Source organism: Campylobacter vulpis, assembly GCF_014217995.1.
GTDB lineage: Bacteria > Campylobacterota > Campylobacteria > Campylobacterales > Campylobacteraceae > Campylobacter_D > Campylobacter_D vulpis.
The window spans coordinates 1,209,272-1,266,942 of sequence record NZ_CP041617.1 but is presented as its reverse complement, the minus strand read 5'-3'; the positions used below and the strand labels follow the sequence as shown (position 1 = coordinate 1,266,942).

At 35.6% G+C, this 57,671-nt stretch carries 49 protein-coding genes, 4 tRNA genes, 3 rRNA genes, 1 other RNA gene and 1 pseudogene (2 of these 58 running past the window's edge); 23 read left to right on the top strand and 35 right to left on the bottom strand.

Annotated features, from left to right (window positions below):
- Positions 1 to 449, bottom strand: the 5' portion of a protein-coding gene (maf, locus tag CVULP_RS06500; protein WP_099460941.1) for a septum formation inhibitor Maf. 97 nt of this gene lie to the left of the window's left edge; only the first 449 of its 546 coding nucleotides appear in the window; its start codon is at positions 447 to 449; its stop codon lies off the left edge, out of view.
- Positions 449 to 2,983: an alanine--tRNA ligase gene (alaS, locus tag CVULP_RS06495; RefSeq protein ID WP_099460942.1), complete on the bottom strand. Its 2,535-nt coding sequence runs from the start codon at positions 2,981 to 2,983 to the stop codon at positions 449 to 451. Before alaS ends, maf begins: the two co-directional genes overlap by 1 nt.
- An 87-nt stretch (positions 2,984 to 3,070) precedes the next feature.
- Between alaS and hemH the strand changes: the two genes are divergently transcribed.
- A complete protein-coding gene (gene hemH / locus CVULP_RS06490; protein WP_099460943.1) occupies positions 3,071 to 3,985 on the top strand; it encodes a ferrochelatase in 915 nt (304 codons plus the stop codon).
- Here hemH and speA read toward each other — a convergent pair.
- The 8 genes from speA to CVULP_RS06450 form a co-directional block, all read right to left on the bottom strand.
- Positions 3,966 to 5,798 (bottom strand): biosynthetic arginine decarboxylase, encoded by a 1,833-nt coding sequence (gene speA / locus CVULP_RS06485; protein ID WP_099460944.1) that lies wholly within the window; start codon positions 5,796 to 5,798, stop codon positions 3,966 to 3,968. The genes hemH and speA overlap by 20 nt on opposite strands.
- On the bottom strand, positions 5,795 to 7,021 hold the full coding sequence (gene hisS, locus CVULP_RS06480; RefSeq protein ID WP_099460945.1) for a histidine--tRNA ligase: 1,227 nt from the start codon (positions 7,019 to 7,021) through the stop codon (positions 5,795 to 5,797). Before hisS ends, speA begins: the two co-directional genes overlap by 4 nt.
- Entirely contained in the window at positions 7,014 to 7,595 is a 582-nt protein-coding gene (gene tmk / locus CVULP_RS06475; RefSeq protein WP_099460946.1) for a dTMP kinase, read from the bottom strand. Before tmk ends, hisS begins: the two co-directional genes overlap by 8 nt.
- On the bottom strand, positions 7,586 to 8,062 hold the full coding sequence (coaD, locus tag CVULP_RS06470) for a pantetheine-phosphate adenylyltransferase (RefSeq protein WP_099460947.1): 477 nt from the start codon (positions 8,060 to 8,062) through the stop codon (positions 7,586 to 7,588). The genes tmk and coaD overlap by 10 nt, the downstream gene beginning before the upstream one ends.
- An 80-nt stretch (positions 8,063 to 8,142) precedes the next feature.
- The gene (locus tag CVULP_RS06465; RefSeq protein ID WP_099507216.1) at positions 8,143 to 9,096 is read right to left on the bottom strand and encodes a hypothetical protein; all 954 of its coding nucleotides are present in this window, start codon (positions 9,094 to 9,096) and stop codon (positions 8,143 to 8,145) included.
- A gap of 1,030 nt (positions 9,097 to 10,126) precedes the next feature.
- Positions 10,127 to 10,243: ribosomal RNA gene (gene rrf / locus CVULP_RS06460) — 5S ribosomal RNA — on the bottom strand.
- Between the two features lie 339 nt (positions 10,244 to 10,582).
- Positions 10,583 to 13,624, bottom strand: a 23S ribosomal RNA gene (locus tag CVULP_RS06455).
- Between the two features lie 537 nt (positions 13,625 to 14,161).
- Positions 14,162 to 15,190, bottom strand: a complete 1,029-nt coding sequence (locus CVULP_RS06450) for a bifunctional 3,4-dihydroxy-2-butanone 4-phosphate synthase/GTP cyclohydrolase II (protein ID WP_099461265.1) — start codon at positions 15,188 to 15,190, stop codon at positions 14,162 to 14,164.
- A gap of 88 nt (positions 15,191 to 15,278) precedes the next feature.
- Here CVULP_RS06450 and CVULP_RS06445 point away from each other — a divergent pair.
- From CVULP_RS06445 to CVULP_RS06435, 3 genes are all read left to right on the top strand, one after another.
- Positions 15,279 to 15,353, top strand: a tRNA-Gln gene (locus CVULP_RS06445).
- A 15-nt stretch (positions 15,354 to 15,368) separates the two neighbouring features.
- A tRNA-Met gene (locus tag CVULP_RS06440) sits at positions 15,369 to 15,444 on the top strand.
- A 96-nt stretch (positions 15,445 to 15,540) separates the two neighbouring features.
- On the top strand, positions 15,541 to 15,768 hold the full coding sequence (locus CVULP_RS06435) for an acyl carrier protein (RefSeq protein ID WP_099461264.1): 228 nt from the start codon (positions 15,541 to 15,543) through the stop codon (positions 15,766 to 15,768).
- Between the two features lies 1 nt (position 15,769).
- On the opposite strand, the gene CVULP_RS06430 is transcribed toward CVULP_RS06435, so the two are convergent.
- Positions 15,770 to 17,005, bottom strand: coding sequence for a DUF2920 family protein (locus tag CVULP_RS06430; RefSeq protein WP_265415654.1), 1,236 nt, complete (start codon positions 17,003 to 17,005; stop codon positions 15,770 to 15,772).
- A gap of 62 nt (positions 17,006 to 17,067) precedes the next feature.
- Here CVULP_RS06430 and CVULP_RS06425 point away from each other — a divergent pair, with 62 nt between their 5' ends.
- Both CVULP_RS06425 and CVULP_RS06420 read left to right on the top strand, forming a co-directional pair.
- Complete coding sequence (locus CVULP_RS06425) at positions 17,068 to 18,564, top strand: amino acid adenylation domain-containing protein (protein WP_265415653.1); 1,497 nt, start codon at positions 17,068 to 17,070, stop codon at positions 18,562 to 18,564.
- Complete coding sequence (locus CVULP_RS06420; protein ID WP_099507748.1) at positions 18,551 to 19,285, top strand: GNAT family N-acetyltransferase; 735 nt, start codon at positions 18,551 to 18,553, stop codon at positions 19,283 to 19,285. The genes CVULP_RS06425 and CVULP_RS06420 overlap by 14 nt, the downstream gene beginning before the upstream one ends.
- Positions 19,286 to 19,402: 117 nt before the next feature.
- Here the strand turns inward: CVULP_RS06420 and lon are convergent, their stop codons facing one another.
- Positions 19,403 to 21,778: an endopeptidase La gene (gene lon, locus CVULP_RS06415; RefSeq protein ID WP_099507750.1), complete on the bottom strand. Its 2,376-nt coding sequence runs from the start codon at positions 21,776 to 21,778 to the stop codon at positions 19,403 to 19,405.
- Positions 21,779 to 21,799: 21 nt separating this feature from the next.
- On the bottom strand, positions 21,800 to 22,447 hold the full coding sequence (locus CVULP_RS06410; RefSeq protein WP_099461867.1) for an outer membrane protein assembly factor BamD: 648 nt from the start codon (positions 22,445 to 22,447) through the stop codon (positions 21,800 to 21,802).
- Positions 22,448 to 22,586: 139 nt separating this feature from the next.
- Between CVULP_RS06410 and fliW the strand changes: the two genes are divergently transcribed.
- Genes fliW through CVULP_RS06385 form a run of 5 tightly spaced genes read left to right on the top strand, consistent with a single transcriptional unit; the run spans position 22,587 to position 25,128 of the window.
- On the top strand, positions 22,587 to 22,976 hold the full coding sequence (gene fliW, locus CVULP_RS06405; RefSeq protein ID WP_099461865.1) for a flagellar assembly protein FliW: 390 nt from the start codon (positions 22,587 to 22,589) through the stop codon (positions 22,974 to 22,976).
- Entirely contained in the window at positions 22,976 to 23,710 is a 735-nt protein-coding gene (locus CVULP_RS06400; protein ID WP_099507752.1) for a pyrroline-5-carboxylate reductase, read from the top strand. Before fliW ends, CVULP_RS06400 begins: the two co-directional genes overlap by 1 nt.
- The gene (locus CVULP_RS06395; RefSeq protein ID WP_099461861.1) at positions 23,707 to 24,021 is read left to right on the top strand and encodes a type II secretion system protein; all 315 of its coding nucleotides are present in this window, start codon (positions 23,707 to 23,709) and stop codon (positions 24,019 to 24,021) included. Before CVULP_RS06400 ends, CVULP_RS06395 begins: the two co-directional genes overlap by 4 nt.
- On the top strand, positions 24,005 to 24,679 hold the full coding sequence (locus CVULP_RS06390; protein WP_099507753.1) for a PulJ/GspJ family protein: 675 nt from the start codon (positions 24,005 to 24,007) through the stop codon (positions 24,677 to 24,679). Before CVULP_RS06395 ends, CVULP_RS06390 begins: the two co-directional genes overlap by 17 nt.
- Positions 24,676 to 25,128, top strand: a complete 453-nt coding sequence (locus CVULP_RS06385; protein WP_099461856.1) for a hypothetical protein — start codon at positions 24,676 to 24,678, stop codon at positions 25,126 to 25,128. Before CVULP_RS06390 ends, CVULP_RS06385 begins: the two co-directional genes overlap by 4 nt.
- Positions 25,129 to 25,136: 8 nt before the next feature.
- Here CVULP_RS06385 and rpsR read toward each other — a convergent pair whose 3' ends face one another.
- The 6 genes from rpsR to CVULP_RS06355 all read right to left on the bottom strand — a co-directional run bounded on the left by rpsR (position 25,137) and on the right by CVULP_RS06355 (position 29,178).
- Positions 25,137 to 25,397, bottom strand: coding sequence for a 30S ribosomal protein S18 (gene rpsR / locus CVULP_RS06380; protein WP_099461854.1), 261 nt, complete (start codon positions 25,395 to 25,397; stop codon positions 25,137 to 25,139).
- 12 nt (positions 25,398 to 25,409) lie between these two features.
- Positions 25,410 to 25,907, bottom strand: a complete 498-nt coding sequence (locus CVULP_RS06375) for a single-stranded DNA-binding protein (RefSeq protein WP_099461851.1) — start codon at positions 25,905 to 25,907, stop codon at positions 25,410 to 25,412.
- A gap of 8 nt (positions 25,908 to 25,915) precedes the next feature.
- On the bottom strand, positions 25,916 to 26,293 hold the full coding sequence (rpsF, locus tag CVULP_RS06370; RefSeq protein WP_099461848.1) for a 30S ribosomal protein S6: 378 nt from the start codon (positions 26,291 to 26,293) through the stop codon (positions 25,916 to 25,918).
- Positions 26,294 to 26,381: 88 nt separating this feature from the next.
- Positions 26,382 to 27,488: an RIP metalloprotease RseP gene (gene rseP, locus CVULP_RS06365; protein WP_099507755.1), complete on the bottom strand. Its 1,107-nt coding sequence runs from the start codon at positions 27,486 to 27,488 to the stop codon at positions 26,382 to 26,384.
- Positions 27,485 to 28,015, bottom strand: coding sequence for a CDP-diacylglycerol--glycerol-3-phosphate 3-phosphatidyltransferase (pgsA, locus tag CVULP_RS06360; RefSeq protein ID WP_099507757.1), 531 nt, complete (start codon positions 28,013 to 28,015; stop codon positions 27,485 to 27,487). The genes rseP and pgsA overlap by 4 nt, the downstream gene beginning before the upstream one ends.
- A gap of 80 nt (positions 28,016 to 28,095) precedes the next feature.
- A complete protein-coding gene (locus CVULP_RS06355) occupies positions 28,096 to 29,178 on the bottom strand; it encodes a CinA family protein (protein ID WP_099507760.1) in 1,083 nt (360 codons plus the stop codon).
- A gap of 85 nt (positions 29,179 to 29,263) precedes the next feature.
- Between CVULP_RS06355 and ileS the strand changes: the two genes are divergently transcribed.
- The 9 genes from ileS to CVULP_RS06310 all read left to right on the top strand — a co-directional run bounded on the left by ileS (position 29,264) and on the right by CVULP_RS06310 (position 39,845).
- Positions 29,264 to 32,014: an isoleucine--tRNA ligase gene (gene ileS / locus CVULP_RS06350; RefSeq protein ID WP_099507762.1), complete on the top strand. Its 2,751-nt coding sequence runs from the start codon at positions 29,264 to 29,266 to the stop codon at positions 32,012 to 32,014.
- Between the two features lie 96 nt (positions 32,015 to 32,110).
- Complete coding sequence (gatA, locus tag CVULP_RS06345) at positions 32,111 to 33,472, top strand: Asp-tRNA(Asn)/Glu-tRNA(Gln) amidotransferase subunit GatA (RefSeq protein ID WP_099461838.1); 1,362 nt, start codon at positions 32,111 to 32,113, stop codon at positions 33,470 to 33,472.
- 3 nt (positions 33,473 to 33,475) lie between these two features.
- Positions 33,476 to 34,930 (top strand): IMP dehydrogenase, encoded by a 1,455-nt coding sequence (guaB, locus tag CVULP_RS06340; RefSeq protein WP_099507764.1) that lies wholly within the window; start codon positions 33,476 to 33,478, stop codon positions 34,928 to 34,930.
- Entirely contained in the window at positions 34,927 to 35,100 is a 174-nt protein-coding gene (gene xseB / locus CVULP_RS06335) for an exodeoxyribonuclease VII small subunit (protein ID WP_099461834.1), read from the top strand. Before guaB ends, xseB begins: the two co-directional genes overlap by 4 nt.
- On the top strand, positions 35,093 to 35,881 hold the full coding sequence (locus CVULP_RS06330) for a carbon-nitrogen hydrolase family protein (protein WP_099461832.1): 789 nt from the start codon (positions 35,093 to 35,095) through the stop codon (positions 35,879 to 35,881). Before xseB ends, CVULP_RS06330 begins: the two co-directional genes overlap by 8 nt.
- Entirely contained in the window at positions 35,874 to 37,706 is a 1,833-nt protein-coding gene (locus CVULP_RS06325; protein WP_265575619.1) for a motility associated factor glycosyltransferase family protein, read from the top strand. Before CVULP_RS06330 ends, CVULP_RS06325 begins: the two co-directional genes overlap by 8 nt.
- A 354-nt stretch (positions 37,707 to 38,060) precedes the next feature.
- Positions 38,061 to 39,573 (top strand): 16S ribosomal RNA (locus tag CVULP_RS06320).
- A 112-nt stretch (positions 39,574 to 39,685) separates the two neighbouring features.
- A tRNA-Ala gene (locus CVULP_RS06315) sits at positions 39,686 to 39,761 on the top strand.
- Positions 39,762 to 39,768: 7 nt separating this feature from the next.
- A tRNA-Ile gene (locus CVULP_RS06310) sits at positions 39,769 to 39,845 on the top strand.
- A 105-nt stretch (positions 39,846 to 39,950) separates the two neighbouring features.
- On the opposite strand, the pseudogene CVULP_RS06305 reads toward CVULP_RS06310, so the two are convergent.
- The 6 genes and pseudogenes from CVULP_RS06305 to CVULP_RS06280 all read right to left on the bottom strand — a co-directional run.
- Positions 39,951 to 40,166, bottom strand: a pseudogene (locus CVULP_RS06305) (sugar nucleotidyltransferase); the annotation flags it as partial.
- A 384-nt stretch (positions 40,167 to 40,550) separates the two neighbouring features.
- Positions 40,551 to 40,988, bottom strand: coding sequence for a YqaA family protein (locus CVULP_RS06300; protein WP_099460810.1), 438 nt, complete (start codon positions 40,986 to 40,988; stop codon positions 40,551 to 40,553).
- On the bottom strand, positions 40,981 to 41,505 hold the full coding sequence (locus CVULP_RS06295; RefSeq protein ID WP_099460809.1) for a PIN domain-containing protein: 525 nt from the start codon (positions 41,503 to 41,505) through the stop codon (positions 40,981 to 40,983). Before CVULP_RS06295 ends, CVULP_RS06300 begins: the two co-directional genes overlap by 8 nt.
- Positions 41,502 to 44,306 (bottom strand): excinuclease ABC subunit UvrA, encoded by a 2,805-nt coding sequence (uvrA, locus tag CVULP_RS06290; protein ID WP_099506964.1) that lies wholly within the window; start codon positions 44,304 to 44,306, stop codon positions 41,502 to 41,504. The genes CVULP_RS06295 and uvrA overlap by 4 nt, the downstream gene beginning before the upstream one ends.
- Positions 44,306 to 44,875, bottom strand: a complete 570-nt coding sequence (gene efp / locus CVULP_RS06285) for an elongation factor P (protein WP_099460807.1) — start codon at positions 44,873 to 44,875, stop codon at positions 44,306 to 44,308. The genes uvrA and efp overlap by 1 nt, the downstream gene beginning before the upstream one ends.
- A gap of 55 nt (positions 44,876 to 44,930) precedes the next feature.
- A complete protein-coding gene (locus CVULP_RS06280; protein WP_099506963.1) occupies positions 44,931 to 46,037 on the bottom strand; it encodes a polysaccharide pyruvyl transferase family protein in 1,107 nt (368 codons plus the stop codon).
- A gap of 88 nt (positions 46,038 to 46,125) precedes the next feature.
- Here CVULP_RS06280 and rnpB point away from each other — a divergent pair.
- Positions 46,126 to 46,444, top strand: an RNA gene (gene rnpB / locus CVULP_RS06275) — RNase P RNA component class A.
- Here the strand turns inward: rnpB and CVULP_RS06270 are convergent.
- The 6 genes from CVULP_RS06270 to hemC form a co-directional block, all read right to left on the bottom strand.
- Positions 46,432 to 46,695 carry a hypothetical protein gene (locus CVULP_RS06270; protein WP_308216807.1) on the bottom strand — a complete coding sequence of 88 codons (264 nt, stop codon included), beginning with the start codon at positions 46,693 to 46,695 and terminating at the stop codon, positions 46,432 to 46,434. The genes rnpB and CVULP_RS06270 overlap by 13 nt on opposite strands.
- On the bottom strand, positions 46,688 to 47,068 hold the full coding sequence (gene fliS / locus CVULP_RS06265) for a flagellar export chaperone FliS (protein ID WP_099506961.1): 381 nt from the start codon (positions 47,066 to 47,068) through the stop codon (positions 46,688 to 46,690). The genes CVULP_RS06270 and fliS overlap by 8 nt, the downstream gene beginning before the upstream one ends.
- 9 nt (positions 47,069 to 47,077) lie before the next feature.
- Positions 47,078 to 49,012 (bottom strand): flagellar filament capping protein FliD, encoded by a 1,935-nt coding sequence (gene fliD / locus CVULP_RS06260; protein WP_099506960.1) that lies wholly within the window; start codon positions 49,010 to 49,012, stop codon positions 47,078 to 47,080.
- Between the two features lies 1 nt (position 49,013).
- Positions 49,014 to 49,379 (bottom strand): FlaG family protein, encoded by a 366-nt coding sequence (locus CVULP_RS06255; RefSeq protein WP_099460803.1) that lies wholly within the window; start codon positions 49,377 to 49,379, stop codon positions 49,014 to 49,016.
- 160 nt (positions 49,380 to 49,539) lie between these two features.
- A complete protein-coding gene (locus CVULP_RS06250) occupies positions 49,540 to 51,339 on the bottom strand; it encodes a menaquinone biosynthesis decarboxylase (RefSeq protein WP_099460802.1) in 1,800 nt (599 codons plus the stop codon).
- A complete protein-coding gene (hemC, locus tag CVULP_RS06245) occupies positions 51,336 to 52,262 on the bottom strand; it encodes a hydroxymethylbilane synthase (protein WP_099506959.1) in 927 nt (308 codons plus the stop codon). The genes CVULP_RS06250 and hemC overlap by 4 nt, the downstream gene beginning before the upstream one ends.
- 155 nt (positions 52,263 to 52,417) lie before the next feature.
- Here hemC and yedE point away from each other — a divergent pair, with 155 nt between their 5' ends.
- On the top strand, positions 52,418 to 53,623 hold the full coding sequence (gene yedE / locus CVULP_RS06240; protein ID WP_099460814.1) for a selenium metabolism membrane protein YedE/FdhT: 1,206 nt from the start codon (positions 52,418 to 52,420) through the stop codon (positions 53,621 to 53,623).
- Positions 53,624 to 53,634: 11 nt separating this feature from the next.
- Positions 53,635 to 53,862 (top strand): sulfurtransferase-like selenium metabolism protein YedF, encoded by a 228-nt coding sequence (gene yedF / locus CVULP_RS06235; RefSeq protein ID WP_099460815.1) that lies wholly within the window; start codon positions 53,635 to 53,637, stop codon positions 53,860 to 53,862.
- Here the strand turns inward: yedF and recR are convergent.
- From recR to CVULP_RS06215, 4 genes are all read right to left on the bottom strand, one after another.
- Positions 53,859 to 54,437 (bottom strand): recombination mediator RecR, encoded by a 579-nt coding sequence (gene recR, locus CVULP_RS06230; RefSeq protein ID WP_099460800.1) that lies wholly within the window; start codon positions 54,435 to 54,437, stop codon positions 53,859 to 53,861. The genes yedF and recR overlap by 4 nt on opposite strands.
- A complete protein-coding gene (locus CVULP_RS06225; RefSeq protein ID WP_099506958.1) occupies positions 54,427 to 55,671 on the bottom strand; it encodes an ArsS family sensor histidine kinase in 1,245 nt (414 codons plus the stop codon). Before CVULP_RS06225 ends, recR begins: the two co-directional genes overlap by 11 nt.
- A complete protein-coding gene (locus CVULP_RS06220; protein WP_099506957.1) occupies positions 55,668 to 56,339 on the bottom strand; it encodes a response regulator transcription factor in 672 nt (223 codons plus the stop codon). The genes CVULP_RS06225 and CVULP_RS06220 overlap by 4 nt, the downstream gene beginning before the upstream one ends.
- A 125-nt stretch (positions 56,340 to 56,464) precedes the next feature.
- Positions 56,465 to 57,671 carry the final stretch of a DNA methyltransferase gene (locus CVULP_RS06215; RefSeq protein ID WP_099506956.1) on the bottom strand. Its footprint extends 1,265 nt past the window's final position, so 1,207 of the gene's 2,472 nt are visible here — the last part of the coding sequence; the start codon falls outside the window, past its right edge; it ends in the stop codon at positions 56,465 to 56,467.

The following is a 57,671-nucleotide window of genomic DNA, read 5'->3' as shown; positions in this document are numbered from 1 at the left end:
ATTAACGCCCCTGCTTTGTTTAAATAAAGCTTACTTTGAATATATTGTTTCATATCCTCCTCATCAAATTGAGCTAAAAAAAGTGTCGTTTTAGAAAGGGAAAATACCCTTTTTAAAGGACTTTGAAGTAAAAAAGCACTCAAAACGCTTACTTCATTTTGACTTTGCATTAAAAGCATTTTAAGGGCTTCTTCATCGTTTGTAGCCTTAGTTAAAATCTGCCCTTTTACACTTACAACACTATCTGCAAAAAGTATGGTTTCGTTTTTTTGGGCGTTTTTTTGGAAAAATTGTCTTTCTTTTTCAAGAACAATTTTTTGCACATAAAAATGAGCTTTAATGTCTTTTTTTAAGCTCTCATCATAATTAAAAGATACTTGTTTAAATTCAATTCCTTCATTTTGAAGTAAAGTGGCTCTTATTTTAGAACTTGAGGCTAAGATAAGCATTAAAGTCCTTTTTCTATGAGATTTTTAGCCTCTTTTAAGGCTATATCAATTTTAGAACTATCTTTACCTCCAGCGGTAGCAAAATCATCTTTGCCTCCGCCATTTCCACCCAAAATCATAGCGATATTTTTGACTAAATCCCCAGCCTTTAAAGGAGTGTTTTTAACCCCTGCAGCAAGACTTATTTTGCCTTCTTTTTCTTGTATGAGTAAGATGATGGCTTTTTCAAATTGATTTTTAAAATGATCAATCATTGCTTTTATATCGCCCTTTTCTACCCTAGCTATGCAAATTTGCACACCTTTGACATTTTCACTTTTTAGCTCATTTTGATTTGAGTTTTTTAGCTCATTTTTCAGTTTTAAAATTTCATTTTTCAGTTTTAAAATCCCACTCATTACATCATTATTTTTAAGTTCAGTTTTTAAGCTTTCAAGCTCTTTTAGAGCATTTTTAGCATAAGTGTGTGCCGCTTTTGAAACCACAGCCTCAATACGCCTAACCCCAGCACTCACTCCACTTTCTTTAAGTATAAAAAAGCTACCTATTTCAGCACTATTATTTACATGTGTTCCACCGCACAGCTCCTTACTTTCTCCCAAGCTTAAAACCCTTACCTTACTTTCATATTTTTCACTAAAAAGAGCTATCGCACCGCTTTGTTTTGCCTCATCTAAAGACATCTCTTCAAGCAAAGCAGGGTGTGAAGAAATAATCATATCATTAACTAAGTTTTCGATTTGTTCTAATTCCTCCTTGTTCAAGGCTTTAGGGTGATTAAAATCAAAGCGAAGTTTATTAAATTCGACCAAAGACCCAGCTTGAGCGATGTGTGAGCCTAAAATTTCACGCAAGGCATAGTGAAGTAAGTGCGTAGCGGAGTGATGCCTTGCAATTTGTTCTCTTTTATCCTCATCGATGTGTGCTAAAAGCTTTTGTCCTTGTTTGAGTTCATTTTTGGCAGTGATTTTGCTAAGGTTAAGCTCAAAGAATTTTTGCGTATCGCTAATTTCATTTTCGCCTAAAAAGCCCTTATCTCCCACTTGTCCGCCGCTATTTGCATAGAAAGGCGTTTTGTCTAAAAAGACCCAGCCTGTTTGTCCCTTACCTAAGCATTCTTGCACTTTAAAATTTTCATCTAAAAGGACTAAAATTTGACTCTCGCACGCTTTTTGTGTGTAGCCCACAAATTCATTTTTACCAAAGCGTTCTAGCAAAATTTTAAAATCTCCGCTCACAGCTTTATCTCCGCTTCCCTTCCAAGCGGCTTTAGCTCTTTCTTTTTGCTCTTTCATTAATTTTTCAAAACGCTCTTCATCAACGCTTAGTCCCTTTTCTCTTAACATATCCTGCGTTAAATCAAGTGGGAAACCATAGGTATCATAAAGCTTAAAGGCAACTTCGCCACTAAAAATGCTTTTTGTTTTAGCTAATTCTTCGTTAAAAAGCTCTATGCCTTTTTCTATGGTGCTTAAAAATCTCTCTTCTTCAAGTTTAATTTGCTCTTTGATCATTTCTTTTTTTTCATTTAAATAAGCATAATGTCCTCCCATTAATTCACAAAGCACATCGACAAGTTTATACATAAAAGGCTCTTTAAGCCCCAGCAAATAACCGTGTCTTAAAGCCCTGCGTAAAATTCGGCGTAAAACATAGCCTCTACCCTCCTTATCAAAGCCCACGCCTTGTGCGAGCAAAAAGGTGCTTGAGCGTATGTGATCGGCTATCACTCTATAACTTGCCCCATTTTCATATTTATAAGCCCTGCCGCAAAGAGAGGCTATTTTGTCGATAAGCGGCATAAATAAAGAGCTATCAAAATTACTAAGTTTCCCCTCTTTAATCGCCACCACTCTTTCAAGTCCCATTCCTGTGTCAATGCTAGGTTTAGGAAGAGGGCTTAAAGTGCCATCGCTACTTCTTTCATATTGCATAAAAACCAAATTCCAAATTTCTAAAAAGCGGTCTCCATCGCCTCCCATATAATCCTCATTTGAGTGAAAATGCTCTTCACCTTGATCGTAAAAAATTTCGCTACACGGTCCGCAAGGTCCAGTATCTCCCATTTGCCAGAAGTTATCTTTGTCGCCAAATTGATAAATGCGTTCTTTTTCAATGTGTGCTTGCCAAAGCGTGTAAGCCTCGTCATCTTTTTCATGAACGGTTACATAAAGTCTTTCTTTAGGGAGTTTTAAAACCTGTGTTACAAATTCCCAAGCATAAGCAATGGCTTCTTTTTTAAAATAATCTCCAAAGCTAAAATTTCCAAGCATTTCAAAAAAGGTATGATGGCGTGCGGTGTAGCCGACATTATCTAAATCATTATGCTTACCACCTGCTCTAATGCAGGTTTGACAGCTTGTTTTACGCGCAGGATTAGGGCGTGGCACTTCACCTGTGAAAATGCTTTTAAAAGGCACCATACCAGCATTGGTAAAAAGTAAGCTCGCATCATCAGGCACTAAGGGGCTTGAAGGTGTGATTTCGTGTCCTTTTGAGGCGAAAAAATTTAAAAATTCAGCTCTTATATCCATGATTTTTCCTCTTGCAGTTTCTAAAAGTCAAATAATAGCAAAATTAAGTAAAATTAAGCTATAATCAAGCTTTTTCAAAGGGGTAGTATGAAGCTTGTTTTGTTTTTAAATATGGGTGGGGCTTGTAATTTAAAAGATTGTGAGCTTTTTTTAAAAAATATGTTTAATGACCCTTATATTTTAGGGATTAAAAATGCTTTTTTACGCTCTTTTGTTGCTTTTTGCATCACTAAAGCAAGAGTGGGAGCGATGAGGGAAAATTATAAGCAAATCGGCGGCTCCTCACCTCTTAATGCCCTTACCGCCTTACTTTGTGAAAAGCTAAATGCTAGACAAAAAGACTTCAAATTTGATTTTGTCAATCTTTATGTGCCCCCTTTTGCTAAAGAGGTTTTAAGAAAATATACGCTTAAAAAAAGTGATGAATTAATCCTTTTCCCTCTTTATCCTCATCATTCACAAACCACGACTACCACTTCACTTCAAAGCTTACATCGAGCCATTAAACAGCAAAAAATCCAAGCCAAAATTAAAGAAATCAATTTTTTTTATGAAAATGAGCTTTATAATGAAATGCTTATAAATCACATTTTAAGAGCTAACGAGAATTATTTGCCCGGACATAAAAAAAGTCTTATTTTTTCAGCACATTCCCTACCTCTTTCTGTGATAAAAAGGGGCGATTTGTATGAGGAGCATATTAAGGCACATATCGAGCTTTTAAAGCCTAAGTTAAATCCATATTTTGATGAAATTTTACTTGCTTACCAGTCTAAACTCGGTCCCATTAAATGGCTAGGTCCTAGCACGAGTGAGGTGTTAGCAAAGCTTAAAAACGAGGCTTTGATTTATCCGCTTTCTTTTTGTATCGATTGTGTAGAGACGATTTTTGAGTTAGAGATAGAATATAGAAAAATTGCCACTAAGGATTACAAACTCATCACTTGCCCAAATGAGAGTGATGAGTTTGTAGAATTTATCCTTAAACGCCTATACTCTTAAGATAGCCATTATCATTTAAGAAAAGATAAAGTTCGCCTAAAATGTGCTTTTTTTGCTTTTCATTGACAAGTTTTGATTTAGAAATACGCTCATTTAAAATATCCATAATTGCGTGAATATCATAGTCTAAATCCTCTAAAATATCAAGTATAGATTGTGCTTCGATGATGTCTTTTAAAACATAGCCATTTTCATCAATATAAACGCTAGCTTCGGTTGGATGTGTGAAAAGATTATGCCTCATACCAAGCACTTCTTGATAAGCTCCCATAAGAAAAAAGCCTAAAAAATAATTTTCTTTTTCCACATCGACATCGTGTAAAAGTAAAGGATTATCCTTAGAATACGAAATTTCACCATCGCTATCGCAAGTAATATCCCAAATACTCGCACTTCTAGTAGGTTTTTCATCAAGTCTATCAAGAGGTATAATGGGAAAATTTTGCTTTAAACCCCAAAAATCAGGCATACTTTGAAAAAGGGAAAAATTGACCAAATAACGCTCTTGCACTTCATTTTGTATAGCAATTAAATCCGCACTTGGCTTATCTTTAAGCAATAAAATTGCCTTTTTACTAATGAGTTGAGTTAGAATTTCAGCATTTGAGCGGTCTTTTAAATCCACATAACCCAAATCAAAAAGAGTCAAAATGCTTTCAAGATGATCAATGCTATCGTGGAGGTATTCAAGGGCGTTGGAGGGCTTTATATTTTGATAAAGATCATAAAGTTCATCGATGAGTTTAGGATTTTGTTTTTTTAAAATGAGCTTACTTTCGGCATATTCTTGAGAAAAAAGCTCTAAAACAGGAGCGATTAAAACCGCATGCGAAGCTGCCACAAAACGCCCACTTTCTATGAAAATATCAGGCTCAATATCACTTTTTTGCTCAGCAATATTTTTAAGGATAAAAACCACATCATTAGCATATTCTCTTAAGGTATAATTTCTACTTTTTTCGTCCTTAAACTGCGAATACTCCACCGCCAAGCCCCCGCCTAAATTAATAGCTTTTAAATTTTTAGCCCCCATTTTTCTAAGCTCTGTATAGATATTTCCTGCTTCATTTAGGGCTTTTTTAAGCGGGTGAATTTCGTTAATTTGCGAACCTAGATGAAAATGTATCATAGTAAATTGCTCTATGAGTTTATTTTCTTTTAGCAAATTTACAGCTTCAATCAGCTCGGTTGAGGTCAGTCCAAATTTAGAATGAATTCCTCCGCTTTTTGCCCAAATTCCCACTCCAGCAGAGTGCAAACGCACTCTAAGTCCTATGTTAGGCTTGGGCTTAAAACGCTCTTTAGCGATGTCAATGATAGCCTCAAGCTCATTAAGTCCCTCTATGGTAAGCGTGATATTATGCCCCATTTCAGCGGCGATAAAGCCTATGTTAATTAATTCTCTATCCTTAAAGCCATTGACGGTAATAGGAGAGTTTTCATTGTTATAAGCCATAGCGAGTAAAAGTTCTGCCTTTGATCCTGCTTCAAGTCCGTAATTATAATCCTTGCCAAGTTTGACGAGATTTTTCACAAAGCCCGGATATTGATTAACTTTTAGGGGATAAACAGCATTAAAACCGCCTTTATAATCAAATTCCTTACGCGCTTTCGTGAAACTTCCATAAATATTTTCAATTTGTTTTTGTATGAGATGAGGAAAACGAAGTAGTAAGGGTCCTCTATATCCATCATCACGCAATTCTTTAACCATATCGATAATGGCGGGCTTTTTGCCAAAATTGACACAAACCTTACCATTTTTAATCACAAAATTTTCATCTCCCCAAATGTCTATGCCATAACTATTCATAAATATTGCTCCAAAGTTGAGATTAAAATCTGCTTTTCTTCTTTTGTGTTTAAATTTTTATAAAATAAGCTTTCATTTTTAGCCTCATTTTCACCCATACATAAAAAGATTTCAGCATTTATACTATCAGCATTTGAAAGATGTTTGGCGAGTTTTTTTGCCTCATAAGATAAAAAAACTTTTCGATTTTTTCTTAATTTTGTAGAAATTTGAAGTAAATTTGACACATAAGTTTCATCTAAGGCACACAGATAAATTCCCTCCCGCTCCTGTGCCTCTTCCTTTTGCTCCAAAATGACAATCAATCTTTCAATGCCAAGTGCAAAACCCACGCCATAGCCACTTTTACCGCCTAAATATTCAATCAATCTATCATATCTCCCGCCTCCAGCTATCGCCGCTTTAGCACCTATTTCATCACTTATAAATTCAAATGCACTTTTAGAATAATAATCAAGCCCTCTCACAAGTCTATCATCAAGCGTAAATTCCACGCCATTTTCCCTTAAGCAAGTTTGTAAAAGTGTGAAGTCTCTTTGACAAGAAGGACAAAGCTTTTGACCAAGCAAGGGTGCATTTTGAAGTAAGTTTTGACAATGTGTATTTTTACAATCTAAAATGCGTATAGGATTAAGTATTTTACGCCTTAAACAATCTTCACAAAAGCCCTCCTGTCGCTCCAAAAATTCTACTAAGTCTTTTTTGTAAGAGGGTAGGCACAAAGGACAACCCAAAGAATTTATTACTAGGCTAAATTTAATTTTTAAACGCCTAAAAATCTCTATTAGCATTAAAATAAGCGAAGCATCTTCATAAACACTTGCCGTGCCAAAACTCTCTACGCCAAATTGATGAAATTCCCTTAAACGCCCCTTTTGCGGTCTTTCATAGCGAAACATTGAGCCGTGATAAAACCATCGCTTTACACTCCCACTTTTATCCATCTTATGCTCAATGTAAGAACGCACTGCCGAAGCTGTGCCTTCAGGTCTTAAACAGACTTCATTTCCGCCTTTATCGATAAATTCATACATTTCTTTACCGACTATATCAGAGCTTTCTCCAACACTTCTCTTAAAAAGCTTACTAAGCTCTAAATGTGGAGTATTAATAAAACTAAAGCCGTAATTTTGTGCTACTTCTTCACAAATTTTTATGATTTTAGTATAATAAAAAGCTTGTTTGCCCTCTATATCTTTCATACCTTTTAAAGCGTTAATCATTAATGAATTCCTTTATCTTTTCGTGTAAATTCTCTACACTATCTTTCGCATCTAGTTCTAAAATTTTAAGATCAATTTTAAATTTTAAGAAATTTAAAACCTTTTCCATTTTTTCTTGCACATTTATAAAGTATGCGGTTCCTCGTTTTTCTATGTCATCTAAATTCTTTTGTCCCATTCTTTCTTTAAGTAAGCTCTCATCAGCTCTTAGAAAAATGGCTTTTTGCGGGAAAAAACCATTAAGAGCAAAGTCATTTAGACTAAATAGAATATCAAGGTCAAAATTCTTCGCATAAGCCATACCTGAAATAATGCTTCTGTCGCTAATAATAAGCTTTTGTTCGTTTTCTCTTAAAATTTCTTCATAGTGTTGATTTCTATCTGCTAAAAAAAGCAAAAGTTCTGCTTTTGATGAGATGGGGTAGGGTCTATTAAGCAAAAGTTCTCTTAAATGCTCTCCTAGCTGGGTCGCACCCGGCTCACTTGTAAAAATAGCGTCTTCATAAATGGGCTTTAAAAGCTCCATTTGTGTGCTTTTGCCTACGCAATCAATTCCTTCTAAAACTACATACAAGTTTGCTCCTTTAAAAAGGGTAAAATTTCTTTTGGCACGAGAGAGCTGACATCGCCTCCGTGTGCTGCTATGGAGCGAACTATGGAGCTTGAAATGAAGGCATTTTTTAAATTTGGCATTAGATAAACCGTTTCAAATTCACTCCATAAAGCATTATTTGCATAGCCTATTTGAAGCTCATATTCAAAATCGCTCACCGCTCTAAGTCCTCTAATAACCGTTTTTATCTCAAGCTCCTTAGCTAAATCCACAAGCAAATTTGTAAAGGTAATAATCTCTACATTTTGTAAATTTTGTGTCGCAAGCAGGGCTAAATCTTTGCGTTTTTCTAAACTAAAGCAAGGGTTTTTATGCTCACTTTGAGCAATGGCAACAACCACTTTGTCAAAGATTTTAAGTGCTCTTTTAATCACATCTAAATGCCCATTTGTGATAGGATCAAAGCTACCCGGATATAAACAAGTCATCAACTCTCCTCATAAAAATGTGTTATTTTACTTAAATAAAATTAATTGGAATTTGATTTATTGTATAGTTTATGTTAAGACTAGGTTAGCCGGTCGATGATTTTTAGACTTTCATAGTGTGCTTTTAAGTCCTCATTTAAATCTTTGCTTAAATTGTCTAAATCCTTTTGTTTTAGCTGCTCGTATTCCTCTGGGTATTGTTCTTTAAGCTTTAAAAGCTCACTCATATTTAAGGCACTTAGTCCTTGCTCTAACGCTTTATTTTTGATATGAGTTGCGTCATTTTTCTCCTCTGCCTCATCGCTTGCATTTTCTATCTCTTTGCTTTTTCTTTTTAATTTTTCTAAAATTTCTTTACTTATGGAGCTTGGATTATCAAATATAATTTTAGCCTTAGTGATAACTCTTTCTTTTGAGCCTTCAAGCTCCAAAATGCTTATTTTTTTGTCCGCATTTTTATCAAAGGCAAGAAAGGCATTTAAAGCCTCGTCCAAGCTTCTTTCTTTATCATCATTTGCCAAAATTTTACCCCCACCACCTTGTAGGTAAAGTTGTCTTACAACATCATTTGGACCACCTTTATAAACATTTGGCGTGTAGATTACTTCACTATTATAAAGGTAAAGATTTTCGTTTTCTCTTCCTTGTATCAAGCCATTTTTATCTGCATCGGCTTTGAGATAATTTAAATCATAAGCCGCATTTTTAAACCACCCAGCCACGAAATTTTGCGCTTCTCCGTTAAGCCTTATCGCTCCATCTTCTCGTAAAAAATAATTATCTTTTTGATTAAAATGTTTTATAATTCTTGCAAAATTACTTTTTGTGAGATTTAAGCTGACAAATTTAGAGCTTTCCTCATCTTGGAAAATCACTCTGATGCCCTCACTATGATTTAAAACGCTTAAAAAATCTTCTTGCTTAAGTTGCTCTTCTTTTAAGCTTTGAAAATCTTTAGCCTTTATACTCGCTCTTTTAGAATAGGTAAAACCATCATTTAAACCGATAATTTGGACATCTTGGGCGATTTTCATTATTTATCCTTTACTATCTTGGTTTATATTGCATAGCTGATAAACGGCACATGCTTGCTTGATAGTAAAGCAATCTATCGCAGTATCTTAATTTATTGTAATAAATATACCACTGCTCCGCATAAATGCTGGAACTTGATTTTGATTTACTTAAATCATAAGCAGAATTTGCTAAAGCAACACACCGAGCAACATAACAAAAAATAATTTTTTCATTATTTACTTCTCAAATTTATACATTTACATTTAAGATTCTAACAAAAATAAATATAAAAAATTTAAAAAAACAATTTTTTTGATAAAAAATTAAATTAATTTGTTACCTTTAGGAATTTTTTATTATGAAACATCAAATTTCAAACATACAAAATTTGACATTTATTTTTATATGGTATTTTATGAGCTTAAATGACTTCTAAAACCTGTAAAATCTAAGGGTATTTTGCATCTTTATCCCTCTTTTTTTTGAAAATACAAAAACCCTATCCAAAACTTTGAATACCAAACCCTCACAGCAATTAAACATTAAAAACTTAGTTTCAACTTTTTGACACTAAATTTTCAACAATCAAATTTCAAAAATCAAACAAAAATTTTTTAATACGACTTTATAAGGTTTTTTAAGAGAGTTTAAAAAAACTTAAAGCAATAAAAACTAAGTTCTTATTAAGGCTTTCATAAAGAATTCAACGGCAAGAAGACATTATAATAAAAAATAATAGGCTTAAAAAAAGAGCTTTTTAATAGCTCATTTATATTATGCAAAGTAGTCAAATATAAGATAATAATAATTCCAAATTCATCAATTTTCATCATTTTAAATCGATACTTAGAAAAATTAGCAAATGAGTTATGTGGCATTTAATGTCGTTTTATTTTGCAAATTATTTTACCTGTGCTAAAAAATTTAATTTTGTGTCATTTTAATTCATTAAAACTAATTAAGGAGCATTCAAACAAAAAGTGCTTAAAATATCGGCATTTGTTTATTGTATAACTTGGCTTGAAAGGAAGTTTGTAGAAACTAACAAGTCCGCAATGAGCTACTTTCCCCCTGCCAGTAAGGCGTAGTATCATCACCCACGATGTGCTTAGCTTCTTGGTTCGGGATGGAGCAAGGCGTTTCCACATCTGTATAATCACGGACATTGTTATTTAAATGTTTTATGGATATTTTATTTAAACTTTCAAAGATAAGCTTAATTTAGGATAAATTCCTAGCTATGAAATATATCAAATCATATCTTGCTAATAAAGCTTAATGAAATCTCATCTTTAGTTTAGAACTAAAAACACTTAAAAAACAATGTTAAGAGCAAGTTTTAATCAAACTTTTTACACTTATATTAAGGTTAAACCTTAACAAGGAAGTGATGCTTATTTGTTTTTTATTTTTTGTCTTAGGCTAGGCAGAGTGAGCGTAGCATATTGATAATATGTGAGCGAACTCTAACGACACATAAGCAAAAAAGAATAACAAATATTTTAAGATAAGCCAAACGCTCTATTAGTACTGGTCAGCTAAAGGACTTTCATCCATTACACACCCAGCCTATCAAACTAGTAGTCTTCTAGAGAGCTTAGAGAAGATTCATCTTAGAGTTGGCTTCACGCTTAGATGCTTTCAGCGTTTATCCTTTCCAAACTTAGCTACGCTGCGATGCTCTTGGCAGAACAACAGCTACACCAGTGGTTTGTTCAACCCGGTCCTCTCGTACTAGGGTCAAATCTCTTCAATCTTCTTACGCCCACGGCAGATAGGGACCGAACTGTCTCACGACGTTCTGAACCCAGCTCGCGTACCGCTTTAAATGGCGAACAGCCATACCCTTGGGACCTGCTCCAGCCCCAGGATGCGATGAGCCGACATCGAGGTGCCAAACCTCCCCGTCGATGTGAGCTCTTGGGGGAGATCAGCCTGTTATCCCCGGGGTACCTTTTATCCTTTGAGCGATGGCCCTTCCACACAGAACCACCGGATCACTAAGACCGACTTTCGTCTCTGCTTGACTTGTATGTCTTGCAGTTAAGCTGGCTTATACCTTTATACTCTACTAGCGATTTCCAACCGCTATGAGCCAACCTTTGTAAGCCTCCGTTATTATTTGGGAGGCGACCGCCCCAGTCAAACTACCCACCAGACATTGTCCCACTTGAGGATAACTCAAGCTGGTTAGCTACCCAAATAAGAAAGAGTGGTATCTCAACAATGGCTCATATACAACTGGCGTCATATACTCAAAGCCTCCCACCTATCCTGCACATTCTTATCCAAATAGCAGTGTCAAGCTGTAGTAAAGGTCCACGGGGTCTTTCCGTCTTGCCGCGGGTAGGAGGAATTTTCACCTCCACTACAATTTCACTGGATCCCTCTTTGAGACAGCTCCCATCTCGTTACGCCATTCATGCAGGTCGGTATTTAACCGACAAGGAATTTCGCTACCTTAGGACCGTTATAGTTACGGCCGCCGTTTACTCGGGCTTCGATCAAGAGCTTCGCTAATGCTAACCCCATCAATTAACCTTCGAGCACCGGGCAGGCGTCACACCCTATACATCCTCTTACGAGTTAGCAGAGTGCTGTGTTTTTGGTAAACAGTCGGGAGGGACTCTTTGTTGTAACCTTCTTTGCTTTCGGAGTAAATCCTAATACAAAGGGAGGCACACCTTATACCGAAGATACGGTGCTATTTTGCAGAGTTCCTTAAAGAGAGTTCTTCCACGCGCCTTAGAATACTCATCCCACCCACCTGTGTCGGTTTACGGTACGGGCAACATTAGCTAAACTTAGAAACTTTTCTTGGCTCGACGGCATCAGGGGTTCTTCTCGCTGTCCGAAGACTTTGAAAAGCCTTTCAGTTCTCGGTGTATTCTTACACGGATTTGCCTGTGTAAGCACCTACGACCTTAGACTAGCACTTCCATCCGCTAGCCCCCTTAGCCCTAAGCGTCCTTCCATCGCACACTAATGTTGGTATAGGAATATTAACCTATTTGCCATCGCTTACCCCTTTCGGACTCAGCTTAGGACCCGACTAACCCTACGATGACGAGCATCGCGTAGGAAACCTTGGGTTTACGGCGTTAATGATTCTCACATTAATTATCGCTACTCATGCCTGCATGCTCACTTCTATTCGCTCCAGCACTCCTTGTCGGTATACCTTCGACGCAAATAGAACGCTCTCCTACCACTTGCACACAACTTAAATGACTTAACTTTTAATCTAAGAATATTTTGACTAAATTCACTAAGTTTATTTCTATTCTTACTCTATATAAATCAGTAAAAATATAACTTAGTTTCTATATTCTAAACTTAAATAATCTAAGTTGTGTGCAAGTCTAAAGCTTCGGTACTTACTTTAGCCCCGTTATATTTTCCGCGCAAAATCACTAGACCAGTGAGCTATTACGCTTTCTTTAAAGGATGGCTGCTTCTAAGCCAACCTCCTGGTTGTTTAAGTAACTTCACATCGTTTTCCACTTAAGTAAGATTTGGGGACCTTAGCTGTTAGTCTGGGTTGTTTCCCTCTTGACGACGGATTTTATCACTCGCCGCCTGACTGCTGTGATTACATATAAGGTATTCGGAGTTTGATAGGGTTTGGTACATTGGTGTATGCCCTAGCCCATTCAGTGCTCTACCCCCTTATATTACGACACAACGCTATACCTAAATATATTTCGGAGAGAACCAGCTATCACGAAGTTTGATTGGCCTTTCACCCCTATCCACAAGTCATCCCATAGCTTTTCAACGCTAGCGGGTTCGGTCCTCCACTAGTTCTTACACTAGCTTCAACCTGCTCATGGATAGATCACTTCGTTTCGGGTCTGCAGCATCTGACTTAGCGCCCTATTCAGACTCGCTTTCGCTACGGCTTCGCGTTAGCTTAACCTTGCCAGACACCACAACTCGCAGGCTCATTATGCAAAAGGCAGTCCATCACCCTGGATTGCTCCATAGGGCTCTGAATGATTGTAAGCAAATGGTTTCAGGTTCTATTTCACTCGGCTCACCGCCGTTCTTTTCACCTTTCCCTCACGGTACTTGTTCGCTATCGATCTGGTAGGAGTATTTAGGGTTGGATAGTGGTCTACCCAGCTTCAGACAGGATTTCTCGTGTCCCGCCCTACTCAGGATACTGCTAGCTAAGGTTAGGTTTTTGCATACGGGACTATCACCCTCTATGGCTACACTTTCCAGAGTGTTCTGCTAACCTTTCCTCTTGCACATTGCAGTCCTACAACCCCCAGTGCAAGCACTGGGTTTGCCCTCTTACGCTTTCGCTCGCCGCTACTGACGCAATCTCTTTTGATTTCTTTTCCTGAGGGTACTAAGATGTTTCAATTCCCCTCGTTCGCTCCATTATGGTAATGTATATCTCTATACATTGGGTTGCCCCATTCGGAAATCTAGGCATCAAAGCTTCTTGACAGCTCCACCTAGCTTATCGCAGTCTAGTACGTCCTTCATCGCCTCTACCAGTCAAGGCATCCACCATTCGCTCTTAGTAGCTTACCTTTTTTCAACCTTCTTTAGCGTCAAGGCAAAGCCTTGACTAAGAAGCAAACTAAAGGCCTACCCCGCCAAGCCTAATGTAAAATTAAGCTAAGTAGATAAGGCTAACTTCCTTCTTATTAAACTAAATCAGGTTTTAAACATAATCAACTGATTGTGTTAATTCTAAAACGCATCACTTCCTTGTTAAAGTTTAATGATAAAAGAGCTATATAAATTTTTGATGATTTATATAAAGACGGAAAGTGTTTAATCTTTAGTTTCATATTGAAAAATAAAGTCAATGATGTGAAGCTAAAGTCGTGTATTAAACTTTGAATTTCTTCTATCCTTTAACAAGTTCAGTAAAATTGTTTTTATTAAAACTTGCTTGTGACTCTTAACAATGATAAGTTAAAGAACACCTTTCTAAAAGGAGTTAAAATATTTATTTAGACTTTTTTTTAGAAAGTGAAAGTTGAAATTATACATAAAGAAACTTAAGGGAAGATGAAATGTGGGGAAGTTTTATGAAAAAATATTAAGCCCCTTTGGGGACTTTTAGGATAAAGTTTTAAATTGACAAGTTTTAATATCAAGTCCAAAACCCTTTAGAGCAATAAAGTCTTTATCGCAATTTTGCGACATTAAATGTACCTCTTCAACCTTAAAAAATCTTAGAATTTGTGCACCTATGCCATAGTTTTTAAATTGTGCCGCATTTGATTTTTCGCCTTGCATAAAAATAATTATTCCACCATTTTGTGATAGAAATTTAATTTGTTCTAAAAGTTGCGAGAATTTGTTTGAAGTTAAAAGCTCAAAATCACTTCCGCTAATATGAAATTTGATATTTTCACTTTTTCTTGGCTCATTAAAGCAAAAAGCAATGTGCTGAATTTGATTGTGGTCTTCAAAAATGAATTTTTGAGCTTTTAATCCTGCCAAAAAGCTATCTTGTTGTTCTTTAAGAGTGATTAAACTTTCATTTTTTAGACGATATTCTATTAAATCAGATACGGCTATCATATTGAGATTAAATTTTTCGCAAAATTGAATTAAATCTTCTCTTCTAGCCATATCGCCGTTATCTTTAACAATTTCACAAATGACACAAGCACCCTTTAATCCAGCTAAATGACATAAATCTACACTTCCTTCAGTGTGTCCTGTGCGTTCTAAAACCCCGCCTTTTTTAGCTATGAGAGGGTTGATATGTCCCGGACGGACAAAATCACTAGCACACGCTGTGTCATCGGCAAAAATTTTAATTGTCATATCACGCTCATAAGCACTAACGCCTGTTGTGGCTTTTTTTGCATCAACTGTTATAGTGAAGGCTGTTTCGTGGCTTGAGGTATTTCTTTGCACCATTAAGGGCAGCTCAAATTTTTTTGCCAACTCTTCACTTAAAGCCACACATACGACCCCCCTAGCTTCTTTAATGACAAAATTAACTTTTTCTTTAGTGCTAAATTCCGCAGGGAAGATGATGTCTCCCTCATTTTCTCTATCTTCAGCATCGACCATTACGAGCATTTTACCTTCTTTTAAGTCTTTTATCGCTTGTTCTATGCTTATAAATTTCATTTTTAATCCTTTAGTAAATTAGGGTATTGTAGCTAAATTTACTTGACAAATAAATTAAAAAAAAGTATAATCTCACTTTCAATTTTGATGGGGTATCGCCAAGCGGTAAGGCAACAGGTTTTGGTCCTGTCATTCAGGGGTTCGAATCCCTTTACCCCATCCACTTCTAAACTCATAACGCGAAGTAGAGCAGTGGTTAGCTCGTCGGGCTCATAACCCGAAGGTCGGGAGTTCAAATCTCCCCTTCGCAACCAGATTATAATTTTTATCGTTTTTGACTTTTATCTAAATTTTTAACAGCAAAATGGGATTTTAGCGATAGTTCTGTATATTTTAAACAAGGAGGCGTAATGCAAATAATTAAAGAATTTTTTATGAAAATCGGTAGAGATGACATCGATGAAAATATGAAAAATTTGGTAAGCAATAATGAAATCGATAGTATTGATGTGATGGCTTTAGTCGCAGAGATAGAAAAGCACTATCAAAAAACTCTTGATAGAAAATATATCAAAATGACATATTTTGAGGATTTTGAAAGCATTAAAAAAATGCTAGATGAGGCTTATGGAAGTTAAATTAAGAAATTTCAAGAAGAAATTTCTCGCCCTCATCTTTGAAAGTGAAAATTTTATTTCCGCAAGGATAGCTAATTTCCCCCTGTCTTTGTGTGAAAACTTTCGTTCTAAATTGCTCTAAAATAGTGGGTAGTTCCTTACGAAAAAGCCCATTATCACTCATACCAAGGCTGTGATTTAAACTTCTAATGAATTTTTTATCTAGTTCTTTTTCATCTTTTATAAGATGTAGTTTTGCCTTAAAATCTAATGCTTTATAAAGCTCATAAAGCTTTTCTTTATCTTTTGCAGTGCCAAATTCATCATGGGCTGAGTGATAACTGATAAAAAGTGTATCCTTAGCATACTCACTTTGAATTTTTAAATGCTCTGTGTTAAGTAAAGAGCGAATTTTATAATGTGCCGGAGTAAAGCAATATTTAGAATTCGCATCACAAGTCCAAAAAGTTTTAGAATAAAGCCGTATCATCAAGTCCCCATCGTAAGTCGTAAGCTCACTTTGGTCGTTTCCAAGCTCCCTCCCCACAATGTAGTCTAATTGCGGTAAAGGCGAGCAAGAATTATCCAAAATGGCTTGAGCGTGCCACGGGGCAATTTTAGCGATTAAGTGTGCGAGGTAGCCCCCATAAGAGCTACCTCCATAAATCACAGGCAGGGAGGCTACCCCCCCCCCCCCCCGTGTGCTAGGGAGTTTTTTGTAAAGGTTTTTAAGGACAAAAATATGATCAAGTGCTGCCATAATGCCATAATTTTGATACTCATCATTGGCGGGGAGTATGGTATAGCTTAACCCTGCTAGGGTGGAGTCTTTTTTGATGAGACCTTGCTGTTTGTAATGCTTAATCCGTTCATTTAATAGGGGGTGGTAATGAAAAGCATTTAAATCATTTTGAAAAGGAATTTGAGTGTGCGTTAAAAGAGTTTTTAAATTGCGTATGTCTGGCTCAAAACTTGCAAGTTTAGCAGAATATCTTCTATCCTCCTCATTAAAACGATTGAAAAAACAATGATAAAAGACATTAACCGCTAAAACAGGAAAATTCTGTGCTAAATTTTGCCTCGCAAAATCCATAAAGCAAAGATTAGTGCTACTGCCAAAACCTCCTATGATAAAGACGATAGCCTCAAGTTCTTTTGTCTCATCATAGCTAATGCGGTATTCTAATTTTGCTTCTCTCTTAATCCCAAGTTCTACATCATCACAACTTTTAATCTTATAAGTTTTATCCACAAGCATTTTTTGCCTTTTGTTTTGAAATTTAGATTATTATACAAAAAAACGATGAAAGGCTAGAAAAGATGATATGTCATATTGATGACTTTTTACAAAAAAGTGTGAAAAAATTCCCTCAAAAAATGCTTTTTAAGGAAATGGGGGGAGTAAGTATCACTTATAAAGAATTTGATGATTTAAGTCAAAAGGTTGCTAGCAAACTTTTAAGCACTCTCACACCTACTTTTACGCAAAGTCCTATTTTAATCATCTTACCTAAAAGCATTAACACGCTTATTAGTTTTTTTGCTGTGGCAAAGAGTGGGAATTTTTATACCCTACTTGATGAAAAAATGCCCCTTGAAAGAATAGAAAAAATCATTAGTGTTTTAAAACCTAAGGCTTTCATCACTTCAAAAAGTTTAAATTTAAAGCTTGATTTAGCTACACTTTATACAGAAGATTTTGAAAGTTATGAAAGAGATGAAGAAGCTTTAACAAAGGCTAGATTAAGACATATTGATACCAATTTACTTTATGTCTTTTTTACAAGTGGTAGCACGGGAGTGCCTAAGGGAGTAAGCATAAGTCATAAAAGTGTGATTGATTATGCTTTTTGGGTGAGTGAGGAATTTGAGCTTGATGAAAATGAAGTGATAGCTAATCAAGCGCCGCTTTATGTCGATGCGTCCTTGCCTGACATCGTTGGAAGTGTGGTTAATGGAGGCTCACTACACCTTATCCCTAATGCCTCTTTTGCCTTTCCCGATGAAATTTTGTCTTATTTGGAAAAGGAAAAAATCACGATGATTTTTTGGAAGCCTGTGATTTATAATTATTTCGCGCCCGATAAAGAAAGTTTAAAACCTTATCCTTTAAAACATTTAAGGAAAATTTTATGCGGAGGGGATTTGCTTAGTGCTAAGACTTTAAACATTTGGCGTTCTCATCTCCCCCACACCCTCTTTGCCAATCTTTACGGACCAACTGAAATCACTGATGTGTGTTGTTTTTATAAGGTAGATAGAGAATTTAAAGATGATGAGCTTTTACCCATAGGAAAAGCTTGTAAAAATACAGAGCTTTTAGTCTTTGATGAAAATAAAAATTTCATTAATGAAGTAGGGAAAAAGGGAGAACTTTATGTAAGAGGAACTAGCCTTTCTTTAGGTTATTACAATGACACGGAAAAAACAAAAGCAGCCTTTATACAAAATCCTTTACATAACAATTATTTAGACTTACTTTATAAAACAGGAGATATTGTCGCTTATAATGAATTTGGGGAATTACTATGTTATGGAAGAATTGATAATCAAATCAAATTTAAAGGACATAGAATAGAGCTTGGTGAAATAGAAGCTGTGTTAAATTCCCACGCAAAGATTAAAAATAGTGCTTGTGTCTTTAAAGATGATAAACTCATTGCTTTTTATGAGAGTGAAGAGGAGCTTGATTTGAAGGGGTTTTGTAAGCAAAAATTGCCAGCTTATATGCTGCCAAAGCAGAGCATTAAACTTGCAAAACTTCCTTTAAACATTAATAGTAAGGTGGATAGGTTAGCCCTTTATGCGTCAATTTGAGGAATTTAAACGATTTTATTACGAGGGCTTTAAATTAAGTAACCATTTAGAAAATTTAAGCTTTTTTGAAGAAGAGCTTAAACTCCAAAATATCACAATCTTGCAAAATGGGGAGAATTTTTTCTTCTATGATAGGCATAACTTTTTATATTATTTCGTCCGTGAAGTGCGAGATTTTAAATTACAAAAAAGTTTTGTAAAAATTTTAGGTAAAAATCCTACCTATCTCACACAAAATGAAGAATTTCTTAAACTTAACGGCTTTAATATACTCATTAAACACGCTCAAATGCAACTTTTAAGCCCCACATTTACTCCGCAAAATTATTCTTTCATCGAAGAGGCTAAAAATGAAGATATTGCGGAGCTTAGGAAGTTTTTTTCGCAGTTTTTTGATACAACTTATCTTTTTTTATTTTCCTTAAAAGAACTTGAGGATAAATTACATCAATGCCTCATTTACAAAGAAAAGGGTAGAATTTGCGGAGGATTGCTTTATACTAATATTTTAAATGGCTTATATATCGACTTTATCGCTGTGCGTGAGAATTTAGCCCACAAAAATGTCGCCTTTGCCTTACTAAATACCCTCATCAAACGCCACCCAAAAACACAACTAAAACTTTTTGTAGATAAACTCAATCAAAAAGCCGTCCGCTTCTATGAGAAAGCAGGGTTTAGTTACACTAAAAACGAATTTAATTTTTATTTTAAAGAGTGATAATAGCGATTTTATCATTTTTCACTTTGTGAAATTTAAGCTTATTGAATTAGTATTTAATATCTATAAATAAGGGTTTTGGCTTCATACCCTCATTTATAGAAAATAATGCAAATATCACATTAAAGAATATTTTAACACTTCCTCAAATTCCCTTACAGCGATAATTTTCATATTGTCCCTTATTTCTTGTGGGATATCTTTTAAATCTCTTTCGTAATTTTTTGTAGGAATGAGTGCTGTTGTCATTTCAGCTTTATAAGCGGCTATAAGCTTTTCTTTTAAACCACCTATGGGCAGAACCCTCCCATTTAAGTCAAGCTCACCTGTCATCGCCACATCACTTCGCACCTTTTTTTCACTAAAAATGGACGCCATAGCCGTAGCCATAGTAATGCCAGCACTTGGTCCGTCTTTTGGAGTTGCTCCATCTGGGACATGGATATGGAGATTATATTGCTCATAGATATTTGTTTTGCTATCCAACAAAGCTTTTTTAGGAAATTTAAGTTTGCCTTCATCAATTAGGACTTTAATGACGCTAAAGGCGATTTTGGCAGATTCTTTCATCACATCACCTAAAGAACCTGTTAGCATCAATTCACCTTTGCCCTTAATTTTAATTGCCTCAACCTTTAGCACATCTCCACCCACAGCAGTCCAAGCTAGTCCATTAACCTGCCCTATTTTATTTTCTCTTTCTCTTTTTTGAATTTCATAGACTTTTTTATCTAAGAAAGTGTGTAAATTTTTAGCATTAATGTTAATTTTCTTAGTTTCTTCAAGTAAAATTTGTTTGGCAGTCTTACGGCAAAGCTCGGCAATTTTACGGCGTAAAGTTCTTACACCAGACTCTCTAGTATAATCACTAATGAGTAATTCAATCCCATCTTTACTCACACTGAATTCGCTAGCTTTTAAGCCGTGCTTTTTAAGCTCATCTGGGATAAGATAATTTTTTGTGATTTGAAATTTTTCATTAGGCGTATAAGAACTTAGCTCGATAAATTCCATTCTATCTCTTAATGGAGAGGGGATATTGCTAATATCATTTGCAGTGGCAATGAAAATAGCTTTACTTAAATCCAAATTAAAATTAAGATAATAATCCCTAAATTTAGAGTTTTGCTCTGGGTCTAAAATTTCTAGTAAAACAGCAGATGGATCACCTCTAAAGCTGCGATTAAGCTTATCTATCTCATCAAGCACGATGACTGGATTAATTTGTCCAGCCTCTATCAAGCCCTGCGTAATGCGTCCAGGCATTGCTCCTATATAAGTGCGACGATGTCCGCGAAGCTCATTGACGTCTTCAAGTCCTCCTAAAGCTATGCGAATCAATTCTCTTTTAAGTGCTTTTGCTACGGAATTTGCAAGAGAGGTTTTACCCACGCCCGGAGGTCCGTAAAAGCATAATATAACTTTTGCTCCGTCTTTATCATTTATCTTTCTTTTTTCTAAAAGCTCACGCACGGCAAAATATTCTTCAATGCGTCTTTTAGGCTTTTCTAAGGCGTAATGGTCGTGTTCTAATTGCTTAATAACTTCTTTAATGCTAAGTTTTTTCTTAGAAATTTTTTCAAAAGGCACATCAAGAGCCGTTTCTATGTAGGTTTGTATCATAGAGGCTTCTGAATTGTCTTGATGAATTCTGTCAAATTTTTCAATTTGCTTTTTGATTTCTTTGTAGGCATCTTCGTGCATAAAAGGCTTTTTGAGTTCTAGTTTTTTGTAATATTCTTTGACTTCATCTTCTTTTTGTGTGTCTGAGCCCAATTCTCTTTGAATTTGTCTTAATTGCTCTTTAAGAAAATATTCTTTATTTGCTTTGTCAATTCTTAAGTGTGCCTTATTTTTGATATCTTTTTGTAAGCGATTGGTTTCGATTTCTTCCACTAACAAATCAATAAGTTTGATAAGTTTGATTTCTAAATTTGAAAGGATAAAAAATTCGTAAGCATCTTGCTTTTTTATCCTTATGGTATTTAAAATCAAATCGCAAATTCTTGAAGCATCGACACCCTCTTCAATGGTTCTTAGCAAATCGGGTGAAAAATAATGGCTAATGTTAGAGAGAATTTTTACTTTTTCCTTTACAACATCTAAAAGAGCTTTCTTTTTTTTGGGTTCTAGTTCTTCTTCGATTATGGGTTCAATTCTAGCTTCTAGGGGTTTGTTAGAAATTCTTTTTGTAATTCTCGCTTTAGAATGCCCTTGAAAAAGAATTTTTATGCGTCCATCTGGTAAAGGCACTTTTCTCATTATGCTGCCTATAACGCCACAATCATAAATTTCATCAAAACTTCGACCATTTTCATATTTTGAAGGGGCAACGAAAATCATATTATCATCTTTAAGAGCTTTATCTAAAGCACTAGAATTTTTAGAATCGTTAATAAAGATGGGTGTTATCATAAAAGGATATAAAAATAGCTCATCTTCAATTAAAACGGGAAAAATTTGCCTAACAGCCACTATGTCTTCTAATTCCATCATTTCTCCTATTTTTAACTCTTAAAATTTTTCAAATATTGCTCTATACCAAGGAAGTTCAGGTGTTATAATACTTCTTTCAAAAAATTCTGATTGTTGTAATTTTTCTTGGTAAATCTCATAGCTTTGTTGTCTATCTGTTCTATTGTATAAATCCGCTATGGTGCTGTCTAAATAAAACACGGCAATATTAAATTTTGTCAGCATAGTTTGCACTAAAGGCTTGTATTGTGTGTTTGGATATTCTTTTAGAAAATTATCGATTTCTTGCTGACTTTGGAGCATTAAGGCTTGATTGCGATTTGGCACAGCAAAGGCTTCAAATTTAGCTTTTATTTTAAGATAGCGCGTATAATCGACATTTTTGGAATTTCCAAATTTTTTATTATATTCATCTAAGTAAAATTCAGCTAGTTGATATTCCTCTTCGTCCATATGTGCTTGAGCTAGTATGATGAGTATAGGCTCTAATAGAGGGTCTGCAATATGCTCACTTGCCATACCGCTATAATGCGTGTCCGCCTTTTCTAAATCTTTATCCTGTAAATCCTTAATAATTTGCGCATACCATTGTGATGGGCTAAGATTATAAAGCTCATCTTTATTTTTCGTGCTACAAGCTGTGAAAAAAGTGATAATCAAAGATAAAATCAATAATTTCTTTTTCATCGATAAACCTTACTTAAAATAAAAGCGTAATTTTAATCAAATTTGATTAATAAGCCTTAATTTCGTAAAAAAATAAAAAATTGGAATTATTATTGCTTATTTATGTTAAAATTAAAATTATAAAACTTGAGGAGATAAAATGACTCTAGCTGTTAAGTGCCCTATCTTGGGTTTTGAAGAAACTAAGAATATGGAATTTACAACCATAGATGAGATATTTGTCAGGCTTAAAAGCCTTGATGGCAAGGACTTCTCTTTTGTTCTCATTAATCCCTATCTCATACGCCCTGATTATGAATTTGATATACCTACTTATTACCAGGAATTACTTTCACTCACGCCAGAATCTAAACAGCAGGTTTTTAATATAGTCGCTTTAGCAAAGACTATTGAAGAATCCACGGTAAATTTTCTTGCTCCAGTAGTAATTAATTTAGATAATAATACTATGGCACAAGTTATTTTAGATACGGTCCATTATCCTGATTTTTTTCAAGCAGAAAAAATTTCTAATTACATTAAAAAATAATGTCTAGCATTTATATCCTTGCAAATGGTGCTATGGCGAGTGCCTTAGCTTATGGTTTGAGAGATTTTTATGAAATTTATATAGTGGGGCGTGAGGTTCAAAAACTTGAATATTTAAGAAAAGAAGGTTTTAAGACTTTACTTTATAACGAATTTGATTTGGAAAATAAAAATGTTATTTTAGCTTTTAAACCTTACGCTTTAAATGAAATGTCTCAAATTTTAAAAGGAGAGGCAAGAATTTTAATTTCTGTTTTGGCAAATACTAGCTTGAAAGATTTAGAGTGTATTAGAGCTCAAAATATTGCAAGGATTATGCCAAATGTCGCTGCTAAATATAAAGCTTCTACCACGCCTTTTATCTTAAAAAATGGGCTTTTTAAAGAAGAGATAGTGCAAATTTTAACAAGTTTTGGTAATGCTTATGAATTAAGTAGTGAAAAGCAAATGCCAAGTGCTATGGCTTTAAGTGGCTGTGCGCCAGCTTTTCTTTCTTTAGTGGCTGAGGCTCTTGCAAATGGGGGTGTGTATAGGGGTTTAGATAAGGAGTTAAGTTTAAAGCTCACGCAAGGACTTTTTGAAAGCTTTTCTACACTTTTAGCTCACGAGCACCCAGCTCTTATCAAAGAAAGTGTTTGCTCACCTGCTGGTGTGAGTATAAAAGGCGTGAAGGTGTTGGAAGAAAGGGCTATTAGAGCGGCATTTATGGAGGCTGTTTATATCAGCTCCAAATGAAAAGAGCATTTTCTTTTGTCGAGCTTGTAATTTCTATAATTATCTTGGCTTTTATTTTTAGTTCAATTTCGCTTTTTTATACACAAGTTGATAAAAATAATGCAACCTTAAAGTTTTTTGAAAGACTCTACGCCCTTGAAGCAAGACTTTTAATGCATTCAAATGATAGAGAAATTTTTGTTGCTAATGATATGCTAAAACCCTTACGATTAAAAGAGACAATTGTAAAAGATGAAATTTTTGAATTAAAAAAAATAGAGCCTTTTGATAAAGCTTATAGGCAGTATTTTTACAATGAAAAAAGCTTTTAGTTTGCTTGAATTAATGATTGTTTTGATTATTTTTTCTATTATTTTTATGCTTATGGCAAAGCCTTTGAGAGAATTTTATTTATTACACTTAAAGTCTTTGGAGCAAAATGAAGTGATTTTAAAATTAAATCAAACTCTATTCAATTTGGAAAATATCCTTTTAAAATGTGTAAATTTGGAATTTACAAATGAAAATTTCTCCTGTTTTTTGAAAGATGATGAAAGTATTTTTGTGCTTGAAAATGGTAAGTTAAAATTAGTCAATTCAATGTTGATTTTAAAAAATCATACGAGCTTTTATTCTCCAAAGAGTGATTTTGCTCATCTTTTGCAAAATAAAATAGATCTTTTTAAAGATAAAGATGGGAGCTTTTATGCTTTAAAGGATGGAAAAGTTGAGCTTTTAAATCCTGCAAATTTTCAAAGTGAGGGAGTTTTTTATCCCTTAAAAGCCAAAGTTGAATTCAAATTTGAAGATAACGCTTTAAAATACACCTTCAAACCCAAAATATTTAATGAAAATTTGAAACAAGAGGCTTTGTTGCTCGATTTTGTCCAAGATTTTAGATTGAGAGAGCAAAATGGAGCTTTATGGATTAAAATTTGTGTGCAGAAATCACATTTTTCACATTGTTTAGAAAAAATGCTTATCCTATGAAAAAAGCTTATGTTTTACTTGGTGTCGTATTTTTAACGCTTTTTGTGGGATTTTCGATAAGTGTGGGATTAAATATTTCAAGCTATACGCCAAGATTTTTAAAAGATAGTTATGCTTATACTCAAGCTAAAATTTTAAGAACAAACACTAAAGAACTTGCTAAATATGCCCTTTTTCAAGCTAAAAAAGAGGGATTTGAGTGCTTAAATTCCATCAGCTTTTCTTATCCTAATGTTAAAGATAAAATCAAGTTTGAATATTTTTATGCCTTTGCTGAATGTCAAAATGGTCGTTTGATAAATATTAATTCAGATGCAAATTTATCTAAGGACGGCGTGATTATTGTGAATATTAGCGTGTTTTCAAAGCTAAATGAAGGAGTTAATGAAGAAATTTTCATTAATGAAAAGCTAAGGCTAGTCGCAAAAGAGAACTTTTGGACGCCTTAGGGTAGTTTTTATAATCCCTCAAAAGGATTATTAATTACATTTTTTCTATCGACTATATAAGGGATAAGAGCTACATGTCTTGCACGCTTTATGGCTAATTCTACCATTTCTTGATATTTCTTGCTTGTGCCTGTTAAACGGCGTGGCATAATTTTAAAGCGTTCAGATAAAGCGTGTTTTAGCATCGTTGTGTCTTTATAGTCTATAAATTCAACCTTAGCCTCTGTATATTTGCAATATTTGCGTGAATATTTTCTTTTCTCTGCCATAATTTTTCCTTTTTAAAATGGTAAATCGCTGTCATCACTATCATAAGCATCGACATCGATTTCTCTAATTTTCTCTTGATTTTGATTGGGAGTTTTTTGTGCAGGTTTTTTGCTATTTTCATTAGTGTAAGGATCGTAGCTTTGTGTTTCTGCGTAATTGTTAGGGGTAAAATTATTTGCACCATTTTGATTATTACCCAGCATTTCCATATTTTCAATTTGAACGCTATGTTTAGAGCGATTTTGACCATTTTGATCAGTCCATTGATCAAATTTTAAACGCCCCTCAACGAGAAGTTTGCTTCCTTTTGAAAGATATTGATTTGCTACTTCTGCTTGTCTGCCAAAAAAGGTAATATCAACAAAACAAGTTTCTTCGCGTTTCTCGCCATTGACACTAAATTTCCTTGTAACAGCGATAGCGGAAGAACCTATGGCTGTTCCACTTTGCCCATAACGCATTTCTATATCTCTAGTAAGATTTCCAATCAAAACAACTTTGTTAAACATCTTTTTACCTATTGAATTTCAGGGGCTTCTATAGGTTTAATTTCTTTTTTTGACTGCTTGATACCTTGAGAAAGCTTTTCCCAAGCGGAAATTTCTTTCTTATTTTCATATTTAACAATCAAAAATCTTATAACCTCTTCGGTAATTCTAAGCACCCTTTCAAGCTCGGCAATTAGACTTGTAGGAGCTTTGAAATAAATGACAAAATAAGTTCCTCTTTCGTATTTTTTGATTTTATACGCGAGTTTTCTTGTGCCCATAGGCACAATGGTTTGAATTTCTGCACCATTTTTACTAAGAATTTCTTTAACGAATTCCAACTTCGTGCTAACTTCTTCTTCGGTTAGCGTAGGCTTTAAAATAAATAAAACCTCATAATGTTTCATCTTTTCTCCTTGTGGATATTAAGCCCATTTTCACAGGCAAGGATTGCAAGGGCGAATTATAGCTAAATATACTTAAGTTATGTTAAATTTAATTTTGCGTTAGTCTTACTATGTCATTAAAGGTCGCAAAAAGCATTAGGCTTAAAAGTAAAGCCATACCGCCATAACTTAGATATTCAAAGGCTTTTTGTGGAACTTCTTTTTTGAAAATAAGGGCGTAAAAATTAAATAAAATATGTCCTCCATCGAGCATAGGTATGGGTAAAAGATTTAAAATTCCAAGATTGATAGAAATTAAAGCTGTGATAAATAAAAGCCACGAAAGACTTATTTCTGCAGCTTTTGAAGTCAAATCAACCATAGTAATGATGCCGCCTAAATTTTTTGCTTCTATATCGCCATTGATGAGTTTGAAAAGTCCTTTTATAATAAGAGTAGAAGCTTTTATGCTTTCATCTAAGGCATAGCTTAAACTTTGTAAGCCTGTGTAGCTAACGCTTATTTTTTCATTACTTGGAGCTATTCCAAGTTGCAGTTTTGGCATGATTTGTCCAAATTCATTATAAGCTTGTCCAGTTTTTGGTGTAATGAGAAAATTTAAAAGCTTTTCTTCTCTTTGAATTTCGATTATTAAGGCGTTTGGAGTGAGTAGGGCAGGGATTTCATCAAAACTTTGAATTTTGACACCATTGATACTTTTAATGATATCTCCTTCTAAAAGTCCCATCTCTTGTGCGGCTGAATTGGGAGCGATGAAGCCTATTTTAGCGGAGGCTTTTTCTAAGCCCAAATTTGCTATGGCGATGTAAAGCAAAAAGGCTAAAAGGAGATTGAAAAAGGGTCCTGCAAAGAGTATGTAAATTTTTTGGAGAGGAGAAAGTGAGCCGTAGCTATCTTTATCGTAATTTCTTAAAGCGGGATTTAAATCATCTTGCCCTTTAAGTTTGACATAACCTCCAAGTGGTAAGACACTCAAGCGGTATTTTGTGTTTTTAAATTCTCTCTCAAAAAAGCTTTTGCCAAAACCTATGCTAAAAATTTCTACCCTTATACCTAAAGATTTTGCGGCTAAAAAATGTCCTAATTCGTGAAAAAATATTAAAAAGGAAATGGCAAAAATAGTCGCTAAAAATTGCACGGAGTAAAATTTTAAGCCTAAAATTAAGATGATCAAAAGAAAAAGAAGGCTTTTCATTGTTTTTTCCTATGTTTGATATAGTGATAAACATATTCAAAACCCGAGTAAATCGTAAGTGCAAGGGCAATGTAAAGCAAAATATCACCAAAAATCCAATCAAGCATCAAAAAGATGATGGCGGTCATTTGAAAGCCTGTTTTAAGCTTACCTGCAAAAGAAGCACTCACATCTAAATTTTCACTCACCATAACAACTCTAAAGCCTGTGATAAAAAACTCACGCACTAAAATAAGGTAAATTACCCATTCATTTGCCCTATCTAAAAGCAAAAGCCCTAAAAAAGCGGCTAAGATAAGCATTTTATCTGCTAAAGGGTCTAAAATAGCACCCAATTTTGTCGTCTGCCCCCAATTTCTTGCTATAAATCCGTCAAAAAAATCACTTAAAGCCGCTAAAGAAAAAAGTAGAGTGGCAAAATAATTAATCCAGCTTTGATGCACATTTTCAAAGGGAAAGGTAAGGACAAAAAATAAAAGCGGTGCTAAAATCATTCTTAAAATAGCTAGAAAATTTGGTAAATTCATTTTTGACCCTGTTGAAAATGAGAAATCTTGCAAAAATATTATAGAAATTTAATAAATCATCATTAAATTTTTATTGAAAATTAAATGAAAATTTCAGGCTTAAGTTTCATCATAAGGCAAAAGGCAGCTAAAACGGCTTGCTTTTGTATGAAAATTCTATCTCCTTTTAGTTGCAAAAGTTCTTGGATATAAGTTCCATCTTTAAACATCGCTCCTATATAAATATTGCCTGCTTTTATGTCCTTATCTTCACCCTCAGCCACTCCGCTTAAGGCTAGGGCAAAATCGGGCTTTGCCGTTTTAAAAATCCCTTTAAGCATAAAATAAACACAACGCTCACTATACTCTCCACCATTTTCTAAAATACTCTCGCTAATACCCAACCACTCGTGTTTTAAGCGGTTTGAATAGCTTACAATAGAACCTTCAAAAATTGCACTTATGCCTGAAATTTTACTAAGCTCACTCGCACAAAGTCCCCCCGTGCAGCTTTCCGCAAAGGAGATTTTAAGCCCCTTTTGCATTAATTTAGAAACGATAAAACGCAAAGGGTCTTTACCTAAAAAGAATTTTTGTGCAAATAAATTTGAAACACTTTGTAAAAAGCCATCAAGTGTACCGCCGTGAAAATCGCTCACTTTTAGTAGGGTAAGATTATCTAAAATTTTGCTCGATTTTAGACTCACTTTATAGCTTTTTGTTAGGGTTTCGAGTAAAAGTAGGGCACTTTCTTCATCGATTCCAAAAAGACAAAAATACTCATAGCCTAAGTCAATTTTTCCCAAAAGTTTTGGCATAGTTTCCTCAATGTCGATTTTTAAAAGATTGACTTTAGAATTTTCAAATTCACAAGCAAAACTATTGTGAGTATAAAGAGCTTTATCGGGCACAAGATTTTGTTCTTTTAAGATAAGATTATCATCGCTTAATGTGGCTAAAATTTTTGCTACTATGGCGTAATTTTGTGTGCTAGCAAAAATTGTTATAAAATCATAATCTTGCATTAATTTTTCTAGTAAAAAGGGGAGTTCTTTATCGCTCTTTGTTTGGATATGAATTTCATTAATTTCTTTAAATTTTTCTTCATAAGCCCTAAAAATATAATCTTTATAAGCAGGATGTAAGATAAGCTCATCTCCTAAAATAAAAAGCAAATGTTTCATAAAATTCCCTTTTTCTTAGAATTATAACCAAATTTAAACTTAAATGCAGTAAAATTTGGAATTTAAAAAAACTTAGGTGCGAATGATGGATTACAAAGAAACTTTACTTTTACCTAATACCAGCTTTGCGATGAGGGCAAATTTAGCGGAATTTGAAAAGGAACGCTTTAAAAAATGGTTTCATCAAAATTATGCGTATGAGAAAATGAAAGCTAAACGGCAAAATGCGACGCAAAGTTTTACTTTGCACGATGGTCCCCCTTATGCAAATGGGCATATTCACATAGGACACGCTTTAAATAAAATTTTAAAAGAAACGATTATTAAACTTCATTATTTTAAAGGTGAAAGGGTGCGATTTACGCCCGGATGGGACTGCCACGGCTTACCGATAGAACAACAAGTTGAAATCAAACTTGGCGAAAAAAAGAAAAATTTAAGCAAAAAAGAAATTCGTCATTTTTGTAGAAAACACGCAAAAGAATTCGTGGATATTCAAAAAGAGGAATTTAAAAGTCTTGGTGTGATAGCAGATTGGCAGCAACCTTACTTGACTATGGATTATGCTTTTGAAGCAGAGATTTACCGCACTCTTTGTGAGGTGGCTAAAAAAGGACTTTTGGTGGAACGCTCCAAACCTGTATTTTGGAGCTGGGCGGCAAAGTCAGCTTTAGCAGAAGCGGAGGTAGAGTATCAGGATAAAGAAGATTATTCCACTTTTGTAGCTTTTGATTTAGGCGAGGAGGCTTTAAAAAGGCTTGGAGTGCGGAAGGCAAAGGCTGTGATTTGGACAACTACACCTTGGACTTTGGTGGCAAATCAAGCCATAGCCTTAAATCCTAATGAGCTTTATGTTTTGACAAAAGAAGGGCTTATTTTTGCAAAAGCTTTGCTTAAAAATATGACAGAACTTAATTTCACTAAGGGTGAAATTGATCAAGAATTTGAGGCTAAAATTTTAGAAAAAAGCACAGCGATTAATCCTCTTAACCTTAGAAATTCCTCATTTATCTTAGGTGAGCATGTTTTAATGGACGGAGGCACAGGGCTTGTGCATACGGCACCAGGACACGGCGAAGATGATTATTATGCGTGTTTAAAATATGGGATTGAAGTGTTGATGCCTGTTGATGAGGCGGGTTTGTATGATGAGACTTTAAGGACTAAGAAACTTTTACCAGAAGAGCTTTTGAGCGAGTTTATAGGACTGCATATTTTTAAAGCAAATGAGAGAATTTTGGAACTTTTAGGGGATAATCTTATCCACGCTTCGAAATTTATACACTCTTATCCTTTTTGCTGGAGGACACATAAGCCCGTGATTTACCGTGCGACTAAGCAATGGTTTATCGCAATAAACGAGGCAAAATTAGATGGCAAAAGCTTAAGAGAAAAGGCAAAAGAGGAACTTTTAAAGACAAAATTTTATCCTGAAAATGGTGCAAAAAGAATAGGTTCTATGGTGGAAAATCGCCCTGATTGGTGTATTTCAAGGCAAAGAGATTGGGGAACGCCCATAGCCTTTTTTAGAGATAAGACAAGTAAGAAAGTCATTTTTGATGATGAGGTTTTAGAATTTATTGCAAAGATTTTTGAAGAAAGGGGTGCTGATGCGTGGTGGGAGCTTGACATTAGTGAGCTTTTACCGCCAAATTCTAAATATAAACCTCAAAATTTAGAAAAAGTTTATGATATTTTAGATGTATGGTTTGATAGTGGTAGCACTTGGAAAGCTGTTTTAGAAGGCGTTAAATTTGACGCAGGGGAAAAGATAGCTAATATGTATTTAGAAGGAAGCGACCAGCATAGAGGCTGGTTTCAAAGCTCTTTACTTTTAAGTGTGGCTTTGAGGGGGTGTGCTCCTTATGAAAATGTCCTTACACATGGATTTACCATAGATGAAAAGGGGCAAAAAATGAGTAAGTCTAAGGGCAATACCATAGCTCCTGATTATGTTGCTAAAACTTATGGGGTGGAGATTTTAAGGCTATGGGTGTTTTTGAGTGATTATTCTACGGATTTAAAAATTTCTGAAAATATTCTTAAACAAGTCAGTGAGCAATACCGAAAAATTCGCAATACCATAAGATTTTTACTTGCTAATACCAATGATTTGGACAATATGAAAGACGCTGATTTTTCTTTCATTGATAAATGGATTTTAACAAGGGCTAGTCGTGTTTTTAAAATGAGTGAAGAGGCATTTTTAAATTATGAATTTGCGAAAGGCTTTAATGCTTTGCTTAATTTTTTAATTGCCGATTTGAGCGGAATTTATTTAGATATTAGCAAAGATAGGCTTTATTGTGAAGCTAAAACGAGCCTTAAGCGTAAAAGTTCGCAAATTGCGATGGCTTTGATTGCCAGAAAGCTTTTAAGCCTTTTAGCACCATTTTTAACTTATAGTGTTGATGAGGCACTAGAGCATACAAATACTTGTATTAAAAACGATGCTTTAGATGTGTTTGATTTAAATTTTAGTGAAAAATTTGACTTTAATTTTGGCATTGAAGATGAGTTTTTACTGAAAGTTAGGGAGGGCTTTTTTGAAAATATCGACAAGCTTAAAAAAGATAAAATGATAAAATCGACCCTTGAATTAATTTTACAAACAAATTCAAGTCAAATCAATGCCTTATCAGAAAGTGAGATGAAAGACTGGTTTATGGTAAGTGGGCTTGAACATTTACATAGTGGTGAAAAACTTTGCGAATTTGAGGTGGAAAATGAGCGTTTTGCCATTATAAAAGCAAAACTTCATAAATGCGAAAGGTGTTGGAAATTTGAAGCGATTGAGGACATTTGTCCGCGTTGTGCTGGAGTTTTAAATGTTTGAAAATCCTATGCCAAATGAACTACTCATTAGCACCATAGTTGCCGTGCTTTTATTGAGTGCTTTGGCTGTGGTTTTGATTAAGAAAAAAGGATAAAAATGATCACTTTAAAAGAAGCGTTAAAATACTCTAAAAATGAGCTTGAGGCTTTAAAAAAAGAACTTAATGAAAGAGCAAAAAAGCAAAGGCAAATCGGTGCTTTTGTGGAGCAATTTTTGGGTTGTGATTTAAATAACTCAGGCGAGGGTGTGCCTGTGGCGATTAAAGATAATATCAGCGTTAAGGATTGGAATCTTACTTGTGGAAGTAGGATTTTGCAAGGCTATGTCGCCCCTTACGATGCAAGTGCTATTGTGAATTTGAAAAAAAACGGCTTTTCTCCTTTTGGTCGTGCCAATATGGACGAATTTGCTATGGGAAGTTCGACTGCAAGCTCTTTTTATGGTAGGACTTTAAATCCGCTTGATTTTTCACGCGTTCCGGGTGGTTCAAGTGGTGGGAGTGCGGCGGCAGTAGCGGCAAATTTGGCTTTGGCAAGTTTAGGAAGTGATACGGGAGGCTCGGTAAGACAACCTGCAGCTTTTTGTGGGTGCGTGGGCTTTAAGCCAAGTTATGGCAGAGTGAGTCGTTACGGACTTGCTGCTTATTCTTCAAGCTTAGACCAAATCGGTGTTTTAACGCAAAATGTCGAAGATGCAGCCTTGCTTTACGATGCCATTGCGGGACACGATGAAAAGGATAGCACAAGTGCAAATATCGAGTTTAAGCCTACAAGCACAAATTTAAACGCAAATGTTAAACTTAAAATCGCCGTGATAGAAAATTATATTAACGCCGCAAGTGAGGAGGTGAAATCTGCTCTTTTAAGAAGCATAGAGGCTTTAAAGGCACACGGACACGAAATAGTTTATAGAACTTTGCAAGATTACGAATTTGACATTGCGGCTTATTATATCATTGCTACGGCTGAAGCAAGTGCAAATTTAAGCCGTTATGATGGGGTGCGTTATGGAAGACGCAGTGAGCATTGTGAAAATTTAAAAGATATGTATGTAAATACACGCAGTGAGGGCTTTGGTGAAGAGGTTAAGCGTAGAATTTTGCTTGGAACCTTTGTTTTAAGTAGTGGATATTATGACGCTTATTATATTAAGGCACAAAAGGCTAGAGCTTTCATCAAGACTAAGTATGAGGAAATTTTGCAAGATTGCGATTTGATTTTTATGCCGGTTACGCCAACAACTGCTTTTACTTTTGATACGCAAAAAAGCCCTATGCAAAATTATTTGGAGGACATTTATACCATTTCTGTGAATTTAGCAGGACTTGGAGGCATTAGTGTGCCTGTGGGTAAGGATAAAAATGGACTTAACATTTCTGCCCAGCTAATTTGTGGGGCTTATGAGGAACAAACCTTACTCAATGGTGCTTTAAATTTGGAAAAAATTGTAAAGGAGTAAAGTATGAGGATAGTTGGACGCGCTTTGACCTTTGAAGATGTTTTGTTAAGACCTTGCTATTCTGAGATTTTGCCTAAAGAGGTGCAAATTCATACCAGATTAACGAAAAACATTAGTCTTAATATGCCTTTAATCTCCGCAGCTATGGATACGGTAACCGAGCATAGAGCCGCTATTATGATGGCTAGGCTTGGAGGACTTGGCATTATCCATAAAAATATGGATATTAAAGCCCAGGTAAGGGAAGTTAAGAGGGTGAAAAAAAGCGAAAGTGGAGTCATTATCGATCCTATATTTATCGCCCCAAATGCCAGTGCTTATGAAGCTTTAGAATTAATGGCAGAATATAGAATTTCAGGCGTTCCTGTGGTTGATGAGGAGAGAAAATTGCTAGGGATTTTAACAAATCGCGATTTAAGATTTGAAAGTAATTTTAATAACAAGGTTGAAAATGTAATGACAAAAGCCCCCCTCATTACCGCTCCAAAAGGCTGCACTTTAGATGATGCGGAGAAAATTTTTAGCACTAATAAGGTCGAAAAACTTCCCATAGTTGATGAGAATAACCGCCTTGTAGGGCTTATTACTATAAAAGATTTAAAAAAGCGTAAAGAATATCCTGACGCAAATAAAGATAGCTTTGGTCGTTTAAGAGTGGGTGCAGCCATAGGGGTGAATCAAATGGAAAGAGTTGATGCTTTAGTGGAAGCCGATGTTGATGTTGTTGTGCTTGATTCGGCACACGGACACTCTAAGGGCATTATAGAAAGTGTAAAGGCTATTAAGGCTAAATATCCTAAGCTTGAAATCATAGCAGGAAATGTCGCCACAGCAGGAGCGACAAGGGCTTTATGCGAGGTGGGAGCAGATGCTGTTAAAGTCGGCATTGGACCGGGTAGTATTTGCACCACGCGTATTGTTTCAGGTGTGGGTGTGCCGCAAATTTCAGCCATTGATGAGTGTGCTTTGGAGGCGGATAAATTTGGTGTCCCTGTGATAGCCGATGGGGGGATAAAATATTCAGGCGATATAGCAAAAGCCCTTGCCGCAGGAGCAAGCTCTGTGATGATAGGTTCACTCCTTGCTGGCACAGATGAAAGTCCGGGAGAGCTTTTTACCTATCAAGGAAGACAATATAAGGCTTACCGTGGTATGGGTTCTTTGGGAGCTATGCAAAAGGGTAGTTCGGATAGATATTTTCAGCAAGGAACAGCACAAGATAAACTCGTGCCTGAGGGCATTGAGGGGCGTGTGCCTTATGTGGGAAGTCTTAAGGGTGTGATTCATCAGCTTTTAGGCGGACTTCGCTCATCTATGGGCTATGTGGGTGCTAAGGATCTTTTGGATTTTAGAGCGAGGGCGGAATTTGTGGAGATTACAAGTGCAGGGCTTAAAGAAAGCCACGTGCATGATGTAACGATTACGCACGAAGCACCAAATTATAAGGTTAATTCGTGAATTTCGAAGCAAATTTGAAAAAGGCAAATGAAGCCTTAACTAAGCTTAACGAGGAAGAATTAAGCTTGGAAGAGAGTGTAAAAATTTATAAAATGGGACTTCAAAGCATAGAAAAAGCAAGGCTTGAGCTTGAAAAAGCAAAATTAGAGGTGGAGAAAGTCGATGAGTAAAATCGCCGCCTTGCAGTTTCCTACCCTTTCTTTGAGTGAATCAAGGCTTGATTATTATTTAAAAGAAGCTAAAGAAAGTGGAGCAAATTTGGTTGTTTTAGGAGAATATGTTCTTAATAGCTTTTTTGCAGAACTTTTAACGATGCCTAAATCAATGATTAAAGAGCAAAGCGAAGCAAAAAAAAAGAGTCTTGAAAATTTAGCTAAAAAATATGAGCTTGAAATCATTGCTCCCCTTGTAAGTGTTGAGTCAAAAGGCTATCAAAAGGTTTGTCTTAAGGTTTCTCCTAGTGCGGTTAAAAGCTATGAGCAGCAAATTTTAATGCCCTACACACACTGGAATGAGGCGAAATTTTTCATCAATAAAACCGATAAAATCAAGCTTTTTAGCTTTACTTATGAGAAATTAAAATGTGCCTTACTTTTTGGCTTTGAGACACATTTTGATTTATTTTGGCAAGAAATTCGTGCCAAAAAAATTGACCTTGTCATTGTGCCTAGTGCTTGCACTTTTGGTAGTCAAAAAAGATGGGAAGAGCTTTTAAAAACAAGAGCTTTTTTAAATCAAACTAGCATTTTAAGAGTGAATCGCATAGGCAGCGCCAAGCATAGCGAGGAGTGGAAATTTTATGGAGATAGCTTTTTTATCGATGCTTTTGGCGAGATGAAAGATAGGCTTGGTGGGGAAGAAGAAATGCTCATTGCTCAGCCACAAAGTGCTAGTGAGGCTAGGAAACTTTGGGCTTTTGATAAGATTATAAAAGTATATGAAAATGAATGAAATTTTAAGTAAAAATTTAAATGCCTTAAGAAATGATAAGCTTAAAAATAAGCTTTTAGTCTTTATTAACGGGGGGGGGGGGGGGGGTAAGCGTTTTAGCATTGATGAAAATTTAAATATTTTTGATAAACAAAATCAAATTTTGATGTATGAAAATATGGACGAAGAAATTGCTTATGTGGAAAATGCTATATTATCGCAAACGAGGCGTTATCCTTTTATTTTCATCTATGGTATAGGAAATGCTTTGCTTTTGAAAAAGCTTTGTGGGGTGCATTATCAACATATTTTCGTGCTTGAGGGGAATTCGGAATTATTAATTTTAGCCTTAAGTAAGGTAGATTTGAGTGAGGAACTAAAATTGGGTGGGATTCATGTGCTAGATAGCGAAGATCCTTTTGCGGAATTTGAGCTTTCTTTTTATTTTAATAATCCTTTAATTTTAGAACTTCACTCCCTTTATGGACTTTTTATACAAAATCACTATTATGAAAAGTTTTTTCATCAGCAAATGATAAATGCTGATTTACTTTGCCGTAAAGTGATTAATAATGTTTTAAATTCTAAGGGTGTAAGCACACCTGAGGCTATTTTTAAAACCTATAAAAATTTTCTTTTCAATGTCAAAACTATGCTTTATAATCCACCCTTTCAAAGACTGCTTTCGCAAAGAAAAAAGAGCTTTAAAAATGCTATTGTTGTTTCTGCTGGACCATCGCTTGGTGCAAATTTAGCTTTACTTAAAAAATACGAGGAGAATTTTGTCATTTTTTGTGTCGATGGTGCTTATTCTGTGCTTTGTGAAAATGGCATTACTCCCGATTATGTGATAAACAATGACTATGAAAGCGTTGCATTGAAATTTTTTGAAACAGACATTAAAGAAAAGACGATGTTTATTTGCTCTTCTCTTTCAGCTTTTGAGGTGGTAGAATTTCTTAAAGAGCGTAATCTATGCGTGATACTTGACCCCGAAGACCCAAATGTAAAGCTTAATTTTTTAGATGATTTTGGTTATATAAAACCGGGGCTTTTTGTTTCTTATTATGCGTATTGCATTACTATGGCGCTTGGCTTTGAAAATGTCATTATGCTAGGGCAGGATTTAGCTCTTTCAAAAGAAGGAAACTCGCACGCCGATGGCTTTAGCCTTGGAGTGCGAGTTGAGGCGGATTTTTATGAGGATTATTTTGAGGTGGAGGGCTTTGGTGGTAAGGTGCTAACTCACCCTGTGTGGAATATTTACCGTATTTATTTAGAAGGCTTTATTGCCAATCACGCCCATCTAGCTACTTTTTATAATGTCTCTCAAACGGGTGCTAGGATACATAATGCTGTGGAGTTAAACTTTAGAGAGTGTTGTGAAAAATTAGCCACAGATTTAAAACCTCACTTTGAGCCACCTAAAACCTTAACTACTAATAAAACTCAAAAGCTTTTTGATAAATTTATCCTTTTTGCTAAAGAAAATGTTAAGGCTTGTGAAGAGATAGATGTGGAGGCTTTAACATTGCAAAATGCTCTTATTAGCATTTTAAATTCTGGTAAAGACTTGCCTTTAGAATTTTTACAAAAAGTGGATTTAAATATAAGAAATTTCAACACCATTCTCATTAGTAATCATTTGCTTCAAGACGGAAAATTAGGACATTGTGTCATTAAAAGAGGAGATTTGATTGCTGAGGTTTATAAGAAAAATATTATCGATGAAAAAGAATTTTTACTTCATATTATGGTTGCCTTTGCAAAATGGCTAGAGTTTTTTAGAGAGAATTTAAAAATTAAAAAAGATTTATTGGAGGAATTTTTAAGTCAAAAAGTATAAAAAATTTTATTTTTTGCTTTACTTTAACCTCCCCTTAAGCTTTCTTTACTATAATTTCATTTCTTTTTGTTTTTAATCTCAGCTTTAAGCCTTATTAAAAACCTAAAAAGTTCTGTTCTTTAACATCAATATTGTTATTCAAATCTTATAGTCAATCTTTGAAATCTAAATAAGTGACGATTGAGCCACACTTTATAAATAAAGTGAAATAAACATTAAAAGTTTTAGATTAAAACTTCATATGATTAAACTAAAGATACTAAGGGCAAACCTTAAGCATAGATGATTGTTTTAGGACAATCTTATCTTTAGTCTTACTTCTCTTAATGAGGCTTTGCCTATATTAAAGAAATTAATATGGAGAGTTTGATCCTGGCTCAGAGTGAACGCTGGCGGCGTGCCTAATACATGCAAGTCGAACGATGAAGCTTTTAGCTTGCTAGAAGTGGATTAGTGGCGCACGGGTGAGTAAGGTATAGTTAATCTGCCCTACACTGGGGGACAACACTTAGAAATGAGTGCTAATACCCCATACTCCTATTTAACATAAGTTAGATAGGGAAAGTTTTTCGGTGTAGGATGAGACTATATAGTATCAGCTAGTTGGTAAGGTAAAGGCTTACCAAGGCTATGACGCTTAACTGGTCTGAGAGGATGATCAGTCACACTGGAACTGAGACACGGTCCAGACTCCTACGGGAGGCAGCAGTAGGGAATATTGCGCAATGGGGGAAACCCTGACGCAGCAACGCCGCGTGGAGGATGACACTTTTCGGAGCGTAAACTCCTTTTCTTTGGGAAGAATTTTGACGGTACCAAAGGAATAAGCACCGGCTAACTCCGTGCCAGCAGCCGCGGTAATACGGAGGGTGCAAGCGTTACTCGGAATCACTGGGCGTAAAGGGCGCGTAGGCGGATTATCAAGTCTCTTGTGAAATCTAATGGCTTAACCATTAAACTGCTTGGGAAACTGATAGTCTAGAGTGAGGGAGAGGCAGATGGAATTGGTGGTGTAGGGGTAAAATCCGTAGATATCACCAAGAATACCCATTGCGAAGGCGATCTGCTGGAACTCAACTGACGCTAAGGCGCGAAAGCGTGGGGAGCAAACAGGATTAGATACCCTGGTAGTCCACGCCCTAAACGATGTATGCTAGTTGTTGGGGTGCTAGTCATCTCAGTAATGCAGCTAACGCATTAAGCATACCGCCTGGGGAGTACGGTCGCAAGATTAAAACTCAAAGGAATAGACGGGGACCCGCACAAGCGGTGGAGCATGTGGTTTAATTCGAAGATACGCGAAGAACCTTACCTAGGCTTGATATCCAACAAATTCTGTAGAGATACGGAAGTGCTAGCTTGCTAGAATGTTGAGACAGGTGCTGCACGGCTGTCGTCAGCTCGTGTCGTGAGATGTTGGGTTAAGTCCCGCAACGAGCGCAACCCTCGTCCTTAGTTGCTAACGATTCGGTCGAGCACTCTAAGGAGACTGCCTTCGTAAGGAGGAGGAAGGTGGGGACGACGTCAAGTCATCATGGCCCTTACGCCTAGGGCGACACACGTGCTACAATGGCATATACAATGAGACGCAATACCGCGAGGTGGAGCAAATCTATAAAATATGTCCCAGTTCGGATTGTTCTCTGCAACTCGAGAGCATGAAGCCGGAATCGCTAGTAATCGCAAATCAGCCATGTTGCGGTGAATACGTTCCCGGGTCTTGTACTCACCGCCCGTCACACCATGGGAGTTGATTTCACTCGAAGTGGAAATACTAAACTAGTTATCCCCCACAGTGGAATCAGCGACTGGGGTGAAGTCGTAACAAGGTAACCGTAGGAGAACCTGCGGTTGGATCACCTCCTTTCTAGAGTACAACTTTATCCTTTCGTTAGGATAGAGTATAAAAGTAGCTTTCTCACAAAGCTAACTTATTCAATTGTCCTTGTTTAGATTTTAAAGATTGATAAGCTAATTTTGGGGAATTAGCTCAGCTGGGAGAGCGCCTGCTTTGCACGCAGGAGGTCAGCGGTTCGATCCCGCTATTCTCCACCATTATAAAGGGCCTATAGCTCAGCTGGTTAGAGTGCACCCCTGATAAGGGTGAGGTCACAAGTTCAAGTCTTGTTAGGCCCACCATAAAGATTTGGATAAGATGTTGAGGGTAATCTATTCTTTTTATTTTTCTTTGGTGTTTTTGCAATATTTTAAGTAAGGTTTATAGAATTAAATTTAGTAGTTTAATTATAGAGTTACAAATTCTATCTCCAAATCTTTCTTAAAATCTATCTCACACCAGCCACCATTAATCTCCACTGCCAAAGCATTATCAAATTTATCGATTAAAGCTTGTAAAAAGCTCGTCATATACATATTATCAAAATCCTTGCCATCATAAAAAGCCGTCCTATCTAAACCATCATAAAAGGCTAAAAGCTGTGGTAGAAAATTATAGGAAAAGATTAAAATTCATTGTTGTAAATTTTGGAAAGCTTAAAATATTCGTCTTTATTTTATAAACAAGCTTTGTTTTTTTAACTTGACATCGTCTTATCATTTTCAAAATATAACTCTTATTTACAAAGTTAAAAATTACTTTTTATAAGCCATAGTATGTTCTCTCATTTTAATTTGTTGATTGTGCCATAATTAGCATAATGGAAATTTATATGTTGATGAGTGTTAGCAAAATTTTTAAAAGTATTAAACAACAAGTTTAAAAAAGTATATAAATTTATTCTTATCACCTTCACTATTCTAAACAAAATACCATTTCCAATTTAAAACAAGAAAGTCAAAGTTTTATTTGTTTAAATAAATAGACTTGAAAACTTTTTTAAAATTTTAAAAAGTGATGAAAACTAAGAAAAAATAGCGAGAAAATTTACCTAAAGCGATAAAAAAAGCAGTTTTTAGTATAGGATATTTTGCGAAGCCAAGTCCTAAAGCAAAAAGGTCTCCCACTAAGGGTAAGAAACTTAAAAATGCAAAGATGCTGCCAAATTTACGAAAATTGAGCGTATAATTTTCTAGTTTTTTTAAAGAAGAGGCGAAGTATTTTTGTAGAATTTTTTCTTTGCTGAAATAGGCTAGAGCATAAGTGCTAAGACTTCCTAGCGTGTTGGCTAAGGTGGCTATAAAAAGAGTGATGGTAGGGTTAAAGTCAAATTTGATAAAGGCTAAAACAAAAGCCTCACTCGCTAAGGGTAAAAGCGTAGAGGAGAGAAAAGAGACGATGAAAAGCCCAAGATAGCTTAGATGACTATAAAAAAAATCAAGCATTTTCTAAGGTTTTTAAAAGTTCTGAGCGATTCATTTTGATAAAGCGATAAATATTTGTGGCGGCTTTTTGATATGTTTTTTGTAAAAGAGTGTGAAATTCACTTTTTGTTTTCGCCTTTTCTAGAAGTTTTATGATGTCTTTTTCGTGTTTAAGAAAAAAAGGCTCTTCTTTTTGAATATGGATAAGGTGAATTTCTTTCCCAAAAAATTCATACATATACTCAAGATTTTCAAAAATTTTATCATTGCTGATGATGTAAATATCTGTAATTTTCTTTTTTGTGGCTAAAATTCCAAGTAGGGTAAGTATGATTTTATCCGCATAATCTTTACTAGGATGGTCGAAAGTAAAAATTTCATATTTTGTTTTGCTAAGAATTTTTAAACAACGCGTATTGAAGTGTAAGTGCGAATTTCCTACGATATAAAAAATATTTTTTTCTTCTTTTTTAACTTTGTAATTTTTGAAAAAATTGTGCGGACTGACATTTTCTGCGTCTATTAAATAGGCTTTCATTTTCGTTTTTTTAACTCCAGATTAAGATAATGCCCCGTATAGCTTTTTTTGTGAGCTTTAGCTAGAGTGGCGACATTGCCTTCTGCTATAATTTTTCCGCCCTTTATCCCACCTTCAGGTCCCATATCGATGATATAGTCGGCATTTTTAATCACGTCTAAATTATGCTCTATCACTAAAACAGAATTTCTAAGCTCGACTAAGTGTTGCAAAACGTTAATTAGCTTATTTACATCATCAAAATGAAGTCCTGTGGTAGGCTCATCAAGTATGTAAAGCGTTTTACCTGTATCGCTACGACTCAGTTCTTTGGCGAGTTTGATTCTTTGAGCTTCACCTCCGCTTAAAGTCGTAGCATTTTGTCCAAGGGTAAGATAGTCAAGTCCCACTTTTACGAGAGTGTCTAGTTTTTGCTTAATTTTAGGCACAGAGGTAAAAAATTCACTCGCCTCTAAAATGCTCATATTTAGAATTTCGCTAATATTTTTACCCTTATATTTTATTTCTAAGGTTGCTTCGTTATATCTTTTGCCCTTGCAAGTATCACAAATGACCATTACATCGGGTAAAAAGTGCATTTCTATCTTAATTTCTCCGTCCCCACCGCACTTTTCACAACGTCCTCCTTTGACATTAAAAGAAAAACGCCCCGCTTTATAGCCTCTCATCTTAGCTTCTTTTGTGGCGGCGAAAAGATTTCTTATCTCGTCCATTGCACCTGTGTAAGTAGCAGGGTTTGAACGAGGAGTGCGACCTATGGGACTTTGGTCAAGATAAATGACTTTATCTAAAAGCTCAAGCCCCTCAATCTCAACGCCTCCAAGCTTTTTAACCTTTTTGGCGTGATTAAGAGCTTCTTGTGCGAAAGGTAAAAGAGTTTGAAGGATTAAAGAGCTTTTACCAGAGCCAGAAACGCCTGTGATAGCGACTAAATTTTGTAAAGGGAAGTTGGCATTTAAATTTTTGATATTATTGATATTGACATTTTTGAGTTTAAGCCATTGATTTTGTGGGCGGTTTAAAGAATGTGAAATTTGCTTTTTTCCACTCATATAAAGGGCGGTTTCACTTTTGCTTTTTAGCAATTCTTTATAAGTCCCAGCAAAAACGACCTCCCCGCCGAACTTCCCCGCTCTAGGACCTATATCTACGATGAAATCCGCCTCTTCAATTGTCATTTTATCGTGTTCGACAACGATGAGGGTATTGCCTTTTTCTTGTAAATTCCTTAGCGTTTTGATGAGTTTTTGCGTATCTCTTTCGTGCAGCCCTATACTAGGCTCATCAAGCACATACATCACTCCACTTAAGCCACTGCCTATTTGAGAGGCGATGCGTATCCTTTGAGCTTCGCCTCCGCTAATGCTCCTTGCATCACGCCCCAAGCTAAGATAGCCAAGTCCCACATCATAAAGAAAAAATAATCTTTCATTAATCTCCTTTAAAATAGGCTTTGCGATGAGTTTTTCCTGTGCGTTTAAATAGCTAAAATTTGCTTCTTTAGAAAAAAATGCCGTGCTATCTTCCACACTCATATCTAAAATTTCCCCTAAGCCCTTATTTGCGACCTTGACGGCTAAATTTTGTGCTTTTAATCTATGCCCACCGCAATCCTTGCAAATTTTCTCACTCATATAATCATTTAAATCTTTTTCATCTTTAAGCATATCATAAGCGATTTTTACCACGCCCTCAAAAGTGCGTTTAAGGCGATTTCTTTTCCAAAAAAAGTCAATTTGCTTTGCGTTGCCGTATAAAATTAGTCTTTTTTGCTCTTCACTTAGCTCACTAAAAGGGATTTTGATAGGGATTTGATTTTGCTCACAAAAGGCGATGAGAAATTTATAATAATAGCTTTTATTAAAGCCATACATCGTTTTAATTGCCCCATTTTCAAGGCTTAGAGTCTCATCGATGATTTTTTTCATATCTAAGGTATAGCGGATTCCTAGTCCATCACAAGCCTCACAAGCACCCTTTGGGGAGTTAAAAGAAAAGCTTAAAGGCTCAAGTGGAGTGAAGGAAATTTTACAAGCAAAACACGCACAATGCTCACTATAATGATAATGTTTTGAAAGTCCAAGCTCTTCTGCGTTTAAAACCTCAAGTTCAATTTCCCCAAAGCTCTCTTCCAAGCCTTTTTCCACATCACTTGCAAGGCGTGCGAGGAGGTTTTCTTGCACTTCAATGCGGTCAATGACAAGTTTTATAGTATGCTTTTTTGTTTTAGCTAATTCAATGTCCTCATCAAGCCGCACCAAAACCCCGTCAATTTGTGCTCTTATATAGCCTTTATTACGCAAATTTTCTAGCAAATCTGTGTAAGTTCCCTTTTTATCACGCACTAAAGGAGCGTAAATGATGATTTTAGCACCCTTTGGAAGTTTTAAAATTTCGCTGACAATATCCGCCGCACTCATTGAGGAGATTTTTTCTCCACATTGATGGCAATGCTGCACGCCAACCCTTGCATAAAGTAAGCGTAAATAATCATAAATTTCTGTTATCGTTCCCACCGTGGAGCGTGGATTTTTAGAAGTTGTTTTTTGGTCAATGGCTATGGCTGGGGTTAAGCCCTCGATTTTATCGACCTCTGGTTTGCCTACCTTATCTAAAAACTGCCTTGCATAAGCACTTAAGCTTTCGATGTAGCGGCGTTGCCCCTCGGCATAAAGTGTGCCAAAGGCGAGAGTTGATTTACCGCTACCGCTTAAGCCTGTGAAAACGATGAGCTTATTTTTAGGTATGTTAAGATTGACATTTTTGAGATTATTTTCTCTTGCACCGATGATTTTTATCATTATTTATTTGCTTTTTCTATATATTCGCCCCTTGTTGTATCTACTCTAATGACCTCACCCTCAAGCACGTGAAAAGGGATTTGCACCACAGCACCTGTTTCAAGTGTAGCGGGTTTTTTGTTTGAGCCTTGCGTGTCGCCCTTGAAATTTGGGGCAGTTTCGATGATTTTAAGCTCAACTACTTGAGGCACTTCCACGCCTATGGCTTTGCCGTTATGAAAAAGCACCTCGACCATCATACCATCAAGTAGCCATTTTTTCGCCTCGCCCACATCATCATCACTAATTGCCACTTGCTCATAACTTTGCGTATCCATAAATTGACAATTTTCGCCATCATCATAAAGATATTGCATCGTTTTTTGTTCTAAATTTGGAGCTTCGCATTTATCTCCTGCGTGGATAGTTTTTTCCAAAACCTTGCCATCTATGAAAGATTTGATTTTCACGCGGACAAAAGCAGGTCCTTTACCCGGTTTTACATGCTGATACTCCACTATCTTAAACGGAACGCCGTCAATTTCTATCTTAAGTCCTTTTTTTAAATCACCCATTGCGTAAGTTGCCATCATTTTTCCTTTTGTTAAATTAAAAAGCGTATTTTAGCTAAAATTCTTTTAAAACTTAATGAAAACGACTTGTTTTATAAGTTGCTATAAATTCGCGTAATTTTTTGAGCTTTTGAGTATCTATCTCCTTGCCTCGTTCTTTATCAATGCTTAGCTTGACATTTTCTAGCATAGCCTCTTTTAAATCTTCGATATTTGGCACTTTAGGAGAAAAATCAACCGCATTTTGCTCCAAATCTTTTTTAGTATAAATGGGGATAATGCCCTTTAGGGCTGAAAAGCGGTTAAGTTGTTCTTCATTTTGTGCGATTAAAATTACAGGAATTCCCATAGCCGTGCAAGGTGAGGCGATGTGAAGTCCTGTGGTGATGATGAGTTTGGCTTCGTTTTTGTAACGCTTAAGTAAATTTTGCGTTTTTTCAAAAAAATGCTCTTGAGTATAGTTTGGCTCATCTTCTATTTTAATGGATTTTTGATTGATAAATTCAGCGTTTTCGCGTAAATTTTGAGGGATAAAAGGCATTAAATCCTCATCAACATTGACTAAAAAAATCACACTTTGCGTTTCGCTTTTTTCTCTCTTATCTAAAGTTAAGGTTAAGCATCTTGAAAGATAGGCATTAAAGCCCATTTTTTGACAAAATTCCAAAGTAAAATTATCCCTACATCCTAAGTCTTTATTTTTGAAATAATGTGGAAAATGTGCGTTAAAAAATTGTATAAAATTCATCGCACTAGGGTTAAAATGTGTGCCGATGAAAACACATAAAAGGCTAGGTGGCGGGAGAAAATTATTACTAAGAGAGAAATAGCCTTGCATAATAACTATGCCTCCACCTTGCTTAAACATCAGGCTTTCACTGCTGGAATATTCAAATTCCACCTTAGAAAAATTCTTTTTAATGGCTGTTTTTGTGGCGATAGTTTGGATAAAATCACCCAAATTATGATAGCCTAAATGCGTATGATGAGAGTAGTCAAATAGCACAAAATGATTTGCCTTGAAGTCTTTTTTGGTAGCATTTTGCATACTTTGCGTAAAAAGGTGTAAAAATTGCCTTCTTTCTATAAGTTCTAAATTTTTTTGAATTTTATCAAGCTCAAGCGCATCACGAAGTTTTTTAAAAAAAACACTTTTTTTATTTTTTAATTTTCTTAGCATTAAAACTCCTTTAAAAAGTTAAAAATTATAAAATAAAAAAAGTAAATTTGTTTTTGCATTAAGATTAATTGATTAAAATTCACATTTCAAAGCATAGTAAATGCTCGCTTCGCAAGAAGAGGAAAGTCCGAGCTGCAAAAGACAAGCATTCCATCTAACAGATGGCTAGAGTGATCTAAGGGATAGTGCAACAGAAAGCAAACTACCGCAAAAGCGGAAAAGGTGAAACGGCAGGGTAAGAGCCTACCAGCGATTTTGGTAACAAAGTCGGCTATGTAAACCCAATGTGCAGCAAGAAGGGGTGGTTATCGTCTTTATTTTAACCCTTCGCTTGATTTTGTTTGTAAAAACAAAACTAGATAAATGAGCATTCACGACAGAACTCGGCTTATCGCTATGCTTTGATGTAATGAAGAGCCTTTTGAAATTTTTGTAATTCTGTGGCTTGATAGTCTTTTTTAGCTCCAATGAGCTTAGTTGCTTCTTTTAAAAGGGCTTCTAGTTGAGAAAGCAGGGTGTTTAAATTCTCTTTTAAGCTTTCATCATCGTCTAAATTCTCAACCATAGCTTTCAAATCAAGCGTAGAAGATAAGGCTTCTATCTTATCGGCATCTTCTTCTATAAGAGCGAGTTTAAATTCCTTTATCCACTCATTGATTTTCATTGCTATGCACTTCTCTCCACGCTTCTAAAAGTCCTTTAGTTACATTAATGACTTCATCGATTTTTTCTTCACTATTTTCTAAATTTGCTAAGGATAAAAGCTGAATTTCCCTTGTGTAAAGTCCCGCTAGGTAAAAGGCGACCTCGCCACCCTTTTCATAGTCTAAATTATTTGTCAGTTCTATGAAAATCGCCGTTACGCGTTTGATGAAATACACCCTTTGCTCGATGTCTTCATTTCTTATAGCGTGTTTGGCTCTGGCACAAAAGCGTAAAATTCCCTCATAAAGCATCTCAACTAATCTTTGTGGGGATTCTATCCCCACTTGCGACTCTGAATAAACGCTGTAAGCTAGATTATTTTCCATTGTTTATCCTTAATTATTGTTTTGATTTGCAGCGTTTATCATATTACTTATGGTATTAAGCTGCGTGTTAAGTCTGTTTAAGATGACTTCATATTGTAAAAATTGCATTTGCATTGTTTCAAACCTTTTGTTAATCATCTCTTGCGTGGAGTCTTTAGATTTGTTAAGTGCCTCTGTGTCTTTAGTTAGACCATCGTCATATTTTGTGATAGAGCCATTTTTGCCCGTCATACCCTCAAGCGTGCTTTTAAGCTGGGCGAAAATTCCTTTTCCCTCGATAGGCTGGGCTGTGATTTTAGTCGCACTTAAGCCAAATTGCTTTAGTAAATCCTCTTTCCCCTCGATAGCAAAATCAGAGCCATTTTCGCTGTGGAATTTGATTTTAAAGCCATCAACTCCGCTTTGTTTCACTTCTTCAAGCTTAACGCTTAGTCCGTCTATGCCAAGGGAGTTGATATGATCAACCAAGCTTTGCATTTTTTCTTGCACACTATTACCTGTTGGCTTGAAACGCTTTCCGTCCTTTGTTTTGGATAAATCATAGGTTTCATAATTAAAGACGATTTTAAAATCGCCTAGTCCAAATTCTTCTTCTTTTATTTTATCTTTGTCTTTTGTTTCAACGGTTTGTCCCGCGTGGTCGATGTCCTTATATTTTGTAATCCCAGCGAAAAAGCCCTCCGCAAAGGAGATATCCTCTTTCATCTTTTTCTCAAAATCGCTTTTTATAAAGCTTAAATTCCCACTCTCACTTATCTTAAGCCCGAAATCTTGCATAGAAAGCATAACGGTCGTTTTCATATCATTGCCATTTTTATCTTTGACGACACCCTCCACAGGCACAGAGTCAAAAAGAGCGGAGATGAGGGTAGAGCGTATGCTATTGACTTCGCTAACACCTTGTAAGGTTCCTTTTGTGCCTGTTTCTGTGTTAAAGTCTGTTGAGGCGTTAAGATTTGCTACGAGGTCATTATAGGCATTAACTAAGTCTTCCATAGCCTTTGTTATGGCTTCGGTATCTTGCTGGACTTCGAAATTCACTTCGCCTGTTTTATTAAGCGTGAGAGTTAAGCCCACGGCTAGGTCGGTTATGGTATTACTTGGGCGTATCATTTTGATGCCGTCCATTGTAAATTCTGCATTTTGTGCTTTTTTGAGGTGATTAGCTTGGTCTTTGATGCCATAGCCTGTTTTATTTTTCTCCACATCTTCAGGTTTTAAAGAAGTGCTAGTGTTAAGCTCCCAACCTAAATTTGTAAAAATTTTCTTAGCTTCCTCGTTTTCTTTATATTCTGTTTTAGATACTCCATTTTGTGTAGTTGTTTCTTTACTTCCCGGATAAAAGCTGATTGCATTTTCCTCGCCTGTTTCCTTGCTAGAAAGGCTTAAACGGTATCCATCAGGCTTTTCGCCTGTGTTGATGATTTTAGCGACGATGTTACCATCACTTGCAGTGGTAATTTTATCCGCTAGGTCTCTGTAAGTAGTCGTTTTATCTATGGTTACGGTATATTCTTTACCATTTTGAAAAAAGGTAAGTTTGGCTTCCCCGTTTAAGTTTGCATTGATAACCCCACTATCTGTTGCAAGGGCTTTGCTTTGATACACATCTTTTTCAGCAAGTTGAGTTACATTAACTTTCATACTTTGTAAAGCCACACCCGCATCTGCACTTAAACTTGCGGCTGGGTTGTCCTTAATGCTAGAGCTTACCTTTCTAGCCGCAAAGGCTGTGGCGTCTCCTAGTGAAGAAACAGCAGTTTGAAAGGCTAAAAGTTTAGTCTTGATTTCAGTTAAATCCTTTTGTTTGGCAGCGTTTTCTTCTATCTTTTTTTTGTAAGGATCTATCCTCCCTGCCTCTTCTGCTTTTTTTAATTTGTCAATGGTCTCTTGGGTCAAAACCCCTGAAGCAAAGCCTAAGCTTGATAAAGTTCCTAGTGCCATTTTAACTCTCCTTATCGAATATCATACCAACCACTTCTTTAAAGTGCTCGGCTAGTCGCATCGCCTCTTCGCTTGGGATTTGGCGTATCTCTTTGCCTGTGGTCCTTTCCGTAACGCTAAGATACATTGAATTTATCTTATCGTTATAGCCAAAACGCACATTTGTGCCTAGGGCTTCCATTTGCCCATTAAGCTTCGTAGAAAGCTCTTGCAACTGCTCTGCAAAGCTTTGCTTTCCTTGCTCACCTTGCGTATTTGTCTTGTTATCCGCCTCGATTTTAGGGGCGTTTGCAGTGCTGGAATTTTGACTTTTCATACTTGAAGTCAGGTCCATTTGCTGCTGAGTCATTGCCTTCGATATTTCCATTTTAAAGTCCTTTTTAAAATTTCTATTCTTTATATCGACTAAATGAAAATTTTCTAAATACCTAAAAACGCAAAAATTTAAAAATTTTCTTTACAAATGATAAGCAAAAAGTGTGCCAAGTGATGTTAAAAAGTAAGGTAAAAGAAAAGTTTGGCTAAATTTAGCCAAAAATTTCAAATTGTTTAAAAAGCTTTGTGTCTTCCTCGATAATATTACGCAAGATGAGATTTTCCACTACTTTTTGAGAGCAGTCTGTTTGCTTTGGCCATTTTCTTTGATAGTCTTCAAATTCGTTTTTCGCTGTGGCATTTAAGCCTACGCGCTCATTTTGGATAAAAATGTCTCTTTGTGCGTCTAGATTATTAACCACTCTCCATACTAGCATATAAGGGTTTTCTAGGTGATTTTCTTTATCTAAAAAGACGCAAATTCTAAAATGCTTTTTGTATTTTAAAAGCTTGGTAAAACTTTCTTCAATCTTTTCTTTTTTATCCAGCAAAATGCACACAATAGGGCTTTTACACTCTGTATAAAACTGCTTTAAAGCGTGGATTTGTAATTCTTTTTCAAAAAGACTTTTTAGCATTTCATCGCTTAAGATTTCAAGCTCTTCTGCCTTAAAATGACAAGTTGCATCAAGGGCTGCCTTACCGCCAAAACAAGCATTAGGAGAAGCGTGGTCAAGCTGGTCGCAAATGCCTTGTGAGATATAAATTTTATTTACATCAAAGCGGTTTAAAATATAGGGGATTAAGCTCTCATAATCTTCCAAATTGGGGGCGTCTTTATCCACAAAAAGAGCGTGTTTCACAAAACTCATTTGCCCCACACCCCAAAGTGCGTGCATAATTTGCTGTGCGTGGGCTGGGTAGTGCGTGTGAATTTTAGCTAAGATGAGATTGTGAAAGACGCCATTTTCTGGCATTTTATAGTCGATTAAATCAGGAGTAGTTGTTTGCAAAAGTGGTAAAAAAATGCGTTCAGTCCCAAGCCCCATCACTCTATCTTCTAAAGGTGGCTTTCCAACCACAGTGGCTTGATAGACGGCGTCTTTTTTTGCATAAATTTTATCGACTTTCATCACAGGAAAAAGCTCAGGTGGGGTATAAAAGCCTGTATGGTCGCCAAAAGGACCTTCAAGCTTAAAATTTTCTAAATCCACATAACCCTCAATCACAAAATCACTATCATAAGGCACGAAAATCCCATTTTCACACGGTGTAAGCCTTGCATTTTGCTTTTTGATAAAGCCATAAAGCAAAAGCTCAAAAATACCCTTTGGAAGCGGTGCTTGCCCACACCAAATGTAAAGCGGGTCGCCTCCTATGGCTATGCTAACGGGCATTTTAGAAAGTCCTGCTTTTTTGTATTCGTTATAAAATAATGCCCCATCTTTATGAATTTGCCAGTGCATTAAAAGCTCGTTTTTGCCACTTACTTGCAAACGATACATTCCAAGATTATTTTGACTTTTATCAAGGCTTTGCGTATAAACTTGCCCCATAGTGATGAAAGGTGCAGCGTCTAAACTCCAAGTTTTTAAAATGGGTAAGTCCTCTAGGCTTGATACAATTTCATAATGATAAAGTGCTTTTTCTTTCTTAAACCTTTTAGGCGGAGCAAAACGCAATTTTGAAAGTTTGGTAAAAAAGTCAAATTTAGCTTTTAAGCTCGTGGGGATATGAAGCTTAGTTAGCTGTGAAATCTCATTTGCTACTTCTTCATAATCACGCGTTAGGGCTAAATTTAAAGCCTTTTTATTGCAAAAAGTATTCATCAAAACAGGATATTTATAGGCTTTTTTGTCTCTTATGGGCTGGGTGAAAAGTAGCGCCTTTCCCTCTTCAAATTTTTTCGCCTCGATGTAAGCGATGTGGGGGATTTCAAGCTCCACATCTAAAGGCTCATCAATGATTTTCAATAACTCATTTTGTCTTAAAAGTTCTATAAAGCGTCTCACAGCATAGCCTCCGCTCTTTTTAAAAGCTCTTTAGCACCTTTTTTGATAAATTCAAGTGCTAAATTTTCTCCAAAATTTTGATAATTTTTCTTCAAAATAATTCTTTTATCCCTTAAGATTTCTTTGCCATTAGGAAGCCCTAAGATAGAACGCACGGTGATTTGCTCTCCCATTAACTCCGCATTAATACCAATAGGCACTTGACACCCCCCCTCTAAAGTGCGGATAAAATCCCTTTCTATCTTGCTTTCAATGAGGGATTTTTCATCATTTAAACACGCAAGTAAGGTTAAAATTTCGCTATTATCTTTGCTTTGTATGCCTAAAATTCCTTGCGTAGCGGCTGGGACAAGCTCATCTTTGCTAAATTGATAAATAAATTTAAGCTCTTTTTCAAGTCCTAGCCTTTTTACCCCCGCACTTGCTAAAATGATAGCGTCAAATTCGCCTTTTTTAAGCTTTTCGAGACGGGAGTTGATATTTCCTCTCAAATTTATGATTTGCAAATCAGGACGCAAGGATAGAAGCTGCATTTTACGCCTTAAGCTTGTCGTGCCGACTTTAGCATTTTGCGGTAGGGCGTTTAGGTTTTCATAAAGCTCACTTAAAAGTGCGTCTGTATCATCTTCTCTTACGCTAAGTGCGGCTAAAACTAAGCCTTGCGGTAAGAAGCTAGGCACATCTTTTAAGCTATGCACGGCTAAATGCGCTTTATTTTCCAACATAGCATTTTCAAGCTCTTTTGTAAAGAGTCCTTTACCGCCTATTTTGGCTAAGGGGCTATCAAGCAAAATGTCGCCTTTGGTGCTAAAGCCCTCTAAGCACACTTCTATGCCGTGCGTTTTGCGTAAAATGTCTGCTATAAATTCACTCTGCCATAAGGCTAGGGGACTTTTTCTTGTCGCTATAATGAGCTTTTTCATTGTATCCCTTTAGTTTGATTTAAATTTTGCATTATATCATTTTGTGTATCAAATAAGCCTTGTGTGGAAAATCTTTTTTATAGATTGTGATTTGATTAATGAAAATTTTATTATAATTTATTATCAAGTTTTGATAATACAAAGGATTTTTTATGCTGCATTCTTTCAAACAAAAATATCTTGTTAATTTTTGGGATACTTTAAAGGCTATGATTGCACTTGCGATTATTGCTTCGATTTATTTTGGATTTTTTGGCACAGGTTGGCAGGTAACTGGTGAGATGACTCGCTGGGGTGGGGAATTTTTGGAGCTTTTTGGACTTGATACTAGTCAATATAGCTATTATAATATGACAAATTTATCGGGCAACCCTCTCACTCGCTATGAAGGACTTGTGCTTATTGGTATGTTTTTGGGTGCGTTAATTGCTGCTTTTTTGGCTAATAAGGTCAAATTTCGTCTCCCTGCATCTGGTATTCGTATAACTCAAGCTATTATCGGCGGTCTTTTGTCAGGTTTTGGGGCAAGACTTGCTTTTGGGTGTAATTTGCTTGATTTTTTTACCGGACTTCCCTATTTTTCTTTGCATACTTGGGAATTTGCTATTTTTATGGTCCTTGGAATATTTGTCGCCACAAAGGTGGGGAAACTTAAAATTTTTATGCCAAAAACTACCCTTGAAAAATGTGGCGTTAAGGGTAAAGGAATCACGCACGATAAAAATCGTGCAAACCGCCATTTTAAGTATGGTTTAGTGCTTTTTATCATTACGCTTATGTGGCTTATTTATCTTTTTAGCACAACAGAACCCTTTGCTTTAAAAGTTAAATCTAGTTTTTTGCCTTTGGGACTTATTTTTGGACTTATTTTTGGTTTTGTGATTTCTAGGGCACAAGTATGTTTTACATCGTGTTTTCGCGATTTATTTTTATTTGGCAGGGATAATGCTGCAAAAGGGGCGTATTATGGTATGATTATCGCTACATTTATTGTATTTATTCTTATGTTAAATGATTACAGCGCCTTTGTTAGAAATATTTCGTTAGCCGTGGCTATCGGTGCTTTTTTGTTTGGATTTGGCATTGTTTTTGCGGGTGGTTGTGAGTGCGGCTGGACTTATAGGGCGGCGGAGGGACAGGTGCATTTTATGATAGTTGGTGTGGCAAATTTTGCTGGAACTGCCATTTTAGCACTAGTTTATGATAAAATTCCAGCTTGGATTAAAGAGGGTCCTAAAATTCAGCTTATAAATGAACTTGGTGCTTTACCAGCCCTTGCTTTAAATGTCGGTTTTTTACTTCTTTCGCTTGCCTTAATTTTTGCTTATAAAAGACACTTTTTTGCAAAAAGGAGGGCTTAATGTTAAAAGAGATTGAAATCACCTACACACTTGATATACAGGGCGAGGCTTGTCCTATGCCAGCCCTTGCGACTGTGGAGGTATTGCCACAGTTAAAAAAAGGAGAGGTTTTAGAGGTGCTTTGCGATTGCCCACAAAGCATTCATTCTATCCCAAATGATGTGAAAAATAGGGGATGTAGGGTGCTTGAAATCGATCAGGACGGACCAACCTTGCGTTTTTTAATCCAAAAAATTTAGTGAATTTTAGTGCGGAAATTCATAGCGCGGTGTAAAGAGATGAAATCGACATTTTCCAAATTTACTCCGCTTGGAATTCCTTGTGCTATCTTACTAAATTTAAGCTCTAAATTTTTTAAATTTTCTTCTATAAAAAAGATTGTTGCATCAGAATGAACGCTATGCGTAAATGCAAAAATAAGCTCTTTGCTTTTTAATTTTTCTATCATTGCTTTAAGTTTATTTAATTTTTCCTCGTTTAATTCATCAAGGACGAAATAAAAGCCATTATACCCTCCGCTTTCTTCTAAAATCAAAACATCTTTAGCGTTTTCTACAAGACAAATGAGACTTTCATCTCTTTGAGTATCCGTGCAAATTTCACAAAGCTCATTTTCGCTCAAAGCACCGCATTGTTTGCAATTTTTGATAAATCTTAGGGCATTTTCTATATTGTGTGAGAGTTTCATACCTTCTAAAGGATTTTGCATACAGATATATAGGGCTAGGCGAATTGCCGTTTTTTTGCCTATGGTGGGAAGATTAGCAAAGCTTTCAACAAGTTCGTTAAATTTTTCTAAGCCCTTATAAGCCATTATTTTCTCCAAAAAAAATCTTAAAATGATGCGTGTGTTCTTTAAATGCGTATTTTAACTCAAAGTTGTGTAATTTACACACTTCATAAATGATATAAAGTCCAAGTCCCATACCCTCTTTATCTTTTGTGTTTTTATCACGCGTAAAGGCTTTGGTGTAAAATTCTAAAGAATGTTCTAGGGCTTGTCCTTGATTTTTAATCACAAAATAATGTTCAAAACACTCTAGCTCACAAGTGCCATTTGTGGAGTATTTAAGGGCATTATCTAAAAGATTTTTGATAATGAGAGAAAAAATTTCTATATCTGCATTAATAATAGGGTCATTGTGCAAATTGATTTTTATCACTTTGTCAAAATCATCTCTTAAAAGGGAATTTTTTGCTTCATTTAAAAAGGTGCTAAAATGGTGATTTTCAAGGATAAGATTATAATTTTTTGAAAAAAGATTTTCTATTTTAGCAAATTCGTTAATGAGATTATTCATTCTTTCAAAAATTTCTATAAGGCGTATTTTTTGCTTTTCATCTTTGGTCATTTCGGCGATAATTCTACCCTTACCAATAGGCGTTTTAAGTTCGTGCATAATGGTTCTTAAAAAAAGCTGTCTTGAGTGGATAAGGTCTTGATTTTTGCGATAAGCCTTGTCAAATTCTAGGGCTATCATACCTATTTCATCTTTGGAGTAGTCTTTAAAATCGGGCGTTTCATTGCTATTAATTTTAATGATTTCATTTTTAAGCTTTTTAAAAGGCTTTAGGGAATTTAATACGGAAAAATACATAAAGATAAATAAAAAGGCAAAAAAGAAAAAGCTAGTAAGTAAAAGTCCATAAATTCTATCGTTATCTTTTTGCTTGAAAATTCCACTAAAATGCTCACAGTTAATGCTAAGATAAATATTATGATGATAAAGTAAAGAAGAAAAAGAGCAGTCGCTTTCCCTAGCCTCAAAAAGCTTTTCGGCTTTTTTATGGATACTTTGTGTGAGAGAGTTTGGTTCTAGCTTTTTAAAGCCCATATTTTCAAGGTCTTTTTTAAGGTCATTGTTTAAATAACTTCTTTTTTTACTAGCGACTAAAAATTTAATAAGATCTGCCTGTTTGGCATTAACCTTTTCATTATAAGCATTTCCTTCTATCTGTAAAAGCACGACAAAAAGAACACAAACGATGATAAAGGTAAGGGTAAAGAGGATTATAAGTTTAGATCGTATTGTATAAGTTTGTATCATCCTACGAGTTTATACCCTATACCTCTAACAGAAAAGATGTATTTTGGTGCTCTTGAATTATCACCTATTTTAGTTCTTAAGCGTCCTATAATGACATCAAGGCTTTTGGAGTCCCTATCTCTTAAGCTTTTGCAATGGCTTACTAGCTGCTCTCTTGAGATGGAAAGTCCGTGTTGAGAGATGAGGTATTCTAAAATTTCATACTCGGCTGGAGTTAAGGTTAGAGTGCGACCATTACAAGAAATTTCATGGCGCCTCTTATCAACCTTAAAATCGGAATTGATATTTTCTTTAGTGTCCTCTTCTAATCTTCTGCTACGGCGAACTAGACTCATAATCCTTGCATACATTTCTTTAGGATCGTAAGGCTTTGGCAGATAATCATCAGCACCGATTTGAAGTCCCATAACCTTATCGCTTAAATCACCCCTAGCAGAAGAGATGATAATGGGGATATGGCTTTTTGCCCTTATCTCTTTACACACTTCAAGCCCATCAATGCCCGGTAAAGTTAAGTCTAAAATAAGGCAATCATATCCATCAAGTCCGCCATTTAGGGCGTTTTTAGGAGATTCGTAATTTGTGATGTTAATATTAAACTGCACCAAATATTCAGAAAGCAACTGAGCAAAATCCGCATCATCTTCTATCATTAAAACTTTCATCATTTTTGCCTTTCTTTAATAAAGGTTCTTTTTTATTCATTATAATGCAAATTTGTTACTAAGATATAAATATTTTTTTAATTTTTGGCTAAAAAATTAAAGGCGTTTATTTATGAAACAAAACGCCTTTAAATAAGCTCTTCTGGTTTAAATAAAGTGGCGTTTTCATCTCCTAATACCCATTTATCATTGTCGTATTTGATGGCTATTTTTTCTAAAATGTCTCTTATCATATCTTTACTTGGCGTTACGCCATTTTGCATCATCGGTATGCACTCAAGGCATATATCATCAAAGCTCACGCTTTTATATTGCCTTTTCGCACTTCTTAAATAAGAAAGTATGAAATAACGCGCCCTTTGCTCGATAGGGATATCGTGTCCTCTTAGCTTTTGCCCTTTTTTAATGTGGTATTTTTCACTTGTTTCATCATAATCAAAATTTTCATTAATAAAGGGAGTTAAGTCCATATATTCTTTTGCTAGAGTATGCAAAAAGCCAAGCTCTAGTGCCTTAATATTAATAGAACCATAAATTTCTTCTAAACTCGCTCCATCATTTTTAACTATCAATGCTTCGATATGGTTTAACACAAAGCCCAAAATATCATCGCCAAGCTCTGCTTTTGTCAAATGCTTAGGGTCTTTAACCTTTTTAAAATACATTATAAGCTGTCCGCTTAACACGGTAAAAGAATATTGCCTTTTTTTAAAGCTTGTCTGTCCATTACTCTGCCTTATGCTTCCTACATATTCAAAGCCTATTTTTTGTGCTTCCTCGACTAAAATTTGCCAAAGTTGCAAGTCTTGATGCTGAAAGACAAAGGCAAGCCACCTATTGTATTTTAGCACTCTATACATTTCTTTAAGGCTTGCTACCATAAGGCTTTTATACTCCTCTCGCCCCTTATCTAAACTCCCCTTTTCTATGCACTCTTTTTCCCTCGTGCTTAAATCGACATCTAAATCAAGCCAAGCATTCCACATCACACTAAGATCTAAATAGGGGATTTTCGCACCATAAGGAGGATCTGTATAGATGAAATCCACGCTTTGATTTTGAATTTCTTTTAATTTTGTCGCGTCAGCTTGGAAGATTTTATCGCCGTTAAAATGTTCTAAAAGGGAATTTGTCCTATCTAAATCTTCCTTTCTTTTTTCTAAAAAAGAGCTTTTAAAGTCCTTTATCACTCCACTTAAGGGTGCCAAATATGCCTCATAAAATTCAGGTGAGTATTCTAGCTCACTTTTACCCTTTATCACTCTTTTGACTTTTCTTTCAAAGGTTTTAGCAGTATCTAAAAAAGTAGGTTTAGGAGCAAGGCGGTAGCGATAA

Bases quoted from the DNA above. Each gene is read 5' to 3' on its own strand.
- rpsF (WP_099461848.1), bottom strand. From the start codon at position 26,293: ATGAAACATTATGAGGTTTTATTTATTTTAAAGCCTACGCTAACCGAA.
- pgsA (WP_099507757.1), bottom strand. From the start codon at position 28,015: ATGAATTTACCAAATTTTCTAGCTATTTTAAGAATGATTTTAGCACCG.
- recR (WP_099460800.1), bottom strand. From the start codon at position 54,437: ATGGCTTATAAGGGCTTAGAAAAATTTAACGAACTTGTTGAAAGCTTT.
- CVULP_RS06280 (WP_099506963.1), bottom strand. From the start codon at position 46,037: ATGCTAAGAAAATTAAAAAATAAAAAAAGTGTTTTTTTTAAAAAACTT.
- CVULP_RS06255 (WP_099460803.1), bottom strand. From the start codon at position 49,379: ATGGAAATATCGAAGGCAATGACTCAGCAGCAAATGGACCTGACTTCA.
- speA (WP_099460944.1), bottom strand. From the start codon at position 5,798: ATGAATAGTTATGGCATAGACATTTGGGGAGATGAAAATTTTGTGATT.
- CVULP_RS06225 (WP_099506958.1), bottom strand. From the start codon at position 55,671: ATGATACAAACTTATACAATACGATCTAAACTTATAATCCTCTTTACC.
- CVULP_RS06425 (WP_265415653.1), top strand. From the start codon at position 17,068: ATGATATGTCATATTGATGACTTTTTACAAAAAAGTGTGAAAAAATTC.
- CVULP_RS06385 (WP_099461856.1), top strand. From the start codon at position 24,676: ATGAAAAAAGCTTATGTTTTACTTGGTGTCGTATTTTTAACGCTTTTT.
- CVULP_RS06410 (WP_099461867.1), bottom strand. From the start codon at position 22,447: ATGAAAAAGAAATTATTGATTTTATCTTTGATTATCACTTTTTTCACA.
- hemH (WP_099460943.1), top strand. From the start codon at position 3,071: ATGAAGCTTGTTTTGTTTTTAAATATGGGTGGGGCTTGTAATTTAAAA.
- CVULP_RS06395 (WP_099461861.1), top strand. From the start codon at position 23,707: ATGAAAAGAGCATTTTCTTTTGTCGAGCTTGTAATTTCTATAATTATC.
- rseP (WP_099507755.1), bottom strand. From the start codon at position 27,488: ATGAAAAGCCTTCTTTTTCTTTTGATCATCTTAATTTTAGGCTTAAAA.
- CVULP_RS06375 (WP_099461851.1), bottom strand. From the start codon at position 25,907: ATGTTTAACAAAGTTGTTTTGATTGGAAATCTTACTAGAGATATAGAA.
- CVULP_RS06450 (WP_099461265.1), bottom strand. From the start codon at position 15,190: ATGAAATTTATAAGCATAGAACAAGCGATAAAAGACTTAAAAGAAGGT.
- fliS (WP_099506961.1), bottom strand. From the start codon at position 47,068: ATGGAAAATAATCTAGCTTACAGCGTTTATTCAGAGTCGCAAGTGGGG.
- CVULP_RS06355 (WP_099507760.1), bottom strand. From the start codon at position 29,178: ATGAAACATTTGCTTTTTATTTTAGGAGATGAGCTTATCTTACATCCT.
- CVULP_RS06435 (WP_099461264.1), top strand. From the start codon at position 15,541: ATGCAAATAATTAAAGAATTTTTTATGAAAATCGGTAGAGATGACATC.
- CVULP_RS06400 (WP_099507752.1), top strand. From the start codon at position 22,976: ATGTCTAGCATTTATATCCTTGCAAATGGTGCTATGGCGAGTGCCTTA.
- guaB (WP_099507764.1), top strand. From the start codon at position 33,476: ATGAGGATAGTTGGACGCGCTTTGACCTTTGAAGATGTTTTGTTAAGA.
- CVULP_RS06465 (WP_099507216.1), bottom strand. From the start codon at position 9,096: ATGAAAATCGCCCAAGATGTCCAAATTATCGGTTTAAATGATGGTTTT.
- CVULP_RS06430 (WP_265415654.1), bottom strand. From the start codon at position 17,005: ATGCTTGTGGATAAAACTTATAAGATTAAAAGTTGTGATGATGTAGAA.
- CVULP_RS06220 (WP_099506957.1), bottom strand. From the start codon at position 56,339: ATGATGAAAGTTTTAATGATAGAAGATGATGCGGATTTTGCTCAGTTG.
- lon (WP_099507750.1), bottom strand. From the start codon at position 21,778: ATGGAATTAGAAGACATAGTGGCTGTTAGGCAAATTTTTCCCGTTTTA.
- CVULP_RS06295 (WP_099460809.1), bottom strand. From the start codon at position 41,505: ATGAAAGCCTATTTAATAGACGCAGAAAATGTCAGTCCGCACAATTTT.
- ileS (WP_099507762.1), top strand. From the start codon at position 29,264: ATGGATTACAAAGAAACTTTACTTTTACCTAATACCAGCTTTGCGATG.
- CVULP_RS06390 (WP_099507753.1), top strand. From the start codon at position 24,005: ATGAAAAAAGCTTTTAGTTTGCTTGAATTAATGATTGTTTTGATTATT.
- fliW (WP_099461865.1), top strand. From the start codon at position 22,587: ATGACTCTAGCTGTTAAGTGCCCTATCTTGGGTTTTGAAGAAACTAAG.
- CVULP_RS06330 (WP_099461832.1), top strand. From the start codon at position 35,093: ATGAGTAAAATCGCCGCCTTGCAGTTTCCTACCCTTTCTTTGAGTGAA.
- CVULP_RS06325 (WP_265575619.1), top strand. From the start codon at position 35,874: ATGAATGAAATTTTAAGTAAAAATTTAAATGCCTTAAGAAATGATAAG.
- alaS (WP_099460942.1), bottom strand. From the start codon at position 2,983: ATGGATATAAGAGCTGAATTTTTAAATTTTTTCGCCTCAAAAGGACAC.
- rpsR (WP_099461854.1), bottom strand. From the start codon at position 25,397: ATGGCAGAGAAAAGAAAATATTCACGCAAATATTGCAAATATACAGAG.
- uvrA (WP_099506964.1), bottom strand. From the start codon at position 44,306: ATGATAAAAATCATCGGTGCAAGAGAAAATAATCTCAAAAATGTCAAT.
- hisS (WP_099460945.1), bottom strand. From the start codon at position 7,021: ATGATTAACGCTTTAAAAGGTATGAAAGATATAGAGGGCAAACAAGCT.
- efp (WP_099460807.1), bottom strand. From the start codon at position 44,875: ATGGCAACTTACGCAATGGGTGATTTAAAAAAAGGACTTAAGATAGAA.
- CVULP_RS06420 (WP_099507748.1), top strand. From the start codon at position 18,551: ATGCGTCAATTTGAGGAATTTAAACGATTTTATTACGAGGGCTTTAAA.
- coaD (WP_099460947.1), bottom strand. From the start codon at position 8,062: ATGACTTGTTTATATCCGGGTAGCTTTGATCCTATCACAAATGGGCAT.
- hemC (WP_099506959.1), bottom strand. From the start codon at position 52,262: ATGAAAAAGCTCATTATAGCGACAAGAAAAAGTCCCCTAGCCTTATGG.
- fliD (WP_099506960.1), bottom strand. From the start codon at position 49,012: ATGGCACTAGGAACTTTATCAAGCTTAGGCTTTGCTTCAGGGGTTTTG.
- gatA (WP_099461838.1), top strand. From the start codon at position 32,111: ATGATCACTTTAAAAGAAGCGTTAAAATACTCTAAAAATGAGCTTGAG.
- CVULP_RS06300 (WP_099460810.1), bottom strand. From the start codon at position 40,988: ATGCTTGATTTTTTTTATAGTCATCTAAGCTATCTTGGGCTTTTCATC.